This is a genomic window from Arthrobacter sp. HMSC08H08, assembly GCF_001807575.1.
In the GTDB taxonomy this organism is placed as follows: Bacteria; Actinomycetota; Actinomycetes; order Actinomycetales; family Micrococcaceae; genus Pseudoglutamicibacter; species Pseudoglutamicibacter albus.
In genome coordinates this window covers 57,672-115,342 of the sequence record NZ_KV789371.1, presented here as the reverse complement: position 1 = coordinate 115,342, position 57,671 = coordinate 57,672, and the positions used below count along the sequence as shown (strand labels likewise).

Here is a 57,671-nt window from a genome sequence, read left to right as displayed (position 1 = left end):
AACGAACCGAAACGAGGAATCGGGGACCGCGCCGAAGGCGCTGTAGCGGCGCTCGCCGAACGCGACCGCATCCCATTCTGGGAGGCGCTCTTGCGGGCCGATGAAGCACCCGGGATAGCGACCCGCTCACTCAACCAGGTACGTGCCTTCACCGAGATGATGCAGCAACTCATCACCGTCGCGGAAGGCTCCGGCCCCACCGCCGCCCTCGAAGCGGTACTCGAACAGACCGGCTACCTGCACACCCTGCGGACCTCATACGACCCGCAAGATGAATCCCGCGTAGAAAACCTCGCAGAACTCGTCGCCGTAGTGAGGGACTTCGAAAAGGAACACCCAGAAGACGGCCTCGCAGAGTTCCTCGAACAGGTCTCCCTGGTAGCCGACGCCGACTCGATCCCGGATCAACCCGACGACTCCGAAGGGGCCGCGCTCGCCGCCGCGGAAGGCCAGGTCACCCTCATGACCCTGCACACCGCGAAAGGCCTCGAATTCCCGGTTGTGTTCCTCACTGGGATGGAACACGGGATCTTCCCGCATCAGCGCTCCCTCACAGACCCCAAAGAGCTCGAAGAAGAACGCCGGCTCGCATACGTCGGCATCACCCGAGCCCGCCAGCGGCTCTATGTTACGCGCGCCGAATACCGTTCGATGTGGGGCCAAGCCCAATACAATCCGGCCAGCCAATTCCTCGAAGAAATCCCTGACGAACTCCTCGACTGGCAACGCGAAGGCACGACCCGCACGCCCGTCGGCGGAACCGGCTTCGCAACCAGCCGCTACAGCAACCGTTGGGGCTCCGACACCGCAAGCTGGGCAGTGCCAGGAGCCGGCCGCAACCGCGGCCGCATGAGTGGGGACCCAGAACCACACACCCTACGTACAGGCCCAGTATCAAACGGAAAACAAGCCGCGGCAGGCCCACCCGTGACCAACTCCGGGCGGCCATACGAGCCGCGGGCCGCATCGGGCGCAAACCCCTCCGGCGACGGCGAAATCCTCGAACTCACGCCAGGCGAGAAGGTCATCCACGCGACCTTCGGAAACGGCACGGTCAAAGCCGTTGCGGGGCAAGGCCCTAAGACCGTGGCGACCGTAGTGTTCGACACCGCAGGAGAGAAACGACTCCTGCTGCGCTACGCGCCACTGAGCAAAGCCTAAGCCCGCGAAAACACCCTATTGTGAGGCGCATCACCACCGGGCTGAACAAGGCGGCCGGCACGCGGTATCCTGAAGAGTGGTGGCGCACGCCGTAGCGCCAAGCAAGGCCACGCCGGCCTTGCACCATCGGCATAAGAATCTAACAAGATCACGGATCCTGAGGTTCTGTGTGCCGATGCCGAAACACACTTCTTATAGGAAGAGGACAACACCGTGGACCTGTTTGAATACCAGGCGCGCGACCTGTTCGAAAAGCACGGCGTACCCGTGCTCGCCGGTACAGTCGCGACCACCCCTGAGGAAGCCAAGGCCGCAGCCGAAAAGATGGGCGGCGTCACCGTCGTCAAGGCTCAGGTCAAGGTGGGTGGCCGAGGTAAGGCTGGCGGCGTCAAGGTCGCAAAGAACGCCGACGAAGCCTACGAGCACGCCAAGGCAATCCTGGGCATGGACATCAAGGGTCACACCGTCCACCGCGTCATGATCGCCCAGGGCGCGAACATCGCCTCCGAATACTACTTCTCGATCCTCCTGGACCGCGCAAACCGCAACTACCTGGCAATGTGCTCGGTTGAGGGCGGCATGGAAATTGAGCAGCTCGCAGTAGAGCGCCCAGAAGCCCTCGCTAAGGTTCCAGTCGACCCAACCAAGGGCATCGACGAAGCCAAGGCACAGGAGATCGTTGAGAAGGCCAACTTCGACGCTGAAACCGCCGCCAAGGTCGTTCCAGTCATCCAGAAGCTCTGGGACGTCTTCGTGAAGGAAGACGCAACCCTCGTTGAGGTCAACCCGCTCGTATCCGACGCTGACGGCAACGTTCTCGCACTCGACGGCAAGGTCTCCCTCGACGACAACGCAGAGTTCCGCCAGCCAGAACACGCAGACCTCGTCGACGAGAAGGCTGAAGACCCACTCGAAGCGAAAGCCAAGGAACTCGGCCTGAACTACGTCAAGCTCGACGGCCAGGTAGGCATCATCGGTAACGGTGCCGGCCTCGTCATGTCCACCCTCGACGTCGTCGCCTACGCAGGCGAGAACCACGGCGGCATGAAACCAGCTAACTTCCTCGACATCGGTGGCGGCGCCTCCGCAGAGGTCATGGCTAACGGCCTCGACGTGATCCTCAACGACGAACAGGTCAAGTCCGTGTTCGTCAACGTCTTCGGCGGCATCACCGCGTGCGACGCTGTAGCATCCGGCATCGTGAAGGCCCTCGAAATCCTGGGCGACAAGGCAACCAAGCCACTGGTTGTCCGCCTGGACGGAAACAACGTTGAAGAAGGCCGCCGCATCTTGTCGGAGGCTAACCACCCGCTCGTGACCATGGCCACGGGCATGGACGAAGGCGCCGACAAGGCAGCCGAGCTGGCCAACGCCTGAGAAAAGGGAACTGAGAAAACTCATGTCGATCTTCATTAACAAGGACTCCAAGGTCATCGTCCAGGGCATCACCGGCTCCGAGGGCGCAAAGCACACCGCACGCATGCTCGCCGCAGGCACCAACATCGTCGGCGGTGTCAACGCGCGCAAGGCCGGCCAGGTCGTGACCCACGGTGACAAGGAAATCACCGTCTACGGCACCGTCAAGGAAGCAATGGAAGAGACCGGCGCGAACGTCTCCATCGCGTTCGTCCCACCGGCATTCTGCAAGGACGCAGCCGAGGAAGCCATCGAGGCTGAAATCGGTCTGCTGGTTGTCATCACCGAGGGCATCCCGGTACAGGACTCCGCAGAGTTCTACAACCTCTCCCTGACCAAGCTGGGCGAAGACGGTAAGCCGAAGACCCGCATCATCGGCCCTAACTGCCCAGGCATCATCACCCCAGGCGAATCGCTCGTGGGCATCACCCCGGCTAACATCACCGGCGCAGGCGGTGTTGGCCTGGTATCGAAGTCCGGTACCCTCACCTACCAGATGATGTACGAGCTGCGTGACCTCGGCTTCACCACCGCAATCGGTATCGGTGGCGACCCAGTCATCGGCACCACCCACATCGACGCCCTCGAAGCGTTCGAGAACGACCCAGACACCAAGGCGATCGTCATGATCGGTGAAATCGGTGGTGACGCTGAAGAGCGCGCTGCAGAGTTCATCAAGGAGAACGTGACCAAGCCAGTTGTCGGCTACGTCGCAGGCTTCACCGCCCCAGAGGGTAAGACGATGGGCCACGCAGGCGCGATCGTTTCCGGCTCCTCCGGCACCGCGCAGGCCAAGAAGGAAGCCCTCGAAGCCGCCGGCGTCAAGGTCGGCAAGACCCCATCCGAGGCAGCACGCCTGCTCCGCGAGGTCTACCCAGGCTAAGGACGTGTTCTGAGCGCAGCGTGCACGCGCTGACACTCAAACCCTCCACATAAACCTGTTGGTCCCGCACACTTTCTGAGTGTGCGGGACCAACGGGTTTAACGGGGTGCTGGCTTAACTAGCCTTCGATGTGGCGTTCTGCTGGGCCGTCGTATGCGGACAGCGGGCGGATCAGCGCGTTGTTGGCGCGCTGTTCCATGATGTGCGCTGTCCAGCCCATGATGCGGGAGCACACGAAGATCGGGGTGAACATCGGGATGTCGAAACCCATGAGCCAATAGGTTGGGCCCGCCGGGTAGTCGAGGTTCGGTTTGATGCCCTTCGCCTCATCCATCGACTTCTCCAACCCGCGATACAAGCCGAGCAGCTCGTGGCGGTCATAGTAATCCAGCATGCGGAACAACGCATCCTGCATGGTCGGCACACGCGAGTCGCCGTTCTTATAGACCCGGTGGCCAAAGCCCATGATTTTCTTCTTCTGAGCCAGCGCATCATCCATCCACGCTTTAGCGCGGGCCTCGGCGTCCTCAGCCGACTCATCGGCCCTGATCCCAAGCTCCTCGAACGTGTGCATCACGGCCTCGTTCGCGCCACCGTGCAACGGGCCCTTGAGCGCGCCGATCGCGCCACCGACAGCCGAATGCAGATCAGACAACGTGGACGTGATCACGCGCGCGGTGAACGTGGAGGCGTTGAACGAATGCTCCGCATACAAGATCATCGAGACACGGAACGCATCCACAACCTCCTCAGCGGCTTCCTCACCGAAGGCCATCCACAGGAAGTTCTGCGAATAATCGAGGTCCTCACGCGGTTCCACAAGCTCAAGCCCGCGACGGCGGCGCTGGTCATAACAAACCACCGCAGGCATCAGCGCGAACAACTCTTGCGCTTTACGCAACTCAGCTTCAGGCGAGTTGTCCTCACCGTCTGGATGCGACGCACCGATCACAGCGGCGGCGGCGTGGCACACATCCATCGGGTGGCACGTGGTCGGCAACTCATCGATCACGCGCTTGAGCTGTTCACTCAGCGCGCGGCCGGAACGCTCACGGCGCGTGAATTCCGCGAGCTGCTCTTCGCTTGGCAACTCACCGTTCCACAGCAACAGTGCGACCTGTTCAACGGAGCATTTCGCGGCCAGCTCCTGGACCGGGTAGCCGCGGTAGAGCAGCGAGTTCGTTTCTGCATTGACCTTGGAAATCGCGGTGGTGTCTGCGACAACGCCGGCAAGGCCCTTATAAATAGTTTGCTCAGTCATGACGCCTCCTTTAAGGCTTGGTTCGATGCCGGAAACGGCACCGATGGTGGGTCAGCTTTAGGCCAGCGGCTTGCCGGGGACTTCGAAATTGAACACGCCAGTGTCGAACTGGTTGTAACCGTTGTAGTCAACAAGCTCATACAACCGAGCGCGTGTAAGCATGTTGTCAACCTCTGATTCCTGGGTGCCTTGGGTACGGATCGCGGTGAGCACGCGTTCGATGGCGCCCATCGCTTGCCTCTGCAGCGTCACCGGATAGATGATCATGGACACGCCCGCGTCCTGAAGCTGCTGCTTGGTGAACAGCTGGGACTTACCGAATTCGGTCATGTTCGCAAGCACCGGAACGTCAAGGTTGGAAGCCATTGCCTCGAACTCAGCGAGGTCCGCCATCGCTTCAGGGAAGATCGCGTCAGCACCAGCATCAGCGAGCTTCTGAGCGCGCTCCAGGGCCGCATCGAAACCGTCTACGCCGCGGATGTCGGTGCGCGCCATGATCACAAAGTTGCTGTCCCGGCGGGCCCCGACCGCGGCACGGATCCGCTTGACTGCGGTCTCCTCATCGACCACGTTCTTCCCATCGAGGTGACCGCAACGCTTCGGGTTGAACTGGTCCTCGATGTGGCAACCAGCCAAGCCTGCGTTCTCAAGCTCCTGGATGGTGCGGGCCACGTTCATCGGTTCACCGAAACCGGTGTCAGCATCAACCAGGCACGGCAGGTCCGTGGTTCGAGCGATCTGGCCTGCACGGGTCGCAACCTCAGTCAGGGTAGTGAGCCCAATATCCGGCAGCCCGAGCTCGTTAGCGAGCACCCCACCAGAAATATAGACGCCCTCGAAACCCTGCTCCTGGATGAGCTTGGTAGACAACGGGGTGAACGCGCCCGGGAACTGAGCCACCTCATCGGCCGCTAGCGCCTCACGGAACGCAACACGCTTTTCTTCGGCAGTGACGTTGGAATACAGCATTCTTAGAACACACCCTTCTGCGCTTCTTCAAGGTCAACGCTGGCCTCGATGTTGAGCTGATCCAGCTCGCCCACACCGAGTTCAGGCAAACGCTGAACCGCATCCAGGAAACGCTCGATCTCCTCCGGAGCGACCTTGCCTTCAGCCAGTGTGCGGAACTTGTTGATGTACTGCTCGCGAGCGAACGGACGAGCACCCAACGGATGAGCGTCAGCAACAGCGATCTCGTCAGTGATGACCGTGCCGTCCTTCAGGGTGATCTCAACCGAGCCGCCAAACGCCTTCTCCTCCAGATCCAGCGAGTGATAGCGGCGAGTCCATTCAGGGTCTTCTTCGGTGGTGACCTTGTGCCACAGCTCCACGGTGTCCGGGCGCTGAGCGCGCTCCGGTGCGTAGGAATCCACGTGATGCCACGCACCATCCTGCAACGCGACCGTGAAAATGTATGGGATCGAGTGGTCCAGGGTCTCCCGGGATGCCTTCGGATCGTACTTCTGCGGGTCATTCGCGCCCGAGCCGATCACGTAGTGGGTATGGTGCGAGGTCTTGATCAGAACCGACTCGACGTTAGCTGGGTCGGTGGCCTCAGGGTGTTCCTTGTTGAGCTTGCGCGCCAAATCGATCCACGCCTGCGCCTGGTATTCAGCGGAGTGTTCCTTGGTGTATGTGTCCAGTATGGCTCGCTTGGCTTCACCTGCCGCTGGAAGCGGGACGGTGTATTCGGCCTCCGGGCCGGAAAGTAGCCACGCGATCACGCCATCTTCGCCCTCATAGATCGGGACAGGGGAGGTCTGGCCGCGCATCGCACGATCCACCGCCTCAACCGCCATCTTGCCCGCGAACGCTGGCGCGTGGGCCTTCCATGTTGAAATCTCACCCTTACGGGACTGGCGGGTCTGCGTGGTGGTGTGCAGAGCCTGGCCGATCGCCTGGAAGATCGTCTCGGCATCCAAGCCGAGCAAAGTACCGATGCCGGCAGCGGATGCCGGGCCGACGTGGGCGATGTGGTCGATCTTGTGCTCATGCAAGCAGATTCCCTTGACGAGGTTCACGTGGACTTCGTAGCCGGTCGCGATGCCGCGGATGAGATCCTTACCGCTTGCCCCGGTGTGCTGGGCTACCGCGAGGATCGGCGGGATGTTGTCACCCGGGTGGGAATATTCGGCGGCGAGGAACGTGTCGTGGTAGTCGAGTTCACGCACGGCCACGCCGTTAGCCCACGCCGCCCATTCAGGGGAGACGGCGGCGTTGTCTTCTGGCGCACCGAAGATGAGCGCGCCCTTGTCCGTGCAGCCGCCGTCCGGGGTCACGCGGTGGGTGAGGGCCTGCCCGCGCGCCGAGACGATCGGGCCGCGGTTCAGCGACGCGATAGCTACGGAGGCGTTGTCGATGATCCGGTTGATGATCATCTCGGTGACCTCGTCATCGACCTCGACCGGGTCAGTTGCAACGAGCGCGAGCTTATAAGCCAGCTGCTCTTCGTGCGGCAGGTGCTCTGCCGATGGGTAGGTTCGTACCGTGTGGTTGACAGTCACGTTGTGCCTTCCTTCTGGGCGGTCGTGGCCGCGTGGTTGGGTTCTCAGTTCTACGTTCGATATTCAGTTCTGCTGCGTGGCTTACTCTGGATCGCGCCGCTTACGCTGAGGCGCGGTGCTTATGATGCTGCCCGGTGTTCACGATGCGGCGAGGTGCTTATGATGCTGCACTGAGGTGCCGTTTTTCTTCGGCTTGATGGGTTAGCTCTTTGGATGCCAACGCGTTCTTGAGCGCATTGGATAGGTGGACGCGCGTGGTTGCGATCGCTAGTTGTGGTGAGCCGGACGCGATGGCCTCTGAGATGGCTCGGTGTTCGTTCGCGGCTGCGATGAGGCGATCGGGATTCGATGTGGATAGCCTGCGGACCCGGGCGAGCCGCAAGCGCACGCTTGCCTGGGCTTGAGTTAGATAAGGGTTGTCGGCCGCGTGGTCGATCGCGGCATCCAGCTGGTCGATGAGCTCGTAATAGCCCGGGTGGGCGGTATGCTCAGCGCTGAGCTTTTGCGCGGTGTCAGCGAAGCTCTGCGCCAGCTCCGTGAACGTTGCAGCACTAACACCCGCCGCCGTGTTCGCGCGTTGCGCGGCGTTGACGTGCTCTGCTGCGAGGGCAGCTGCTCGGGTGTCAAGCACGTCGCGTAGGTCATAGAGCTTGCGTACGTCATCTTCTGAGATGTGTGAGACGGCGAATCCGCGCCCGCCAGCGGGTTCCGCTAGGCCGTCTGCTACGAGGCGGGAGATCGCCTCGCGAACCGGTGTGCGGGATATACCGAGGCGCTCCGAGAGATCGACCTCGCCGAGGACTGCGCCTGGCCGTAGCCGCCATTGGGTGATGTCAGCGCGTAGTTTTCGGTAGGCGCGTTCGCTGGCTCGCATCGCGTCTCCCTTCCATTGAGAGTCCCGGTTCCAGTGAGTGTCCCGGCAGAGCGCTCCTGAGCGCCCCATGCTCGATTGTATACACAACTAAATGCTTGATGCGAGGAATCAAAGAAATCTCCTGGATTTTCAGATTTATGTATACATAACTATTGATTTGCTTCACTCCGAGGGCTAGCGTGTGATTCACGCCACAGCCTGTGAGGTTGATCTTCGCGGGGTCTGTGACAACTGATCAGCAATCAGCAAACAGGCGAGTTGGGGAGAGGCATCATGACGGGAGAAAACTACCGCGAGGTATATGAACGCAGCATCAATGATCCGGAGGGCTTCTGGCTTGAGGCGGCCAGCGGCATCGACTGGGTCAGCCCACCGAATAAGGCGCTCGATGACTCGAACCCGCCGTTCTATAAGTGGTTTCCCGACGCCGAACTGAACACGTGCTACAACGCCGTGGACCGCCACGTGGAGAACGGCCGCGGGGATCAGGCCGCGATCATTTATGACTCCGCGGTACTCGGCAAACAGGAGACGATCACGTACCAAGAGCTCCTTGAGCGTGTATCCGTGTTCGCAGGCGCTCTGCGCGACCAAGGTGTGGGCAAAGGAGATCGGGTCATGATCTACATGCCGATGGTCCCTGAGGCTTTGATCGCGATGTTGGCGACCGCTCGCCTCGGCGCCGTACATATCGGCGTCTTCGGCGGCTTTGCCGCCAGGGAGCTTGCCAGCCGCATCGACGACGGCACACCAAAGGTTGTGGTGACGACCTCCGGCGGTATTGAGCCTTCGCGCCGCATCGAATACATCCCGATCATCGAAGAGGGTATGAGCATCGCCGAGCACAAGCCGACTAGCGTGATTGTCTATGAACGCGACGGTTTCCATACCACTGTCGCGGAGGCTCGCGAGCGCGCCGCTGAGAGCAGGGGAGCGGCATGGATTTCATGGGACGATGCGGTAGCTGCCGCCCAGCCGGCTGACCCGGTCACCGTCAAGGCCACTGATCCGCTCTATATCCTCTACACCTCCGGAACCACGGGCAAACCGAAGGGTGTTGTGCGCGATAACGGTGGATACGCGGTCGCTGGTGTGTGGTCGATGAAGAACGTCTATAACATCAACCCTGGCGATGTTTCGTGGACCGCATCGGATGTTGGCTGGGTTGTGGGTCACACCTACATCGTGTACGCGCCGCTGCTTGCGGGCGCAACCACGATCGTCTACGAAGGCAAGCCGGTTGGAACCCCGGATGCCGGCGCTTTCTGGCGGGTTGTGTCTGAGCATAAAGCGAAGATCCTCTTCACCGCACCGACCGCGTTGCGCGCTATCCGAAAGATGGATCCGGACGGTGAGCTGAGTAAGAAATACGATCTCTCCTCGATGGAAACACTGTTCGCGGCAGGGGAGCGACTGGACCCCGAAACCTATACGTGGGCCTCTGAACTGCTGAACGTCCCCGTGATCGATAACTGGTGGCAGACCGAAACCGGTTGGCCTATTTGCGCGAACCTGCGTGGGCTTGACCCGATGCCGGTCAAAGCAGGATCCCCAACCGTGCCGGTGCCCGGCTATAACGTGCAGGTGTTGGACCCGATCGGTGAACCGATGCCGGCAGGTCAGGAAGGCAACCTGGTGATCAAGCTACCGATGCCTCCAGGTACGTTGCAGACCTTGTGGGGTAACGATGAACGTTTCAGGTCCGCCTACCTGGACGCCTTCCCTGGCTTTTATGCGACCGGGGATTCGGGCATGGTCGATGAGGACGGCTACGTTTTCGTGATGGGCCGCACCGATGACGTCATCAACGTCTCTGGCCACCGGCTCTCCACCGGCCAAATGGAGCAGGTGGTAGCGGAGCATCCGGCGGTGGCTGAGTGCGCGGTGATTGGCGTTGCGGACCCGCTGAAAGGCCAGCGCCCTTCCGGTTATGTGATCCTCAAGCACGGCGTTGAGATCGATGAGCAGCAACTGCGCGACGAGGTAGTCGCCTTGGTGCGCAAGGAGATCGGCCCGGTGGCCGATTTCAAGCATGTTGCTGTGGTTGAGGCGCTTCCAAAGACTCGCTCGGGCAAGATTCTGCGCAAAACGATGCGGCAGATGGCCGACGGCGAAGACTACGTAGTGCCCTCCACCATCGAGGACGATTCGATCCTGGAGGCGCTTCATGAGGTGCTGACCCGCAAGAGCTAGGCAGGGGCAGAGGGTAGGGCCTCGCTGGGGCAGGCGCTAGGCTCAGCGGGGCAGAGAATGAGGGCCCGGAAGGGCGAAGGAAACGGCCTCGTGTGTCAACTGATGCGTTCAGTTGGCACACGAGGCCGTTTGACGTCGTGGCGCAGGTTTGCGAGAGGAGATGCGCTTAGACGTAGAGGTCTTTGTTGTCGCTGAGAGGAGCGCCCAGCTCAACAAAGAGGTTTCGGTTGAGTGCGAAGCCTAGGCGGGCTTCGTCAACGATTTCGGCCTGGTTCGCTTGTTGAGCGAAGTGATCCAGGTGGATTCGGTACGTGTCTTTGTAGATTTTCGGTTTATCGATGGTGGGGAACTTCCACATCGTGAGCAGTTCGCTCGGAATGTTGTAGTGGCGTGCCACGAGAGCGCCGATCGCTTGGCCGCCGGACAGATCGCCAAGGTAGCGCAGGTAGTGGTGTGCGATGAGCCGCTCAGGGGAGGCCATAGCGCCGACTTCGTGGATGCGCTGGGTGTAGAGCATCACGGCCGTGGTGAGGTCCGGCATCTGGATGCCGAGGTATTCGGTCAAGCCAGCTAGATCGTTGCGGATTGACTCGCTGCGTTCAAGTGCAGGGTCGAGCAATTGCCGGACACTGGACTCGCACCGCCATCTAGCGCAGGCCTTTTCAAGTGCCCTATAGAGCGGCTGATATTGAGCGAGCAGCCGCACGTAGTCCTCGGCAGAGAGCTTGCCTTCCATGAGGTTCTGGATGAACGAAGAGTGTTCCGCCGCGGTATGTTCAGCACGCGTTGCTGATTTCAGTTGTGCTGCGAAAGACGGTGCTTGGGTGGGTGGAGCAGTCATCGGTCTATCTTTCAGGAATCAGTGGCCTTGCGAATCAGTAGATCGCTTTTCTAAGGTCAACCTAACCATGCGATCTCGAGTTACGCAAGGGGTGTCTTGCGTTATTAGATAAATTAAGTTTAGGCTTGCCTGTGTTGCTTGACGGTGGCTGTGGGCACCACCCGAAATCACGACATCTCCGCATCTGCACCCGACGCCATTGGGGTGCCCATCAAGCAAGGATCGTAAAAGCTATGAAGCAGAAAACCACCCGTAAGCGAAGCGTGAGGAGGGTTCTGGGTACGATGCTGTCCTTCGCGCTGGCTGGCGCGATGGCATCGGTTCCAGTTGCCACTGCCCACGCGGACACCGGCTCTGCGGCAGAAACAAAGCCCACCATTACGGTGACACCTGCACCCGCTGAGGGCGGCGAAGTTACCGTTACCGGCAAGAACTTCTACCGAGGCGACGATAAGGGCGCCGCAACAGCAGGAATCTATCTGGGCTACGGCCCATCCGACGCCGCGGGCTTCTACCAAGGCGGGAGTCAGAATCCCGTATGGATCGCAGCTGGGAAGAAAGACGAAGACACCGCACGTGGACGCACCGCTCCGCTAAACGCTGACGGCTCGTTCACAGTCAAAGTCGACGTCCCCGCGCAGTCGCAGCAAAACCTCTCCTTCTTTACCTCCAAGGGCCACGGCAAGGGCATGAGGGACACTAGCCAGGACGCTAAAGCCCCCATTACCTACCTGGAAAAGGCCGAGCCTCAACCGGAGCGGCCTCAGCCTGAGAAGCCTGAACCTGAGCAGCCGGAGCCTCAGCCTGAGAAGCCAGCTCCACAGCCTCAGCCTGAGAAACCTCAGCCTCAGCCGAAACCTCAGCCAACGCCTGAACAGCCGAAGCCCGAACAACCGCAGCCAAAGCCAGCGCAGCCAAAGCCAAAGCCACGCGCGGCGAAGAAGCAAGCCGGCAAGGGCGGCCAGCTCGAGTGGGGCGTCAAAGAAAGCTTCCGTAAATACGTTGTGGGACGTATCGCTAAAGGTTCCGTCGTAACCGGTGGTGGTGCGGCACAGAAGCCAAACAACGGCACCTTCACCTTCCCCAACGGTAAGGGCGCATATAAGAATGGCAAGGGAACCGTGACCTTCGATGGCACTGTGACTTTCAAGGGACACGGCGGCCAGATGAACCTCACGATGTCTAAGTTCGCGGTCAACTTCACTTCCGGCACCACCGCACAGCTCATCATGACTGTCAAGGCGCCAAAGACCTCTGTCACGGAGGCTGTGGACTTGAAGAACGCGCGCGTTGCGAACCTCACGTTCCCCAAGAACGCCCTGAAGGTCAAGAACGGAAAACTCAGCCTTGCTAACGCTCGAGCGAAGTTGACCAAAGACGGCGCTGTAGCCATGGCTGGGTTCTACGAACCAGGAACCGAGATGGACTCGGTATCTATCAAGGCCGCATTGATCACGGGAAACAAGCCGGCACCTCTGCCTGCACCGCAGAAGCCAAAACCTGCGCCAAAGCCTGCGCCAGAAAAGACAAAGCCGGCACCTCTGCCTGCACCAGACAAGCCTAAGCCTGCGCCAGAGAAGCCGAAGCCGGGACCTAAACCAGCTCCGCAGAAGCCAAGCGTTGACGTGCAGACCCCAGGTTCACAGGGCCTGCAGGTGCAGGGCACCCAAACCCAGGGTGCTCAGGCCCAGGGGTCTGACACTCAAGGCTCTGGCGCTCAAGGTACTGACACTCAAGGCGCTGAGGCTGGCCAGGGTAAGAGCCCAGCAGCACCGATTTGCCGCATCGAGAAGACCCCTGGAACCCCGGGCGCTTCAACTCTTTCCTGGGGTGTTAAGAGTTCCTTCCGGAACTACGTCACCGGCGGTATCGCTAAGGGATCCATCTCTGCCGGCAACGGCGCGGCCCGCACCGCGAACGGGTTCACATGGGGCGCAGGTTCTGGAACTCTCACCTCCAACTCTGGAACCGTGTCCTTCCCCGGCAGCGTCCACTTCACCGGCCACAAGGGCATCCTCGACACCACCATCTCCGGGCTGCGCGTCAAGGTCACGGGACCTGGCAAGGGCCAGTTGATCGCAAACGTGAAGTCGCAGTCGATGGAAGGTAAAGACCTGTCCGGCAGCAACATCGTGTTCGCAACCCTCTCCTTCAGCGGCGATGCCTCCAAAGGCATCAAGAACGCGACGGTAACCCTCACTAAGGAAGGCGCGGCAGGGTTCGCGGGCTTCTACGATGCCGGCCTGGTGCTGGATCCACTCACCGTGACCGTGGGGTCTGCAGGCACGGTTGAAAAGGAGATCTGCACCGACCCAGTAACCGGTGAGGTTGTCTCCCCAGACGGAACCAACACACCGGGTGCAGGTAACGGCCCTGCAGGTGCAGGCTCCGCGTCCGGTGCTTCCGGCGGACAGCTTGCCGCTACCGGCTTCGGCAACGCCACCTTGGCGGGGACCGCAGGCATCCTGGCCCTCATCGGGCTGGTGCTCATGCGGGGCGTGCGCCGTAAAGACTCCGCTGCATAATCACGCCTCCTGGCGTAATTCTGCCCACTCATGCAGCGGAAACCGCGTGTGGTTGTAGCTCCTCCAACGGGCTACAACCACACGCCCTCCTTCATTTCTAACGTCCTCACTCCGACGTGCTCTTAACGTCGTGACAATGTAAAGCGATGGGATCATGACTCACAGCTCGCCCTTCGAGAAGACACCTTCCCGCACCACCCGTGTGGCCTTGTTCGGGGCAACGGGGCTAACACTTATCAGCTTGCTCGCAGGGTGCACGTCAGCGCCGTCCACAGCCGAATCGCCGAGCCCGCACGCAACAGCAACGGCGTCCAGCTCAGGTGAATCCAGCGGTAAAGATAGCAGCGCAAACGCGGCGGATGCACTGAAACTCACTGGCCCTGCCGAGGCACGCGACATCCCGGATATGAAACCGGTTCTATCCGGAGTGAAACCGGCGCTACCCACCACAGTGACCGATGCGCACGGTAAGGAAATCACGGTCACATCAGCCAAGAAAGTGCTTGCGTTGGATCTCAACGGAACCCTGACAGACACGATGGTCGGGCTGGGTTTGCACGACCGGCTGATCGGGCGCTCAAACTCCGATACGAGCGCGCTACTCAAAGACCTCCCCGTTGTCACCAAAGACGGTCACGACACCAACGTTGAGGCGATCCTGAACCTCAAACCGGACCTCATCATCACCACCGAAAACATCGGTGGGGCCGAGTCCTACCGCCAACTGGAAAACGCGGGAATCACAGTGGTGAGGCTCGAACCAGCCACCAGCATCGAGGGGATCCCGGACGGAATCCGCGCGGTAGGAAAAGTGTTCGGCGTGCCAGAAGCAGCAGAAAAACTCGCCAAAGAAACCAAGAAGAACCTCGATGAAGCGGCCGAATACGTCAAAGAACTGCGGTCTAAGACCCCGCGGGCACCGCGCGCCGCCGTGCTGTATGTGCGCGGAACTGGGGGAGTGTTCTTCATCCTCGGCAACGAACATGGCGCTTCCGACATCGTTGAGGCGCTCGGCCTGCAAGATACGGCACGGGAGAACAACATCGAAGGCGTGAAACCCGCTAACGCGGAAGCGCTTTTGAACCTCAACCCGGAGATTGTCTTCGCGATGAAACGCGGGATCGAATCCGCAGGTGGAATGGATGGTTTCCTCAAGCGCCCAGGTATGGCCGCAACAGTGGCGGGCAAGAATAAACGCATCATCACTGCGGCTGATGGCCAGCTTTTATCTTTCGGGCCACGCACACACGAGAACCTTAAAGCGCTCGCAGAAGCCGTATATCAGGACGGACAAGCCAAGAAATGACCCAGACCGTGGCGAGCAACCGTAGCGCGAGGGCACGCGCGGCTTGGCTCACCGGCATCGTACTGACCATTGCCGTGGTGTGTGTTCTGCTGATCTCGTCCGCGGCTGGCCAGTACGCGACAACACCCATAGAAGTCCTCAGTTCAATCAAGAGAGTCGCGTTCGATGGGGCCGAACCCACCGACAACCCGACCGACGCCGCGCTGTGGACGATCCGGTTCCCGAGAGCCCTGCTCGCAGCGGTCATCGGGGCGAGCCTCGCGTTAGCCGGCACCGTGATGCAAGGCATCTTCGCCAACCCGCTAGCTGAACCAAGCGTTGTAGGCGTCAGCGCCGGCGCGAGCGTCGGCGCGTGCCTCGCCATCGTCTTCGGATACACATCGACTGGCTCCTGGGTCCTGCCAGTCAGCGCATTCATCGGCGCGATGATCGCCACCGCATGCGTGTGGATGCTCGCCAAAGGCTCGGGTAAGGTCCTGGTACTCACGCTCGTGTTGACCGGTATCGCGATCAACGCAATCGGCGGGGCACTGACCAGCTTCCTGGTGTACCTGGGGGACACAAGCTCGCGCGAAGAAATCATCTTCTGGCAAATGGGATCCCTCGCCGCGGCCCGCTGGGAGCAAGTAGGCGTGTGCCTCGCCGTGCTCGCCGTGACAGCCCTATGCATCTGGCTCTATAGGAACAGGCTCGACGTTCTGGCACTCGGGGACGCCGCCGCCCACGGAACCGGAATCAACGTCGAACGGCTACGGTTCATCAGCGTGATCCTCGTCTGCATCCTGACCGGAACCGCGGTCGCGTTCTCCGGGATGATCGGATTCGTGGGGCTCGTCGTCCCCCACGCTCTACGGCTCATAGTGGGGCCCTCCCATAAATACCTCGTCCCGCTATCCCTCCTGGGTGGGGCAACCCTGCTTGGACTCGCCGACACCGCGGCCCGCACACTGATCCCGCTCAGCGACATCCCCGTCGGCGTCTTCACCGCACTCGTAGGCGGACCCGTCTTCATCGTCTTGCTGCGCGGAACCCTCAAAAAAGGAGGCATCAGGTCATGAACGCGCTCGAAGCCGAAGACCTGAACATCACCATCAACGGCGCAACGCTGCTCGACTCCGTAACAGTGTCTGTGCGGCAAGGAGCCGTGACCGGGATCATCGGCCCGAACGGAGCAGGGAAATCGACACTGCTGGCCGCGCTCGCCGGCTTCACCCACCCACGCCGAGGGGTAGTTCGGGTCAATGGGGTAGACATACACACGATCCCGCACCTGGAACTAGCCCAACAGCGTGCCGTCATGAACCAGAACTCGGATGTCGCCTTCCCTTACACGATCCGGGAAATAGTGGAGATGGGGCGCACCCCGTGGGGAACCAACCCAGCCAACAGCACAGCCGTTGAGCAAGCGATCGAGCTGACTGGGCTCAGCCACCTGCTCGATCGTGAAATCACGACCCTTTCGGGCGGGGAGCGCCAACGAACCGCGTTTGCGCGGGTCATCGCCCAGGCTTTCCCGATGTGCGCGGGCCGGGTCCTCTTGCTCGATGAACCCACCGCTGCGATGGACGTCGCCTACGCCGAACACACCCTGGCACTGACTCAAGAGTTCGCCGCCCAAGGTTCCGCAGTTGTGGTGGTGATCCACGACCTCGACGCCGCCGCATCCTACGCAGATGACCTCATCGTGCTCGACCAAGGCAGGGTCCGCGCCGCCGGAGCCACGGCGGAAGTCTGTGACGCGCGGCTGTTGAGCTCGGTCTACCGGACCTCACTCGAAGTGTTCGAAGCCGCCGGCCGCACACGCATCAGCCCCGTACGGCCCTGCCGGTTCCTGAAACCACGCGACACCCACAGTGTTAGCCACAACAGCGGCAGCGGCAACAACAGCGCCGGAATCACGGAAAGCTAAGCGCGAGGTGGGGCCTATTCGGCGAGCAGTTCGCGGATGTCGTCCGCGCTGAGCGCGGAACCGAATCCGTCGCCGCCGTCCATGACGGATGTGATGAGCTCGCGTTTGGCATCCTGCAGAGCCACGACCTTCTCTTCGATGGTTCCAGCAGAGACCATGCGGTACACCATGACGTTGCGGGTCTGTCCGATGCGGTGGGCACGGTCCACCGCCTGAGCCTCCGCGGCCGGGTTCCACCACGGATCCATGAGGAAGATGTAGTCAGCCTCCGTGAGGTTCAGCCCGAAACCGCCGGCCTTGAGCGAGATCAAGAACACCGGGGCCTCGCCGTCCTTGAACTCTTGGATTGCCTCTTCACGGTTGCGGGTAGCGCCATCCAGGTATGCGTAGTCGATCCCCGCCTCATCGAGTCGGGCACCAGCGCGTTTGAGGAAGGACGTGAACTGGGAGAACACCAGCGCACGGTGGCCTTCAGCCAGGAGCGAGTTCAGGTAGTCCAACAGAGTATCCAGCTTGGCTGAACCGACATCGGCGAACTCTTCCTCATCCACCAACGCGGGATCCAACGCCATGAGGCGCAACGTGGTGAGCGAGGTGAAGATCGTGAAACGGTTCCGGTTGATGTCCTCCACCAGATGCAGAACCTTCTGCCGCTCACGCTGCAGCCGCGTGTCATAGATCCGGCGGTGCTCATCCGAAAGGTCGATCGCCAGAACCTGCTCTTGCTTGCTCGGCAGGTCCGTCATCACTTCAGTCTTGGTGCGCCGCAGCATGAACGGACGCACCCTGCGGCGCAACCGCTCCAACGGCTCAACAGCACCCATCCGTTCGATGGGACGGCCAAACACTTCAGCGAACTTACTCGAGGACGGGAACAACCCAGGGGAAGTGATCGCCAGCAGCGCCCACAACTCCATAAGGTTGTTCTCAAGCGGAGTACCCGTGATCGCGAACTTCACACGAGCCTTCAACTCACGCGCCGTCTGGTGTGCCTTCGTGGATTTATTCTTCACGAACTGCGCCTCATCCAGGATCAGCGCCGCCCATTCCACGTCGTGATAAACAACCGAATCCAGACGGAACAGCGTATAGGAGGTCACCACCACATCGTTGTGCGCGGCGACCTCAGCCAGCGACTGAGCCGCTTTCAACTGCGTATCCCGCACCCCGGCAACCCTCACGCCCGGGGCGAACCGGCGCAACTCTGCCAGCCAGTTAGGAACCACCGAGGTCGGCGCGACCACCAAAACCGGGCCGGCGCCGCCCATCAACGCGGTGTGCGCGGCGCCAGTTTCCGATGCGGCGGCCGGGGCTGTATCTGCAGCGTCCGATGCGGCAGGCAGGTCGGGTGCGCTCTGCTCCTCGCGCGTCCATGCTTCGCGCATGTGGACTAACAAGGTGATGACTTGCAGTGTTTTACCCAGGCCCATGTCATCAGCCAGGATCCCGCCGAGACCCTGCCGCCACAGCGAAGCGAGCCATCGGAAACCATCCACCTGATACGGGCGCAACGTGGCATCGACAGTGTCAGGGACCGGGGTTTCACTCGCTTTCTCCGAACCCGTCGATAGACCGGAGATGGCCGCATACCAGGAATCCGGGCCGGACACCTCAGTAGCTAAACCGGCCAGCTCGTCCCACAGGTTCACTTGATAGCGGGTGATCCGCAACGGGTCTTTCGGGTTCTCTTTCAGCATGTTCGCTTCCTCGATGAGGCTGCGAAGCTGATGGAAGAGCGGCTGATCAAGCGAGACGTAGGTCTTATCCGACATCAGCATGCGCTTCTGCCCAGCGGAGAGCGCCCGCAGAATATCGGCATAAGGGATCCGGCGGTCACCCACCGTGATCATCAAACCTAGATCAAACCAGTCGTTCTTATCCGACTCAACCGTGGTCACCGTGAGCTCGGGGGCCTCGGTAAGTTCCTTATAGACAGGACGCCTACCCACATCGAGCACCCGCACGTGCGGGGTCCGTTCCAAAGCAGGCAGGCCGCGGCGGACGAAGTCTACGGTGGCAAGCCCCTCGAGCGTATGCGAAACCAGGCCGCCGTTACTGCGATGGGGCTCGAGCTCATCCCAGCCGTGATTGACCAAAACCTTCAGCGCCGCGGAACGCAACTGCCCCTCAGCCTGCACATCGCGGGCGTAATCATCGAGTCCAGCGGCACCGTAATCGATCTCCGAATCGACGACCACCACATCGTCCGGTTGATACGTCGCAACAACAACCAACGACGGGGGAGTGATCTGCGGCAACGAAACCGAACCATCACGGGACACAAAGGAAACGCGGCGACCCAAACGCTGATACAGGCCCGAGAAGAACTGCCGCTGTTCACCAGCGGGGACCGTTATGGTCGACGGGCGGCGCACCAAGAAACGAGTCTCCGGCTCCAACGTGTGCTCCACCGGGGCGATCTCTATGGTGTGGCCATCCTCAGCCAACGCCCACACACCATGCCGACCCACACTGCCCGCCACGACGTCCTCACCTAGCGCGATAGTACGGGAGCCGATGTCCATCGTCGGAGTTAGCTCGAGACCCTCATCGCTGCGCTGCGCATCGAAATACACGCGGCCGGCATCAACCAGCTCGATACCGGAGATCTCACCGGAACCCACGAGTTCGATCCCCAGCTCGTGAGCCTCCTCAAGCAAGGAAAACACCAAGCCGGAGGCGAAATCATCGAAAATGAGCCAGTCGTTATCCTCGCCGAAATACAGCTCCCCATTAGCCCTATACAGAGGAACCAACTGGCAGAACCACCGATGCTGCTCCGGATCCAACGGCAAACCATAGGTCTTGAAAGAAATCGTGTTCCACCGCAAAGCAGAACGAATCCAACGGCCCTGCGGGTTACGGATTACAGGGCGGATCGCCAACGTGAACCGGCTACGCACACCACGCGCACCCACAGCCTTCGGGTTCTGCCCCGCGCCATACTGGCGCCTCGAGGCATCCCGGGAATCACGCAACTCAAACTGCAAACCCAGCGGCTGAATATCCTCAGGTTTCTGACCGTCACGGCCAGCACGCCCGCTCTCCACAATCCGGTACAGAGCCTGCTCCCACTCGGCGTCAACAGGCTGCAGAGCCTCCTCCGCCTCCCGCTCATCCTTCGCCTTCATATGGCGGGCATTCGAATCGATCAGCACAGCGGCGGCATGCTTACAACCCGGCTCCGCGTCCGCGCTGCAGGTCATCTCACCAATCAAGAACCCAGACTGATCCGCAACTAACGTGACACGCGCGTGAGCCTCAACATCGTCATCGACCACCGTGCCAGTTAGCACCAACGCATCCGAATCCCACGAAAGCTCAGACAACTTACCCGCATCAACCAGCATTTTCCCGCGGGTAAAAGAGCCACCACCGACCTTTTTCAGGACCTCACGGGCATCAACCAAAGGAAACTTCGCAGAACTCATCACCGCATAGTTTCTCATCCTGAGGCAGGTGTCATGAAATCGGGGACGTCATGCCGAGGGGTTCTGCACCGCGTGTGGCGGGCCCTATAGGGCGACGGTTCCGAAGGCCAGACCCAGCCCGTAGGTCATAGCCGCGGCACCCAGGCCGATGAACAGCTGCCGGAACCCACGTGATACCGGGGAAGAACCAGAGATCAGCCCCACAAAGCCACCCGTGATGAGCAGAGCAGCGCTCACAAGCACGGTAGCCACGATCACGGCGCCGAGGCCGGACATACCGAAGATGTAGGGGAGGATCGGGACGATTGCACCGATCGAAAACATCACAAAGGACGATGTCGCCGCACCCCACGCGCTGCCGTGCCCGTCGAGCTCCTCATCACCTGGCAGGGACCGGTGCTCATGCGGCAACGGCAGGGACGTGGATGGGTCGCAGTCGCAATCGAAGCGACCCATGCGTTCAGCGGCGCGATGCTCAGCAGCCGCCTGGGACATCCCTCGCGCCAGGTACACCAGCACAAGCTCGTTCTCGTCAATATCCAGGTGCGGCGCGGCACGCAAGGTCGCGTGCGTTGGTCGGGAGGCATCCAAAAGTTCCCGCTGGGAACGGATCGAAACGAACTCGCCGGCACCCATCGACAGCGCGCCCGCGAGCAGGCCCGCGATACCTGTAAACATCACGATCGACGGCGCAACACCGGTCGCCCCGATACCTAACACGAGCGCGAAGTTAGACACCAAACCATCGTTGGCACCGAACACCGCGGCACGGAAATTACCCGAAAGCCGCATCCGGCCCTCCGTGGCGAGCCCGCGCACAACCTCCTCATGCACCAACTCGTCCGCGGCCATCTTGTCCGGAACATCCGAATCCTTCGCATACGGGTTATTGCCCTCGGCACGCTGAACCAACGCCAAAACGAAAATCGAACCGAAATGCGTAGCCAAAAAACGCAGAAGCGACCGCTGGACCGAAGGCCGCGACGGCTTAGCGTGCTCACCTAAAAGCTCACGCCAATGATCAGCGTGACGCTCCTCAGCTGCGGCGAGCCCCTTCAGAATGCGGGCATCCTCCGGGGACTTCACTTTCGCGGCGAGCGCCTCATAGATCGCGCCCTCCGTCAACTCATCAGCCAAATAGCGGCGCCAACGGCGGATCTGTGCGGGTGTTGGCTCCGGTCGTTGGGAATCCGGGCGCTGGGCTGGAGAGTTTTCGTTGGGGGAGGGGTGGGCAGGCGAAGACGATGCGGTACTCACGGGCACCAGTTTAGAAAGACTTTCGACACCGGTGCCGGGCAAAAAGTTATGCCACCTTTAATTCTCCGGAAGTCTCTGTTAGTCGTTTGGAAGCGTCCGGGCGATCATCTGGTTGAGGATCTTCCGCGCGGTCGGAACGCTCGCGCCGTTCGCATGCACCAGGAACATCGGCGCATCCAGAACACTGCCGCCGGAACCGGAGTCCGTGTCGCTGGTGCGTCGGGAACCGGAGCCTGCGCCGGGGCTGAGCAGGGCAACGGGGGCTGAGGAAGGGCCGGGAATACCAGCGCGGCGGCCACCGTAGAGCCACGTAGCCCCCGAACCCACCGCGATCAAAGCCGCCGCAGCGATATCCCACGGCTTCACGGCCGGGCCGAGCACCGCATCGTGCACCCCCGAGGCCAGCCTGCACACATCCACCGTGGTGCACACGTGCCGGCGCACCGTCGCGAAGGCCTGCACCAGGTTAGAAAACTCACGTGCCGCATCGGGGGAGACCTCGAGGGCTTCAGGATGCGGATGATCCGTGACCAGCGCGCACGACGATTCAGCACCGCGGCCAGAAGAGGCACACGGAACCCAAGCATCGGCGCCGCCTGCAGAGCCAAAGGTGCCTGCGGAGCCAGAGCCGCCTGCAGAGTCAAAAGTGCGCTGCTGAAAGTGACGTTGTTGAGAGACCACAACCCCGTCTGCGCCGATCCATGCGCGCCACATACGCCCCAATGCAGGCGCGCACACAACCCCGGCAACCGGGACACCATCCACGACCGCGGCAACCGAAGTTCCGAAATCCGGGAGGCCGTGAACGAAATTGCTTGTTCCATCGATCGGGTCAATAACCCAACACACCACTCCTGCCTCAGGAGAGCCGGCCCTGTTCTCGCCAGCGCCATCCTCGCCGGCGCCGGCCCCGCCAGCGTCTTCTTCGCCAAGAAATACGGCCTGCGGGGTCCGTGCGCGCAGGAACTCAACCAGCCGGGCTTCAGTCTCGATGTCCGTTTGAGTCACCACATCGTGCGTCGAAGACTTCTGCCGCGCACTCACACCGGCACGCCACGCAGCCTCGACATCGGCCGCCACGGCCACGACCGCATCCACCGCGACGTCCCGCAAACGCTCAGGCGCCCCGGCCCCGAGCCGCGCAACCATCGCCCCAGCGTCAGGCCACACGCGAGCCTCCACCGCATCGAGCCCCTCCACCGCATCGATCCCCGTCGCCGCACTGTACAGATCCGAACTCATAGCTTCAGCCTAACCAAGAACACACAAACCAAAGGCAAGCCGCCAGCCACCTGAAACCACTGCCGTGTGAGGGACGCCGCACCCTCCGTGACCGTGCCACATGAGAAACTAGATGCGTGATGAAAGACGGTAAAAAACAGCACACCAAACGAGCCCATAAAGAGTTCGCTCTCGCGCTTGAAGACCGTTGGCAAGACTTCCGCCTCAAAATGTCCCAACGCCGTGGAGACAAAGTCGCCGTCGTCCCATACCGCGGCTACGGCCGCAGCGGAGAAAACGGGTGGGTGCGCGTATTCGCACGAGTTGTCATGGCGAAACCCGGGTCACGGCTTGAAGACCTCCACCTGCCCGCAGTCGTTGAAGAAGGCGTGCGTGGATGGCGTCACTTCATCTCACCCACCGTCGCGGAATACCCCGTCACAATCCGCATCAACGGCGCAACCTATGACGTGTACTCAGACCGCGGCGGCGTGATCGACGAACGCCTCGCCGTGAACCTCGAACCCGGCTGGCACCATGTCGAATTCATCGTCGATGACTCCGAACCCGTCAGCGGTCACGTGTTCATGGTCAACGAGAAACAAAAACACGGGATCATCTGCGACGTCGATGACACCGTTGTCGTCACGATGCTCCCGCGCCCACTACTCGCGGCATGGAACTCCTTCGTAATCGACGAACACGCACGCGTACCAACCCCAGGCATGGCAGTGTTCCTCGACCGCTTCGCCACCGCACACCCCGGCGCACCCACGCTCTACCTCTCCACGGGCGCGTGGAACACAAACCGGGCACTCAGCCGCTTCATGGCCCGCAACCTATTCCCCGACGGCCCGCTACTGCTCACCGACTGGGGGCCAGTCGAAGGCCGCTGGTTCCGCTCCGGCATCCAACACAAAGTAGACAACCTACGCCGCCTTGCTAGAGAATTCCCCGACATCTCGTGGCTACTGGTCGGTGACGACGGCCAAAAAGACCCCAACATTTACGCCGAATTCGCCCGCCGCTACCCAGACAACGTGTCCGCGATCGTGATCCGTCAACTCACCCCATCGGAAGCCGCGCTCGCCGGCGGGCGTAACGCGGCGATCATGAACACGACCCCGGGTGTCCCGTGGGTCTATGAGCCTGATGGTGGGCGCATCGCCGCCCGGCTGGCCGCCTTGGGCCTCATGCCAGAAGCCCCCGACGCGCTCCATCCGGACCACTAGCCCCGGCGCCAGAACAGGTGCTGAAACCAGCGCGAAGCCCGCGCTGAATCCAGCGCCGAAATAGGCGCCAGATCTTGCGTCGAAACAAGCCCCCAAGCAGGAAGGACAGCCACGTGAGCCGCCAAACCGTCTCTGTGCCACTACGGTGGGCAGACATGGACGCCTACGGGCACATCAACAACGCCAACCAGATCCGCCTCATGGAAGAAGCCCGCGTCGCCGGCTTCGGCGTCCCCGGCGGAACCGGCTCACCAGTAGGCCGCGAAGGCAAAAACGACCTGTTCGAAAACGTCGGCGAGGGCATCATGATCCTCGTCGTCGAACACACCATCCGCTACCTAGCGCAACTTCCATACCGCGACGTACCCGCCGCCGTGGACATCTGGATCTCCGACATCAAACCCGCAACCTTCACCGTCAACTACGAAATCCGCGACGGCCACGACGGAACCCTCTGCTCACGCGCCAAAACTCTCATGGCGCTCGCCGAGGGCGAGACGGGGCGCCTCATGAGAATCCCGGCCGAGATCCGCGAAGCCATGCAGGCATTCACAGACGAGAGCCGGGACAACGAATAAGCCGCGCCCAACACACCGTCAATTCGATGCGCTTAACGCACGGTGTGTTCCGCACGCTTAACGCACAGTTCCTTCGGCGCGCTTAACGCACGACGGTCGCGCCGGCCTCCTCGAGGGAGGCCAGTGCCGCTTCCGCCGCGTCAGCGTCCACGTAAGCGGTGTGCTGGTTGAGCACGGTGACGGTGAAACCGTTGGCTAGGGCGTCGCGCGCAGAGGCCAGAACGCAGTGGTCGGTTGCGATCCCTACAACATCAAGCTTGGTGATGTCCTCCTCTTTGAGGATCTCGGCGAGGCCGCTGCCGTCATCGGATACACCCTCGAAAGCCGAGTAGGCGGGGCTTCCCATGCCTTTACGGACCTCAAGCTCGATGCGCGAGGCATCAAGATTCGGGTGATATGCCGCGCCCTCGGTGTTGGCTACACAGTGGACTGGCCACGTGGTGGTCCAGTTCGGTTCCTCACCAGCTGGAGCGAAATGGCCGCCATTATCGCCTTCCGGTGAATGCCAATCCCGTGATGCCGCGATCAGATGATAGTCGTGGCCCGGAGCTGTCAGCGAGTTGATGGACGCCGCAACCGCGGCTCCGCCATCACACCCCAAGGCACCACCTTCAGCGAAGTCGTTCTGCACATCCACAATCAGTAGCGCGCGGCCATTCGCGGCGCCCTCGCGGCTCTGGCCAGCAACGTTGTCAGCTACCATCGTTTTCCTTCTTTCCGGTAAAAGGACGCCCAGTGAAGGGACGTCTCCTAGGCGGGAACCCAGTTCGCGCCTTACTTAGCTGAGAGTGCCGCGACCTTTTTCTGGGCTGCTTTGTGGGCGCGGGCGGCCTTGCGTTCCTCACGCTTGGCCGCCACTTTCGCTTCGCTGCGCTTGGAGCCGCCGAAGAGCAACGCGCTGAGACCGGATGCCGCGGTCACGATCGCCACGGCCTCCTCTGCACCCACCTTCTTGGCGAGTGGATGCGAGTAGCCGAACGCGCCAAGATAGATCCCCAGTAACACAAGCGCGCGTGGCCAGCCGACCTTCTTGACCCAAATGAAGGTAGCGAAGATGCCGCAGACCGCCAACACGGCGCCGCCAAGCGGACGGTTCTTGGTGCGGCGGGCAACCTCGAAGCCGCCCACGAGTCCGGTAGTCGTCAAGAGTGGAGTAGTCAGATTAGCCATAAGGCTCTCCTTATGTGTGGAAAAGCGTCGAGAAGACAAGCCGGGGCGGTGCCGTTCTGCACCGCCGCCTGGCGTTAGTTGGAATCGTCCTTACCGGAGGTTTCTTCCGGTTCCGGCGGGGTGTGGGAAGCCTGGCGGATCATGCTCAACACGGCAACCACGCCACCGAAGCCCGCGAGTGCTTTCAGACGCCTCTTCTTACGTTTAGGGTCCATCGGCTCAGGACCAATCGGGTTGGTCATCAAACGCAACTTACGGCCTTCGAACACGTCCTTGGCGTAGGCCTTTTCCTTCTTCTTGATCCCAGAAACCGAGCGAGGCGGAAGCAAGACCTGTTCCTCAGCGATCAGGCCCGCGGTGAGCTGGCGTGCACGCTGAGCCTCAACATCGACCTCCGCACCCAAGACCAGTACGCAGTTGATGATCCAGATCCACATCAGACCAGCGATAGCACCACCGATGGAGCCGTAGGTCTTGTTGTAGTTAGCGAAGTTGGAGAGGTACCACGCGAAACCGGCGGTCGCCAACGCCATCGTGACCAGCGCGAACGTGGCACCTAGGGTGACCCAACGGATCTGCGGGCGGCGCACGTTCGGGGTGAAGTTATACAGCAGGCCGATCATGACGATCGCAACCAGGATAAGAACCGGCCATTTCAGGATGTTCCATGCGGTCACGGCCTCAGCGCCTAGACCGATCCAGCTGCCGATCATGGACGCGAAGTCACCGGAGACCAGCAGCAACAGGATGCAGATCACCGAACCGAACAGCAACGCGAGGGTGATGAGGTACATCTGGATGCGCAAGAACATTGGGGCGCGGCCCTCTTCAACGCCGTAGACGGTGTTGATCGAGCGGGAGAACGCGTTGACGTAGTTCGAGGACGTCCACACGGCACCGAGGACACCGATGACGAAGAACAACCCAGCGCCGCCGCCTTCAGTCAGGCTCGTGATGGGTTCTTCGAGGACTTTCGCCATCTCCGGGGAGCCGACGTCCTGAACGGTGTCGAGTAGCAGTTTGGTGGTCTCTTCGCCCTGGCCGAACAAGCCCAGCGTGGAGACGAGGGCGAGCAGTGCCGGGAACATCGCGAACACTGTCCTGTAGGTCAGGGAAGCGGCCATGTCCATGCCGCCGTCGCGTGTGAACTCGCGTAGTGCTCTACCGAAAATGTATTTCCATCCGGCTGCCGGAATTGGTCCGGCTTTGTCCATGCGTTCCTCGATCGCTTCTTTCGCGTCGGGGTCTGCCGTGATGCTTCTCTCCACGGTGGGGGCCTTCCTGATGGATGTTATTCATCTAGAGCCTAACCATCTCACAGATCGGATGCCACACTTTGGAGTTTTTGGGGCTCAAGGGTGGGCGATTTCGCCGCGCCTGCGTGTGGTGTGGGTTCTAAGATGGCACGATCGGTGGTGAAGCATGCGGCGTGGCCGTGGATGCTGAAGTGAGTTTGTTGAGGGATGTTGCAGGATGCCTACGGATTTTAAGGATTCGCGCGACGCCGGCGGAGCCGGGGACGCTGAAACGTCATCTGAGGCCGGTAGTCCACGTGATGCTGAGGCGGCGGCAGCCGGTGAGGGTGCGGCGGAGCAGCTCGTGTATGGGGTAGGGGATGAGCGTGTTTCTTTGACGACCCGCACCCGCGAGGCTCTGTACCGTTTCCGCGTGGGCTTGCAGGAGGGCATGCCGCTTCCGTTGGTGATCCAGGGCGGTATTGAGGCGATCCAGGTGTATGTTCTGGGTTTGCTTGTTGTTGCGCTTCCGGTGGCTGGCGCCGCGATGTCTGGTGGCTGGTTGGGCGCGGATGTCAGCGAGGTCGCTCGTGTCACGGGGCGGTGGTGGCTGTTGGGGCATGGGGTTCCGTTGGTGCGTTCCGAGGCCGCTATTGGCGGGGCTGGCACGATGTGGTTCTTGCCTCTAGGTTTTGTTGTGTTGCCTGGCTGGTTGGCGTGGCGTGCTGGGCGGCGGTTGGCGCGGGCCTCGTGGTCTGATCAGTTGTGGCAGGCGATGCTGGGTTCGCTTCTGGTGTACGGGGTGCTCGGGATTGTGACGACGTGGTGGGCGTCCTCTGAGCTGATTGCTTCGCCGTGGTGGGGCGCGTTGTTGATTCCGTTGGTGATTCACGGGCTCGGTTTGATTGGTGGCGCGTGGCGTGAGGCGGGTTCGTTTGGCCGGTTGATTGGTTTTAATGCGGCGGAGCGGGTGCTTCACCATTCGCAGTATCAGCGGTGGGCTGGCTCGTATGTGTGGGCTGTGGTTCGCGCTGGTTTTGTGGGGCTTGTGATGGCTGTGGGGTTGGCTTCGGCGGCGTTCACGGTGCAGTTGGTGCTGCATTGGGTTGATGTGATCAACACTGTGATGCGCCTGAATCCGGGCCTGTGGGGTGGTGCCGCGTTGATGTTGCTGCAGCTTGTGTTTGTGCCGAACATAGTGATGTACACGCTGGCTTATGTCAGTGGTGGCGGGTTCGCGTTGGGTAGCACCACCTCGATTTCTGCGTTTGGTTCGTTCGGGACGGATATGCCTCCGTTGCCGGTTTTGGGGATGTTGCCGGATGGCCCGCAGGTGTGGGTTGTGGCTATCCCGGTGCTTGCTGGTGTTGTTGCCGGCTGGTGGTTTATGCGTGAGGGCGAGAACCATTTGGAGGAGTGGTTGACTCTTCGTTTTTCGCAGCGCTGGATTGGTGTGACGTTGTCTTCGCTCATGTTGGGTTTGTTGGTGGGCGCGGTCTCTGCAGTGGGTTTCGTGGTGTTGGCTTTGTTGTCTTCTGGCACGTTGGGGCTGGGTATTTTCACGTGGATCGGGCCGCACGTGTGGGTTTCGGCTGGCTTGTTGGTTGCGGAGATCGGCGTGGGCGCTGTGCTCGGTAATGTTGCTGCGCCATTGTTTGAGCGTGACCCGGTTTTGGATGACTGAGTCTAGGTAGGGTTTGGGTATGCGTGCTGTTGTTCTGCTTTCTGGGTCTGGTACGAATTTTCAGGCTGTTGTTGATGCGGTTTCTGCTGGCCGGTTGACGGGTGTGGAGATTGTCGCGGTGGGTACGGATCAGCCGGGGGCGGCTGGTTTGCATCGGGCTGATGTTTTGGGTGCTGAAACGTTTGTGGTGGACCCTCGGGATTACGATGCGCGTGCTGGCTGGGATGCGGCGTTGGCTTCTGCGGTGGCTGGTTTTTCCCCGGATGTGGTGGTGTGTTCGGGGTTTATGCGGATTCTGGGGGCGGCGTTTCTGGAGCGTTTCGGGGATAGGACGGTGAATACGCATCCGGCGTTGCTGCCGTCTTTCCCTGGTGCTCACGGTGTGCGGGACGCGTTGGCTTATGGGGTCAAGGTCACCGGCTGTACTGTGCACTGGGTTGATGCTGGGGTGGATACGGGCCCGATCATCGCTCAGCGTGCCGTTGAGGTGCGGGATGGTGAATCCCAGGATGAGCTGCATGAGCGGATCAAGGTTCAGGAGCGTTCTGCGTTGATTGAGGTTTTGCAGGGCTTGGCTGATGGCGTGATCAGCTTCCCTCACGCGTACGCCTGACGCGTAGACTGGGTGTGCCTGCCGTTTCGCGGCGGGCGCTTTCTGGTGCGCACGTGTAGTGCGTCTTGTTCCGCGATTTCTCCTGAGGAGCCTTTTCTCGTGACCGTTCAGGATTCCACGCCCACGACTGTTCCGATTAAGCGTGCACTGATCTCTGTATATGACAAGACCGGTTTGGAAGATCTAGCCCGCGGCCTGCATGAGGCCGGCGTTGCGATTGTCTCTACCGGTTCTACTGCTGGCCGTATCGCTGATGCGGGCATCCCGGTGACTGAGGTCTCTGAGGTGACGGGGTTCCAGGAATGCCTTGAAGGCCGTGTGAAGACGCTGCATCCGCGGGTTCACGCCGGTATTCTGGCGGACCGCCGTAAGGATGATCATGTTCAGCAGCTCAAGGATATGGAGATTGAGCCGTTTGATCTGGTGGTTGTGAACCTGTACCCGTTCGTTGAGACGGTGCGTTCGGGCGCTGACCAGGACGCGGTGATTGAGCAGATCGACATCGGCGGCCCGTCGATGGTGCGTGCGGCAGCTAAGAACCATCCTTCGGTTGCTGTGGTGGTCAACCCTGAGTTCTATGGCCAGGTGGTTGAGGCGGCCCGTGGTGAGGGCTTCGACCTGGCGACCCGCCGTCGTCTGGCTTCGCTGGCTTTCGCTCACACTGCCGCTTATGACAATGCGGTTGCCGCGTGGACTGCGGCGCAGTTCGGTGATCCCGAGGCCGCGGAGGCCCCGGTCTTCCCGCCGTATGCGGGTTTGTCGCTTGAGCGTGCTGAGGTTCTGCGTTACGGCGAGAACCCGCACCAGCCGGCAGCGCTGTATGTTGATCACGCGGCTTCCCCGGGTATTGCTCAGGCTGAGCAGTTGCACGGTAAGGCGATGAGCTACAACAACTATCAGGACGCGGACGCGGCAGTGCGTGCTGCCTATGACTTCGATGAGCCTGCCGTTGCCGTGATTAAGCACGCGAATCCGTGCGGCATCGCGGTCGCGACCCCGGGGGCTGAGGACCCGATCGCTGATGCGCACCGTAAGGCCCACGCAACCGATCCGTTGTCTGCTTTCGGTGGCGTGATCGCGGCTAACCGCCCTGTCACAGCGGGTATGGCGCGCACGGTTTCTGAGATCTTCACCGAGGTTGTTGTCGCCCCAGGCTTCGAGGACGAGGCCGTTGAGATCCTTTCGAAGAAAAAGAACATCCGCCTGTTGAGCCTGCCTGAGGGCTTCACGCAGGACACGGTCTTGATCCGCCAGATTTCCGGCGGCGCACTGCTCCAGACCACCGATCAGCTCGATGCCCCAGGTGATGACCCGCAGACCTGGACCCTGGCCGCAGGTGAACCAGCCGATGAGAAGACCTTGGCTGATCTCGCATTCGCGTGGCGTGCCCTGCGTTCGGCTAAGTCGAACGCGATCCTGCTCGCCAACGACGGCGCCGCGGTCGGCATCGGGATGGGCCAGGTCAACCGCGTGGATTCCTGCCGGCTCGCGGTCGAACGTGCCAACACCCTCGGTGTCACAGTCGCATCCGACGTCAACGCCGCAGGCGGTGCTGAGGCCGACGCCAACGCACAGTCGGAGGAACGCGCACGCGGTGCCGTGGCCGCATCGGACGCTTTCTTCCCGTTCGCTGACGGCCCGGAGGTCCTGATCAACGCCGGTGTGCGCGCGATCGTCCAACCGGGAGGATCGGTGCGTGACCAAGACACGATCGACGCGGCGAACAAAGCCGGCGTGACGATGTACTTCACCGGCGAACGCCACTTCTTCCACTAAAGAAGCCAGCTAGAGAGGCCGGTGTGGTTGATTGCTCGTGAACGCGTGTTCGGCAATAAACCTCACCGGCCTTCTTGCGACCATCTAGAATAGAAGCGAGTGTGCCCTGCCAAGCTCAGGGCACAAGTCAACTCATCAGCGACTGTTGAGGGAGAACGCCACCACATGGCAAAAATCATCTATACACACACTGACGAAGCGCCGATGCTGGCCACGCACTCGTTCCTGCCGATGGTTGAGGCTTTCGCCTCCCAAGCGGACGTGCCGATGGAGACCCGCGATATTTCGCTGGCTGGCCGCATCATCGCAACGTTTTCTCACTTGCTCCCGGAAAACCAGCGCATCAACGATGCACTGGCCGAGCTGGGCGAGATGACCCAGAGCCCGGACGCGAACATCGTGAAGCTACCGAACATTTCGGCTTCTGTTCCACAGCTAAAGGCAGCCGTTGCTGAGCTGCAGGGGCAGGGCTATGACCTGCCGGACTTCCCAGATGAGCCAAAGACTGACGAAGAGCGCGAGATCCGTGAGCTCTACGGCAAGGTCATGGGTTCGGCCGTGAACCCGGTTCTGCGTGAGGGTAACTCTGACCGCCGCGCACCGCAGTCGGTCAAGAGCTACGCGAAGAAGAACCCACACTCGATGGGTGAGTGGACTAAAGAATCCAAGACCAACGTCGCGACGATGGGCAAGAACGACTTCGCGTCCAACGAGAAGTCCGTTGTCCTGGAGAAAGACGACGAACTCACCATCCGCTTCACCCCTGCCGGTGGCGAGGCTAAGGTTCTCAAGCCTGCGTTCAAGGTGCTTGAAGGCGAGGTTGTTGACGGTACCTTCATGTCTGTGAAGGCGCTCGATGCGTTCCTCAAGGAACAGGTTGCACGCGCTAAGGATGAAGGCATCCTGTTCTCCGCGCACCTCAAGGCGACCATGATGAAGGTCTCCGACCCGATCATCTTTGGCCGCGTTGTGCGCGCATACTTCGCTGACCTGTTCGCCAAGTACGGCGAGAAGCTCGCTGAAGCCGGTTTGTCCCCGAACAACGGCCTGGCCTCGATCATCTCCGGCTTGGATTCCCTCGACTCCGAGACGGCCGAAGGCGTCAAGGCTGAGATCGAGAAGGCCTACAACGAAGGCCCAGCGATCGCGATGGTCGATTCCTCGCGCGGGATCACCAACCTGCACGTCCCATCGGACATCATCGTTGACGCATCCATGCCAGCGATGATCCGCACCTCCGGCCAGATGTGGAACGCGGACGATAAGACCCAGGACACCCTGGCGATCATCCCAGACTCCTCCTACGCGGGCGTCTACCAGACCGTGATCGAGGACTGCCGCGCCAACGGTGCATTCGACCCAGCAACCATGGGTACCGTCCCGAACGTCGGCCTCATGGCCCAGAAGGCCGAAGAGTACGGTTCGCACGACAAGACCTTCCAGCTTGAGGAAGACGGCACAGTTGAGGTCGTCAACTCCGCGGGCGACGTCCTGATCTCCCACGAGGTTGAGGCCGGCGACATCTGGCGTGCATGCCAGACCAAGGACCTGCCGATCCGCAACTGGGTTGAGCTCGCAGTTGAGCGCTCCCGCCAGTCCGGTATGCCAGTTGTGTTCTGGCTCGATGAGAACCGCGCACACGATGCGAACCTCATCGAGAAGGTCAACACCTACCTCAAGGACCTCGACACCGACGGCCTGGACATCCGCATCCTCGCCCCGAAGGAAGCAACCCAGTTCTCGGTGGACCGCATCCGCAAGGGTGAGGACACCATCTCGGTGACCGGTAACGTCCTACGTGACTACCTGACCGATCTGTTCCCGATCCTCGAGCTCGGCACGTCTGCGAAGATGCTCTCGATCGTCCCGTTGCTCGCTGGCGGTGGCCTGTTCGAGACCGGCGCTGGCGGTTCCGCACCGAAGCACGTCCAGCAGCTCGTTGAAGAGAACCACCTGCGTTGGGACTCCCTCGGCGAGTTCCTCGCTTTGGCTGAATCCTTCGAGAAGTTCGGCCGCCAGACCGAGACCCCAGCAGCTGAGGTTCTCGGCCGCGCACTCGACGCAGCGACCGGCACGTTCCTGGATGAGAACAAGTCCCCATCCCGCAAGGTAGGCGAGCTCGACAACCGCGGCTCCCACTACTACCTGGTCCGCTACTGGGCTGAAGAGCTCGCCAAGCAGACCGAGGACGCACGCCTCGCGGAGGTCTTCGCACCTGTTGCGAAGGCACTGGTTGAGAAGGAAGAGCAGATCATCTCCGAGCTCAACGGCGCACAGGGTGTGGCTGTTGAGCTGGGTGGCTACTACCGCCCAGACGAGAAGAAGGTCTCCGAGATCATGCGGCCATCCGCAACCCTCAACGAGATCATCGACGGTCTCAAAGCTTAAGTTTCTCGCTGATACAGCGAACGGGCGGCGTGACCACATGGTCACGCCGCCCGTGTGTTTAAACGTCAGTGTGTTTAAGTTCCAGTGTGTTTGTGTGGCAGCGCCGCAGTGCTTTAGCTGCTTAGCGCTGCTGCGTGGCGGCGAGCCAGGCCGACGTAGGTTTCAGCGGACGTTGAGAGTGCAGCGACTTCCTCGTCGGTCAGTTCGCGGCGAACCTTCGCAGGAGCCCCGGCGACCAGCGAGCGCGGAGGGACCTCCATACCCTCCAGAACCAGCGCGCCAGCGGCGATGAGCGACTGCTCGCCGATGACCGCGCCGTTCATGATGGTCGCCGACATCCCGATGAGCGTGCCATCACCCACCGTGCAGCCGTGCACCACTGCGGCGTGGCCGACCGTAACGTCATCGCCGAGCGTGCACGGGTACTCAGGGTCAGCGTGGACCACCACGTTATCCTGCAGGTTGGTGCGGGCGCCGATGCGGATCGGCGCGGAATCCCCACGGACTGATACCCCATAGAACGCCGAAGAGTCTTCTGCTAAAACTGCATCGCCACTTACCGTGGCGGTTGGGGCTAGGAATGCGGCAGCGCCCACGTCAGGGGTGCCGTTATCGAGTGCAATGATGTGTGCCATGTAGCAAGCCTACTGACGCAGGCCCACTCTTGCATCCAAAGCCGTTCAGTCTTGTTTCCAGGAGCTCGGCATCTCTGGAGCATCCTGGGGATCGAACCCTTCGGTGGGCACGGTTTGGTCGGGGCAGCGTTTCAGGACCTGTTTCATCGCGTCCTTTTCAGCCTGGGTGACCCACAGTTTATAGCGGGACTTCACGGCGATCTGGCGGGCCACCATCGGGCACCTGTAGGCCTTATTGGGTGGGAGCCAGCTTGCGGCGTCGCGGTCAGATTTCTGCTGGTTGAGTGGCCCGGAGACCGCTAGCAGGTTCAGCGGGTCATTCGCGAGCAAGATCCGTTCGCGTTTGCTCAAGTTCTGGGCGCCCTTCTGCCACGCGTCAGATAACGCTACGACATGGTCGATCTGGACCGCCTCGGAGGTGCGGGGGCCGCGCTGAAAGTTGATCATGTCGCCCGAATACGGGTCACGTAGGACACCTTTTTCGACGCCGCAGCGGCCTTGTTGGGTGATATCGCTCAGGTCTCGCTTGAGGATGTCGTCGCGGGTGCGGCAACCGTTACGGTCGGTATCGAGCCACGCCCGCCCGAAAGACTCTTTACGGTTATAGCCGGTCTTAGGTGCGCGGCCCTTGACCTCGAGGGTCTCCAGGACCGCTGCCGCATTATGAGACCGCGCGGGATCAGTGGCTTTATTGTCACCCGGCGCGGTTTGGGACGGCGCTGTTTTGGAAGGCGCGGTTTTGGAAGGCGCCGGCGTGGAGGGTGCGGTCGCGCTGGGCTTGCTTTCACCCGGCGCGGTTTCATTCGGTGCGGTTGAACTACCGTTGATGGAGAGCTTGCCGATCACGAAAATCAAGAGCGCAGTCACAGCAAGGGCCATGAGTTTGTTAAACGTTTTCTTGAATTTTCGTGAGGCGCCAGACTTTCGTTGCATACCGAGCATCATCCACCAACCCGCGCTCGCGCCGCGAGTTCGGCTCGCCATGCACGCGTATGTGAAGCATCACGCAACGGGATCTACCGCCATAATGGATGCATCATGCAGTGCGATTATTACGATGCGGGAGTGTGTTTATCCTGCACGCTCATTCAACAGCCCTACGCCCAACAGGTTGAACTCAAACAGAGCCAGGCTCAAACGTTGCTCGAGCCGTACGGGCCAACGGCCTGGCTTGAACCGTTCACTGGGCCTGAGCAGGGCTACCGCACCCGCATCAAAATGGTGGTGGGCGGAACCTATCGACGCCCGACTTTCGGGATTCTGGACCGGGAGCGCCGCGGTGTGGACTTGCGCGAATGCAGGGTGATCCACCCGGAACTGACCCGCATGTTCGGGCTGATCCACTCGCTCATCCGCATCAGCAAGCTCGCCCCGTATTCCGTCCCCGAGCGCGCCGGAGAGCTCAAACAAGTCCACATGACGTTGAACGAGGCCGGGCAGATCATGCTGCGCTTCGTGATGCGCTCCCGCGCCGGCGTCAAAGCCTTGCGGCCGAACCTGGCAGGATTCCTCGAAAGAGCCCCGCACATCGTGACCGTGACAGCCAACATGTTGCCGGATCACGTCGCGCTCGCCGAGGGAGAAGAAGAAATCCATCTAGCCGGTGAAACCACGTTCCCGCTCACGATCAGCCGCCTGCCGTTGCGGGTTCGTCCGCAAGGGTTTGTGCAGACTAATCAGGCGGTTGCCGAGGGGCTTTATGCCCAGGCGGGGGAGTGGATCGCAGCAGCCTCGCCGGACAGCCATGCAGGGCCGCCGGAGACCGTGTGGGATCTGTATGCGGGCGTCGGCGGTTTCGGGTTCACAGCGGCCCAGGCCGGGGCCGGGCATGTGATCGGCGTTGAGACCTCTGTCGAGGCGGTCGCTGCCGGCAACGCCGCGGCAGCGGCACAGGGAATCAGCGAGGTCGAGTTCATCGCGGCTGATGCGACGCAGTGGGTTCGCGAGAAACCTGCGCCAGAGCTCATCATCGTCAATCCGCCTCGGCGCGGACTAGGTCCAGACCTGCCCGTGTGGCTCAACGAATGCGAAGCCGAGAGCATCATCTATTCGAGTTGCAACCCCACCACGCTCGCCCGTGACCTCGCCGCGATGAGCAACTGGAGCATCGAGCAGGCGCGCTTGTTCGACATGTTCCCTCAAACCCCGCACATGGAGGTCATCGCGCTGCTACGCAGGGCTTAGGGCAACACTGCCTAACCGAGCCCTCCGGCGCGGTCGAAAATAAACAGTCGAAAATAAACAGTTCAGTCGAAAACAACTGTGCCTAATCGAAGACAACCGTGCGGTGGCCGTCCAGGAGCACGCGATGCTGGGCGTGCCACCGTACCGCGCGCGCGAGCGTCTGTGCCTCGGTAGCGCTACCTTGCTGCACGAGTTCTTCCGGGGTGCGGTCGTGACGCACCGGGGTCACGGCCTGGTCGATGATCGGGCCTTCGTCGAGGTCGCTGGTCACATAGTGCGCGGTGGCGCCGATGAGTTTGACACCGCGGGCATGCGCCTGGTGGTACGGCCGGGCCCCCTTGAAGGAGGGCAGGAACGAGTGGTGGATGTTGATCGCCCGGCCAGATAGTTCGTTGCAGAGCTCATCGGAGAGGATCTGCATGTAACGGGCGAGCACCACGAGGTCGATCTCGTGCTCAGCAACAAGCTCACGCAGCTTCGCCTCGGCGTCTGCCTTGGTGTCTTTCGTGACTGGGATGTGCGTGAACGGTACGCCATAAAACTCAGCGAGCGGCTTCAACGCGGTGTGGTTGGAGACAATGAGCGGCACCTCGATCGGCAGGTAGCCTGCGTGCTGGCGGCTCAACAACTCTTCGAGCGCGTGCGGGGCCTTTGAACACATGATGAGGGTCCGCAGTGGCGCGTCCGCGTCCCACACCTTCAAATCCATCTGGAACTGCTGAGCGACCGCGCGGAGATGAGCCTCGACATCCACGGTGGGCAGACACACGTCCGCTTCAATCCGCATGAAGAACGTGCCGGTCTGGTCAGAACCGTACTGCTGGGATTCCACGATGTTGCCGCCGGCTTGAAACAGCGCCCCGGTCACGTGGTGGACGATGCCCGGCTGGTCTGGGCAGGACAAGCTCACCACAATACGGTGGCTGCTGTTGACATCGCGGTGGCTAGTTTTGCGCTCCATAGGGTTCACGATAGCGGGGGCTTGCGGTGGGGTTGCTATTCGTTGAGTTGGTGCGTCGAGTTATGTTCGGTGTCTGATGGGTGTTCACGGGCTAGAATGGAGGCGTCCGCCGTGTGTTCACTCGACACCTCACGTGCCGGGTGCCGCGGCATCGCTGTTGCCGAACACCAACGAGCGCTAAGCGCTGCACAGGAGAGGCCCCGTGTCACAGACTTCCGATGTCACTAATCAGCCGCTTGCTGAGGTTGACCCCGAAATCGCTGCCCTGATCGATCAGGAATTGGGGCGTCAGCGCGACACCCTGGAAATGATCGCTTCTGAGAACTTCGCTCCGCGCGGTGTTTTGGAGGCTCAGGGCTCGGTTCTGACGAATAAGTATGCCGAAGGTTATCCGGGGCGCCGCTATTACGGCGGCTGCGAATACGTGGATCAGGTTGAAGACCTGGCGCGGGACCGCGTCAAGGCCCTGTTCGGCGCGGGTTTCGCCAACGTTCAGCCGCACTCGGGAGCTTCCGCCAACGCCGCCGCGTTGGCGGCGATGATCAACCCAGGCGACACGATGCTGGGCCTTTCGCTCGCTCACGGCGGCCACTTGACGCACGGCATGAAGCTCAACTTCTCCGGCAAGCTCTACAACGTTGCCGCTTACGAAGTAGACCCGGAGACGTTCCGCATCGACATGGATAAGGTGCGTGAGCAGGCTCTTGAGGCCCGCCCGAACGTGATCGTTGCTGGCTGCTCGGCGTACCCTCGCCAGCTGGATTTCGAGGCCTTCCGTTCGATCGCCGACGAGGTTGGCGCGCTTCTGTGGGTGGACATGGCGCACTTCGCTGGCCTGGTGGCGGCTGGCTTGCACCCGAACCCGGTGCCCGTAGCTGATGTGACGACCTCGACCGTTCACAAGACGCTCGCCGGCCCACGCTCGGGCGTGATCTTGTCCAACACCGCTGAGATGTCCAAGAAGATCAACTCCGCAGTGTTCCCTGGCCAGCAGGGCGGCCCGCTCATGCACGCGATCGCCGGTAAGGCTGTTGCGTTCAAGGTTGCCGCTTCTGAGGAGTTCAAGAACCGCCAGGAGCGCACGCTGAGCGGTGCCAAGATCCTCGCCGAACGGCTGACCGCCAAGGACGTTGCCGATACCGGTGTTTCGGTTCTGACCGGCGGCACCGACGTCCACTTGGTCCTGGTTGACCTGCGCGAATCCGAGCTCGATGGCCAGCAGGGCGAAGACCTGCTGCACGAGGTCGGCATCACGGTCAACCGCAACTCAGTCCCGTGGGATCCACGCCCGCCGATGGTGACCTCCGGTCTGCGCATCGGCACCCCGGCTCTGGCGACCCGCGGCTTTGGCGACAAGGAGTTCACCGAGGTCGCTGACATCATCGCGGTTGCTTTGCGTGACGGCAAGAACGCTGATGTTGATGCGTTGCGTGCCCGCGTGGATAAGCTCGCCGCTGACTTCCCGCTCTATCCTGGCCACGAGAACTGGTAAGGGGAGTCATGACGGCAGTAAAGCTTGATGGGCGCGCGGCGTCCAAGGCGATCAAGGAAGAGCTCGCTGAGCGTATCGAGGCGCTCAAGGAACAGGGTGTGACCCCGGGGATCGCTACGGTCCTGGTGGGCGCTGACCCTGCCTCGCAACTGTATGTGGGGATGAAGCACAAGCAGTCGGTTGCTTTGGGCATGAACTCGATCATGCGTGAACTACCTGCGGATGCGACCCAGGAAGACGTCGAGGCTCTGATCGATGAGCTCAACGCGGACGAGTCCTGCCACGGCTACATCGTTCAGTTGCCGTTGCCGAAGCACCTGGACACGGATGCGATCTTGGAGAGGATCGATCCGAAGAAGGACGCGGATGGCCTGCACCCAACGAATCTCGGCAAGCTGGTGCTCAACGTCAATGACCCGATCGACACCCCGTTGCCGTGCACCCCGCGCGGTGTGATCGAGCTTTTGACTCGCAACGGTGTTGAGATCGCCGGCAAGCACGTGGTCGTTGTGGGACGCGGCGTCACGATCGGCCGCCCGATCGGCCTGTTGCTGACCCGCCGCGAACACAACGCGACCGTGACCCTGACCCACACCGGAACCAAGGACATGAGCGAGCACTTGCGTCAGGCCGACATCGTGGTGGCCGGCGCCGGTGTGAAGCACATGATCAAGGCTGAAGACATCAAGCCGGGTGCCGCGGTGCTCGATGTCGGGGTCACCCGCGAACCGGACCCTGAGGGCGGCCGCGATAAGGTCTATGGCGACGTCGACCCGGCGGTTGAAGAGGTAGCAGGTTACCTTTCGCCGAATCCGGGTGGTGTGGGCCCGATGACGGTTGCGTTGCTCATGACCAACGTTGTTGAAGCCGCGGAGCGCTCCCTCAAGAAGTAGAGAACACATCAAGAGGGGGAATCGAGCCGGCTAGCGGAACGAAACCTCGCTTGATACGCGAAGTGGGGGCGTCCAAACAGTTTGAACTGTTTGGACGCCCCCACTCGTTTAAGCGGTAGGCCGCGTCAGCTTACTTGCGGACGTTGCCTTCGATGCGCTGGCCGACTTCTTCGTCGATGTTCTTCCAGTACTCGATCGCGTTGGAGAGGACTGGCTCTACAACGTCGGCGAGTGCGCCGGATACGGTCTCGACCAGGCGGTCACGGGCCGCGTCGTCGAAGACGTTGCGGACCAGGTCGTGTGCCTGCGAGAAGTCGTCGTCGTCCTTGCGGAGTGTGTAGGCCGCGCGGGTCAGGTCGCCGTCAGCTTCCCAACCGTTGTCGACCGGGCCCTCTTCATCCGACCACGAGTCACCGAAGGAGTTCGGGGCGTAAACGGAGCGAGCACCGGTGTGCTCGTACCACATGTTGCCCTCGAAGTTGTAGGTGTGGACGTCGTTGATTGGACGGTTGACAGGTAGCTGCTGGAAGTTGGTGCCGATACGGTAGCGCTGTGCATCCGCGTAGGCGAAGTTACGGCCCAGCAGCATTTTGTCTGGGGAGTTACCGGTACCTGGAACCATGTTCGCTGGGGAGAAAGCAGCCTGCTCGATCTCAGCGAAGAAGTTCTCAGGGTTGCGGTTCAGCGTGAAGGTACCGACCTTGTGGCGAGGGTAGTCACCCAGCGGCCAGATCTTGGTGAGGTCGAATGGGTTCAGACGGTAGGTCTTAGCCTCTTCGTACGGCATGATCTGAACGTGCATGTCCCACTTCGGGTAGTCGCCGTTCTTGATTGCCTCGAACAGGTCGCGGCGGTGAGCCTCGGCGTCGGTACCTGCCAGGTGCTCTGCTTCCTCGTTGGTGAGGCCCTCAACACCCTGCTGGGAAAGGAAGTGGTAGCGAACCCAGAAGCGCTCGCCTTCAGCGTTGACCCACAGGTAGGTGTGGGAGCCGTAGCCGTTCATGTGGCGGTAGCTCTTAGGGATACCGCGGTCACCCATGAGGTAGGAGACCTGGTGTGCGGTCTCTGGGTTCTGGGTCCAGAAGTCCCACTGCATCGTGTTGTCGCGCAAGCCGTTTTCAGGCAGGCGTTTCTGCGAACGGATGAAGTGTGGGAACTTCATTGGGTCGCGCACAAAGAAGACTGGGGTGTTGTTACCGACGAGGTCGAAGTTGCCCTCTTCGGTGTAGAACTTGAGCGCGAAGCCGCGAACGTCACGCCACGTGTCTGGGGAGCCGAGCTCACCAGCAACCGTGGAGAAACGAGCCAGCATCGGGGTCTTCTTGCCAGGCTGCAGGAAGTCAGCCTTGGTCCACTTCGAAACGTCCTCGGTGACCTCGAGCTCACCGAATGCGCCGGAACCCTTTGCGTGTGGGCGGCGCTCTGGAACGTTCATGCGGTTGAAGTGTGCCAGCGTCTCGACCAGGTGGTGGTCGTGCAGGACGATCGGGCCGTCCTGACCAACGGTCAGCGAGTTGCGGTCGCTGACCGCGGGGATGCCGGCTTGGGTGGTTGAACCAGTGCCGTGGGGCTTGGTGTTCTCAGCCATGTTGCTCCTTTACTTGGATGAGATTGAAACTTTGTGGACGACCTTATGCTTCTTTGCAGTCCTCGCAAAGACCGCGGTAGAGAACCTCCGCCACGTCAATGTCGATGCCGTGGGTGTGTGAAGGTTCAAGGCACGGGGCGTGCCCGAGGGCACACTCCACGTCCTCAAGTCTGCCGCATTTCACGCACTGAACATGGTGATGGTTATCCCCGGTCTCCACCTCATACAGGGTGGGGGAGTTAGGGACTTCCACGCGCCGTAACAGCCTCACGTTCGTGAGGTCATGCAGGATCATGTGCGTGGTTGAAAGCGCTAACTGGGGTAGAGCTTCCGATGCGTACTTGTGGATCTGTTCTGCCGACGCATGGGATGACGCGGCTGTTGCTCGCATCACCGCCATCCGTTGCTTGGTGACACGGCGATTATGCGCTTTGAGCGTGTCCGCCCATGAGCGTTCACGGTCGTCAACAGGTGAAGCCGCCGTGATCGGTCCGAGTGTCATGCAACACACTCTAACAAATTATTCCGAACAATTCAGAATAAGAAATGAACTCTTGGCGTCTCGGTAACAGCGTGGTGAGCGATGAGGCGGGGTGTTCGTTGCGACCGTGGGCACACCTTATGTAGTGTCATGGTGTGGCACACGACTCAAAAGCCCATTCTGGGGTACCTGCACCATCTCCTCAAACACCTTCTTCTAATGACGCGCCAACGGTTCTGCGCGCGCGTTCGCTAACCAAGAAGTTTGGGGATTTCACAGCCGTCAACGGCATTGACTTTGACGTCGCCGCAGGCGAATCCTTTGGCCTGTTAGGCCCCAACGGCGCAGGCAAGTCCACGACCATGAACATGATCGGCGGCGTCTCAACCCGCACATCGGGCGAGCTCAGCATCCTCGGGATGGACCCGAGCGAAGAAGGTCCACGCCTGCGTGCCCACCTCGGCGTCGTGCCGCAGCAAGACAACCTCGACGAAGAGCTCACCGTCCGCGACAACCTCTACATCTACGGCCGCTACTTCGGGATGAAACGCCGCGAAATCGTGCCGCGCATCAAAGACCTGCTCGCGTTTGCGCAACTTGAGGAAAAGGCCGCCAACCGCGTCGACCAGCTTTCAGGCGGTATGAAGCGCCGCCTGACCATCGCGCGCTCGCTCATCAACGATCCAGCCGTGCTACTGCTCGACGAGCCAACCACTGGCCTCGACCCACAGGCCCGTCACATCCTGTGGGACCGCCTCTACCGGCTCAAAGAACGCGGCACGACGCTCATCATCACGACCCACTTCATGGATGAGGCCGAGCAACTCGCAGACCGGCTCATCGTGGTCGATGGCGGCGAGATCAAAGCTGAAGGTTCGCCGTCCGCGCTTGTGCGCGAGTACGCGACTCGCGAAGTCGCAGAGATGCGTTTCGGCTCCGACAAGAACGCTGCGGCGGCCGAGGTCCTGAATAAAGACGGCTTCCGAACCGAAACGCTGGCCGACCGCGTGCTTGTCTACGCCGACGACGGCGAGGCCGCGGTTGCCCGCGCTGTGAGCTTGGGGCTGCGCCCCGTATCGACGCTGGCCCGCCGCGCATCGCTTGAAGACGTGTTCCTGATCCTGACAGGACGGTCCCTCATTGACTGACCCTCATAACGCACACGTAATCGACGCCTCAGCAACAGGCGCCGACGTCCTCGTCCGCCGCGAGCCGATCTCCGGGCCCACGGAGCAAGGCGACCGCTCCGCACGGAAGGTCTCCCGCGCAGGCTCCTGGTACTTCGCGGAGTACCTCTTCCGCGGGATGCGCCGCTACATCGACGTGATCCTCGCGGACTCCGTCGGCACCCCTCTCATGTACCTCGTCACGATGGGCGTGGGCCTCGGTGCCGTCCTGACGAATAATCAGACGAGCTTCGATCGCGTCCCGTACATCACCTTCATCGCCGGCGCGCTCGCCGCGACCATGGCGGTCGGCATCGCGATGGAGGAAATGACCTTCCCAGTGATGGGTGGGTTCAAATGGAACCGGACCTATTACGGGCCGCAGGTCACCCCGATCACGCCGCAACAGATCGCCCGGGGCACGGTGATCGCTGTCTCTATACGCGTGGTTGCGCAGACCCTACTGTTGCTCCTGATCCTCGCGGCCTTCGGCGTCATCCACAGCCTGAGCGCCGTCCTGGTGATCGTGTTTTCGACGATCGCAGCACTCGCTTTCGGCTTGCCGTGTATGGCGTTCGCGGCGGGTATTTTCCAGGAGCGCGGCCAGTTCTCGGTCATCATGCGCTTCATCGTCACGCCGATGTTCCTGTTTTCGGGAACGTTCTACCCGCTCGAGCACCTGCCGATCTACCTGCAGTGGATCGGCTGGATCTCACCCATCTGGCATGCAACCGAGCTGAACCGGTGGGCGATCTACGGGCACGAGGTTGAGCCGTGGATGTTCCCGGTCCACCTCGGCGTCATGATCGTGGTCGCCGTGATCGCGTTCCTGATCGCCCAGACCCGCTATTACCGCCGTTTGCGCGGCGAAAAAGTCAAGACGCGCGTGTGGGGTGCCCGCGCCGCCAAGAAGACGATGGCGAGCGTGAGCCCCGCTGACACCTCGGGTGAAGCAGGCGATCCGTACGCGGTTGGCTACGGAAGCCAAGGTGTAAGCGTAGCTAAAGCGCCCGGTGCACAAGACGATGCTGCTGTCCTTTCCGCCTCAGCCGCAGGCCAGCAGGCCCCGGGCACAGCACAAGTCGCGCTTTCGCAAGCTAGCAAGCCACGGCGTCGTTGGCTATCTGACCTGTATGGCCGCAACGCTAAAGCGGTCATGGAACGTTCGTGGATGGCGACCAAGAACTCCACGTGGATCGTGATCGTGACCGGCTTTGCGGAGCCGGTGCTGTATCTCGCCTCGCTCGGTTTCGGCCTCGGCGTGGTCATCAGCGGGGTCGAAGGCCCAGGCGGGCAGACGATGAGCTACGCGGCATACATCGCGCCGGGCTTGCTCGCGGTTTCAGCGATGAACGGTGCCCTCATGGACACCAACAACATGTTCTTCAAGCTGCGCTACGCGAAGCTGTACCGGGTCATGCTCAACACCTCGCTCGGCCCGATGGACGTTGCGATCGGTGAGATCGCGATGGCGATGATCCGCGGGTTCATCTATTCGCTCGGCTTCTACCTCATTGCCGCGGCGGCGGGCCTCGTGGGGTGGGGTAGTGGCCTGCTCATGATCCCGGCAGCGGTGCTGATCGCGTTCGGATTCGCGGCAGTGTTCATGGCCATCACCACGTGGTTCACCCGATTCCAGCACCTCGACTGGCTCAACATGATCGTTCAGCCGCTGACCCTGTTCTCCGCGACCTTCTTCCCGCTGGACGTCTACCCGCAAGCCGTACAGGCCGTCATCGCATCGCTACCGCTGTGGCACGGCGTCGACCTGCTGCGAATGCTCGCGACCTCGACCTTCACCATCGACATCCTGTGGCACGTTCTGTACTTCGTTGTCATGGCGGTCGCAGGACTCACGGTTGCGACCATGCGGTTCAAGAAGATGTTCCTCACGTAACGAGTGAGCTGGACACAACACGTGAGCGGGGACGTGTGCGGCTGGGCCATCTGGGATAATGGGCATCATGTCTGAACTCCCTTCGTCTAATAAACAGGCCAACGCGCGCGCTCGGAACGTCGCTCGCCCGCTCGGCATGGCCTCCTGGATGATGGCCGTGCTGACGTTCGCGCTCATCGTCGCCATCATCTTCGCCGCGAACTCCAACCAGGTGGTCGGCTGGATCGTCGTGATCATCACCGGCCTGTGGCTTTTGCTCGTGGCTGGCGTGTTCCTGACCCTGCGCGCCGGTGCCCGGGCCGTGGGACGTAGGTGGGATAAAACCAACGCGAACCTCGCCGCGAAACTCTCCAACGACGCGAGCCCAGACAGCACCCGCCCAGGCGTGATCAGCGAAGCCGAAATGAACCACGAGATGAAGCTCGATCACTCCTTCAAGATCGTCCAGGTCCAATACGGCGTGGTCATGGACAACCTCGGCAAAGACGACGAACAAGCCAAAGACATGGTCAACCGAGCCCTGGACACCATCAACATCACCGCGACCAACGCACGCGACATGATCAAGCAGCGCCGCAAAGACCGCCACACCAGCACCGTCGAAGGCGAAATCATCGACTAACGTTGGGCGACCGGCCTGCGCCGAACCCGCACCTGCGCCGAACCCGCACCTGCGCCGAATGCGCACCACACACGCACAGCAAACCGATCAAGCTAAAGGTATTTGAGTGTCTGAGAACGTATTGCGAGTAGCATCCTTCAACGTCAACGGAATCCGTGCCGCAGCCCGCCGTGGATTCGATGAGTGGCTCGAGGACCGCGGCGTCGATATCCTCGCGCTCCAGGAAGTGCGGGCACCCGATGCGATCGTTGAGAAGCACTTCGAAGAAAGCGACTGGCACGTTCTGCACGCAGAAGCCGCAGATAAGGGCCGCGCTGGCGTGCTCATCGCCTCCAAACGAGAGCCAGATGCGACCCGCATCGGAATCGGTGAACCATACTTTGAGACCTCCGGCCGCTGGGTCGAAGCCGACTACACCATCAACGGCCGCACGCTTACCGTCGTCTCCGCGTACGTACACTCCGGCGAGGTGGACACCCCACGCCAGGACGATAAATACAAGTTCCTCGAGACGATGCTCGTGCGCATGCCGGAACTGGCGAAACACGCAGACGATGTGCTGATCGTGGGCGATCTCAACGTGGGCCACACCGAACTCGACATCAAGAACTGGAAGGGCAACGTCAAGAACGCCGGCTTCCTCCCGGAAGAGCGCGCCTACTTCGATAAGTTCTTCGGCGAGATCGGCTACAAGGACGTCGCCCGCGAACTCGCGGGGGACGTACCGGGACCGTACACGTGGTGGTCCTACCGCGGGAAGGCCTTCGACAACGACGCCGGCTGGCGCATCGACTACCACATGGCCACGCCAGAGCTTGCCGGCCGCGCGATCGAAGCGCGAGTGGACCGCGCCGAATCCTACGACAAGCGAGTATCAGACCACTCCGCACTCGTCATCGATTACAGCATCTAGCGCGCCGGCTGCACTAAGCGTAGCCTCCAGCACACACGGCAACAGCGCACACACCCGAAGGACATCAGCATCACCATGAGCACCGAAGCGACCGAAACCGAAACAGCGACTGAAACAACTGAGGCAACCGAAACGCCGCACCGCCCGCGCATCCTGTCAGGAATGCAGCCGTCTGCGGACTCCCTGCACCTCGGCAACTACCTCGGTGCGCTCGTGCAGTTCGTGAAGCTCCAGCACGATGCGGATGCGTTCTACTTTGTTCCGGACCTGCACTCGATCACATCCCCAGACGGCTCAACCAACCTCGCTCAGCGCACCCGCACGACCGCCGCGCAGTACATCGCAGGTGGGGTGGACGTCGATAAGGCCACGCTGTTCATCCAGTCCCACATCCCAGAGCACGCCGAACTCAACTGGGTTCTGCAGTGCATCACCGGTTTCGGTGAGGCCTCCCGCATGACCCAGTTCAAAGACAAATCGAGCCGCTACGGCGCCGACTCAACCAACGTGGGCCTGTTCACCTATCCGTCGCTCATGGCCGCCGACATCCTGCTGTATAAGGCGGATCAGGTGCCAGTCGGTGACGACCAGACTCAGCACGTCGAGCTGACTCGCACGCTCGCGCAACGCTTCAACCACCGCTTTGGCGAGGTGTTCGTGGTTCCGAAGGCCGTCAACCCACCCAACGGTGCGCGCATCTATGATCTGCAGGAACCGACGTCGAAGATGTCGAAGTCCGGAGCGTCACCGAACGGCCGTATCGACATCCTGGACTCACCGAAGACGATCGCTAAGCGCATCAAGTCCGCGGTAACTGACACCGGGACTGAGGTGTCCTTCGACCGCGAATCCAAGCCGGGCGTATCCAACCTGCTCTCGATCCTTTCCGCCGTGACCGAGAAGCCGATCGATACCCTCGTTACCGAGTACGAAGGCAAGATGTACGGCCACCTCAAGGTCGATGTCGCCGACGCCGTGGTCGCAGCGCTCGAGCCGGTACGCGAACGCACGCTGGAACTGCTGGACGACCCAGCCGAACTCGACCGCCTGCTCGCCGTTGGTGCCGCGAAGGCCCGCGCCGTGGCTCAAGAGACCCTCAAAGAGGTCTACGACGCGGTAGGTTTCCTGCCACCTGCACGCCTGAACTAACGCGGCAACTGTTATTACGCGAAGGTGTGAGAATGCCACGGTAAGGTTCAACTATGGGTACCGAACGCTATGAGCACGGCACACACGAGGAAAGTGCGCGCACTCTTGCCACGAGCACGCAGCTAAGCACAGGCCAGATGGCAGGCGCGATAGGCGAGGGCCGGTCCTTTCTTGGCATCGTGATCCCCGTCGAGGGCGAGTACGCCCGCAAGGTGTCTGCGACCCGTGCCGCCACCGGTGACCCGTACGCGTACATCCCTCCTCACATCACGCTGATGTCGGGGGTCCCGTTACCTGACCCGGCCGAGGCCATAGCGCATATCCGCAACGTCGTCTCGGCGTTCTCCCCGTTCCCGTTGAGGTTCGCAGGTACAGACACTTTCTATCCGGTCTCGCCGGTGACCTATCTGCGCGTTGCGGAAGGGGAGCGGGAACTCACTGAACTGCATGAACGCCTCCATTCAGGCCCGCTCGATGCCAAGCCTGCTTACCCGTTTGTGCCGCATCTGACCCTGGCTCAGGAGGTAGCTCCGGAGCGGCTTGCGCAGGTGCGCCGGGAATGGGAGGACGTCTCATTCAACATGTCCGCCCACAGCGTCACGGTTCATGTGGGCGATGGTGCTGGGTCCTGGACACAGATCGAGGAGCTTGCCTTCAGCGGATAACCGTTAAACGTGTGCGGGCCGGAAAGGGACATTCCCTTTCCGGCCCGCACACGTTTGAGGGGCTCAGCCCTACGCGTTCATCCTGTCACCTTAGATTGTGCGGTTCAGGATTGCGCGCTTGACCTCAGCGATAGCCTTCGTCACCTGAATGCCGCGTGGGCATGCCTCGGTGCAGTTGAAGGTTGTGCGGCAACGCCACACACCTTCCTTATCGTTGAGAACCTCAAGACGCATATCCCCGGCCTCGTCACGTGAGTCGAAGATGAAGCGGTGAGCGTTCACAACTGCTGCAGGGCCGAAGTACTGGCCGTCGGTCCAGAAGATCGGGCACGAGGTGGTGCATGCAGCACACAGGATGCACTTGGTCGTGTCATCGAAGCGTGCGCGCTCTTCCTGGGACTGCAGGCGCTCACGCGTTGGAGCGTTGCCTTTGGTCACGAGGAACGGCATGACTTCACGGTAGGACTGGAAGAACGGTTCCATGTCCACGATGAGGTCCTTCTCGACTGGCAGGCCCTTGATCGGCTCAACGGTGATTGGCTTGGAGGTATCCAAGTCCTTGAGCAGGGTCTTGCAAGCCAGACGGTTGCGGCCGTTGATGCGCATAGCATCGGAGCCGCAAATACCGTGTGCGCAGGAACGACGGAACGAAAGCGAACCGTCCTGATCCCACTTGGCCTGGTGCAGAGCATCCAGAACACGGTCGGTGCCGTACATGGTGAGCTTGAACTCATCCCAGCGGGCCTCGTCGGAGACCTCCGGGTTGTAGCGGCGGACCTTCAGGGTGATATCGAACTGCTCGATTTCGCCGGAATCGGAGCCAGCAACCTCAATCTTGGATGCTGGTTCAGCAACGTTGGTAGACATCAGTACTTACGCTCCATTGGTTCGTAGCGGGTGAAGACAACCGGCTTGGTATCGAAACGCAGGCCGCGAGTGCCGTCAATGTTGGCGGACTCGTCCTTGTAGATCATGGAGTGCTTCATGAAGTTCTCATCGTCACGGTTCGGGTAGTCCTCGTGGTAGTGGCCACCGCGGGATTCGTGACGGTGCATAGCAGCAACAGTCATGACCTCGGCAAGGTCGAGCAGGAAGCCGAGCTCGATCGCTTCGAGCAGGTCCAGGTTGAAGCGCTTGCCCTTGTCCTGGATACCTACCGACTTGTAACGCTCACGCAGCGCCTCGATGTCATCGAGAGCCTGCTTCATGGAGGCCTGAGAACGGAACACCTGCATGTTGGTGTCCATGGTCTGCTGCAGCTCTGCACGGATGTGTGCAACGCGCTCCGGGCCGTCGTTGTGCAGAGCGTGGTTGATCTGCTCTTCGACAAACGCGGTCGGGTTCTCTGGGACGGCAACGAACTCGGCATCGCGAGCGTAAGCTGCCGCGTTGATACCGGAACGCTTACCGAACACGTTGATGTCCAGAAGCGAGTTGGTGCCCAAACGGTTGGAGCCGTGGACGGAAACGCAAGCGACCTCACCTGCGGCGTAGAGGCCCGGCACGATCGTGTCGTTATCCTGGAGAACCTCGCCCTTGACGTTGGTTGGGATACCACCCATGACGTAATGAGCGGTCGGGAAGACCGGCACTGGCTCTGTGTAAGGCTCAACACCGAGGTAGGTGCGTGCGAACTCGGTGATGTCCGGGAGCTTCTCGTCGATGTGGGACGGCTCGAGGTGGGTCAGGTCGAGCAGGACGTAGTCCTTCTTCGGGCCGGCACCGCGGCCTTCGCGAACTTCCTGAGCCATCGAACGCGCCACGATGTCACGTGGTGCGAGGTCCTTAATGGTTGGTGCATAACGCTCCATAAAGCGCTCACCGTCACCGTTACGCAGCACGCCACCTTCACCGCGGGCAGCCTCGGAAAGGAGGATGCCGAGGCCTGCGAGGCCGGTTGGGTGGAACTGGACGAACTCCATGTCCTCAAGCGGCAGGCCTGCGCGGAACGCGATCGCCATGCCGTCACCGGTGAGGGTGTGAGCGTTCGAGGTGGTCTTGAAGATCTTGCCTGCACCGCCGGTTGCGAAGACAACCGACTTAGCCTGGAAGACCTCGATCTCACCAGTTGCCAGATCGTAGGTCACCACACCTGCAACGCGCTTCTGCTTGTAGGCGGTGCCGTCCTCACGGGTTGCGTCCTCTTCGGTCAGCAACAGGTCAAGAACATATACCTCGTTGAAGAACTCGACGTTGTGCTTAACGCAGTTTTGGTAGAGGGTCTGCAGAATCATGTGACCCGTGCGGTCAGCGGCGTAGCATGCACGGCGGACCGGGGCCTTGCCGTGGTCGCGGGTGTGGCCACCGAAGCGACGCTGGTCAATCTTGCCCTCTGGGGTGCGGTTGAACGGGAGACCCATCTGCTCAAGGTCGATCACCGCGTCAATGGCCTCTTTAGCCATGATCTCTGCGGCATCCTGGTCAACCAGGTAGTCGCCACCCTTAATGGTGTCGAACGTGTGCCATTCCCAGTTGTCCTCTTCAACGTTGGCCAACGCTGCACACATACCGCCCTGAGCGGCACCGGTGTGAGAACGGGTTGGGTAGAGCTTAGTCAAGACCGCGGTGTGTGCACGCTGACCAGCCTCGATGGCTGCGCGCATGCCGGCGCCGCCGGCACCGACGATCACGACGTCGTACTGATGTACCTGCATTCGTGTTTTCCTTTTCGAAACGTCAGGGGGCTACTCAGGCGCCGCACACGGCGAGAGTCGAGCCAGGGATGCATGGATCAAAGGTGAAGATGACCAAGGTGCCGAGGATCACCGTGAAGATCGAGGCGATGTAGAGGATCGTCTTGAGCCAGAAACGGGTGCGATCCTTCTCAGCGTAGTCATTGATGATGGTGCGAACACCGTTGGTGCCATGCAACATTGCCAGCCACAGCATCGTCAGGTCCCAGAACTGCCACAGCGGGTTAGCCCACTTACCGGCAACGAAACCGAAATCGATAGCGGCTACACCGTCGCCCACCAGCAGGTTGGTGATGAGGTGGCCGAAGATCAGTACGATCAGGACCACGCCCGAGAAGCGCATGAACAGCCACGCCATCATCTCGAAGTTGTTGCGAGACTTACGTGACCGGTTGTACTTCGGGTCAATTCGTGGGGAACGGGGAGCTTCAATCTGTGCAGTAGCCATGATTAGTTACCCCCAAAGAAGTGGCTGAACACGAGGGCCAAGTGACGTGCAGCGAATGCGGCGACGGTCACGACCCACAGGACGATGACGCCCCAGAAGAGGCCGCGCTGGATCTTGGTGCCCTGCTTCAGGAAGTCAACCAAGATCAAGCGGACACCGTTGAAGGCGTGGAACACGATCGCGGCGACTAGCGCGAGCTCACCGAGAGCCATGATCGGGTTCTTGTACGCGCCAATCACGGCGTCGTATGCGCCTGGGTCAATGCGAACCAGGGCGGTGTCCAGAACGTGGACGAGCAAAAAGAAGAAAATAACGACACCGGTAACGCGGTGTCCCACCCATGACCACATGCCTTCACGGCCGCGATACAGGGTGCCAGAAGATGTCTTCGACACTGATCTACCTCCAAGACCACCGGGCGTATGTGCCACTTTGGGCACAATTTCGGGTGCGCGCCGATGTCAGCGTTCCTATCTAGACTAATGCACTTTGAGTTTGCGTGCCGAGTGCTTGGCCGCCAGTGTGATCTGCGACCCTTAAATATGTCGGTTGCTTCATGGGCGCATGTCATCTGGGTGAAATATACACGCCAAAGCTTTCCTAATACTTTGGTCTACTTCGACTCATCCTTCGGTAGGACGCCGGTCACATCATCTCGGGTAGTGTGATGCAAATGATGAAGAATAAAGGGTTTTCGGGCGATGTCATGGAACGCTTTTACGGCGTCATCCCTGCAGGCGGGACGGGCACTAGGCTTTGGCCGCTCTCTCGTGCAGCAGCCCCTAAGTTCCTGCATGACCTCACAGGCTCCGGAACAACGCTGATCCGCTCGACGTACGAGCGTCTCTTGCCTTTGATGAATGACCGTGTCCTGGTCGTCACAGGCCGCGCACATGGAGACGCGGTGCGCCGGCAGATCACTGAGCTTAAAGAGCATGACCTCGTGTTGGAGCCTGAACCGAAGGATTCGGCTGCCGCGATCGGTTTGGCGGCAGCGATCCTCAATAAGTGCGACCCGGACATCATCATGGGATCGTTCGCGGCCGATCAGGTGATCACTCCGGAAGAACAGTTCCGTGAGGCAGTCACTGAAGCGGTGCATATCGCCGCGACCGGCAAGATCGTCACGATCGGCATTACACCTACCTACGCTGCAACCGGTTTCGGTTATATCCGCACCGGCGGCAAGCTCGATATCCCTGGTGCACCGAGCGGCCGGAAAGTCATCGAATTCGTTGAGAAGCCAGGCGGGGCCGCAGCACAGCGCTACCTGGCCAGCGGTAGCTACCTCTGGAACGCCGGAATGTTCGTAGCCCCGGTGGGGCTCATGCTCCAGCACCTACGGGAAAACGAGCCAGCGCTTGCCGCAGGGCTTGAAGAGATCGCTGACGCGTGGGGAACTGAGCGTCAAGAGCGGGTCCTCAACGAGGTGTGGCCGGGCCTACCTAAAACCGCGATCGACTACGCGGTCGCCGAGCCTGCCGCGCTAGCCGGTGATGTTGCGGTGGTCCCAGGCGAATTCACGTGGGACGACGTCGGCGACTTCGCCGCCCTGGGCCGGCTCAACCCTGCCGAGGATGACACACGCGTGAAAGTCCTGGGCCACGGAAGCCGCGTCTACGTCGATGACTCCTCCGGCATCGTGGTTTCTGATACGAACCGCGTGATCGCGTTGATCGGCGTTGAAGACGTTGTCGTGGTCGATACTCCGGACGCGCTTCTGGTGACCACAAAGTCCCATGCACAGCAGGTTAAGGATGCAGTTAACGCGTTGAAAGCTCACGGTCAAACGGACGTACTCTGAATCTAGAGGCACCTACTCTGATTGAGAGACAAAGAGGAGAGATACGCCGTGACATCTCAAAGGCCCGCCCCTGATACCGCTGAGCACATCGAGGACCTGTTCGATACCCTCGTCGCATTCCGCCGTGAAGTCCACGCTGACCCGGAGCTCTCTTTCGAAGAATTCCGTACCACAGACCGGATCGTAGAAGCGCTTGAAAAAGCCGGGCTGGAGCCGGTCCGCCTCCAAGACACCGGCGCCTACGTCGATATCGGGGAGGGGCCTTTCGCGATCGGTTTACGCGCCGACATCGACGCGCTACCCGTCACGGAAGTGACAGGCCTGGAGTTTGCATCCCAGAACAAGGGCGTGGCACACGCGTGCGGCCACGACGTCCACACCACGGTGATGCTCGGCGTTGCGCTGGTTCTGCACCGCCTGAACACCGAAGGCAGACTCAACGCCCGGGTTCGGGTGATCTTCCAGCCTGCTGAAGAGAAAATGCCAGGCGGGGCTAAGAAGGTCATCAAGCAAGGCGTAATCGATCCGTTGCCGCGGCTTGCGGCCCTGCATTGCGAACCCCGTATCCTCGCCGGCCGCGTCGGCACCCGCATCGGCGCGATCACCTCGGCATCTGACACGATCCGTATCCGCCTGCACGGGCGCGGCGGTCACACCTCCCGCCCGCACCTGACCGAAGACCTCATATACGCGATGGCGCAGATCGCACTCGGCGTTCCGGCGGTCCTGAGCCGCCGCATCGACGTCCGCTCGGCCGTATCGGTTGTGTGGGGTCAGATCAACGCAGGTAACGCGCCGAACGCGATCCCGGCGTTCGGGACCCTATCCGGCACGATGCGTTGCCTCGACGCTTCAGCTTGGGACCAGGCAGGAGAGCTGCTGGATCAGGTCATCAAGCAGGTTGCAGCCCCGTACAACGTCGAGGTCGAGCTCGAACACATCCGCGGAGTCCCGCCGGTTGTCAACGCGGAAACCGAAACCGCGCTCATCGAGGAAGCCGCGCGCCAAGAGATCGGCGGCGAGGCCATCGAACTCATGCCGCAATCGATGGGTGGCGAAGACTTCGCGTGGATGACGATGCGGAAGCCAGGCGTACTGATGCGTCTGGGTACACGCAGGCCAGGCGGGCCAGTGTATGACCTCCATCAGGGCGACTATGACCCGGATGAATCCGCGATCAAGACCGGTGTTGCCGTCATGACGCGCGCCGCGCTACTCGCGGCAGAGGAAGCCGCACACAAACAGTAAACACACTGAAAAGGGAAGAGCATGACGAGATGAGCCTCACCGGTCTAGTCATCGCCACAAAACTCGGCGAGACCATGGACATGATCAACGACTGGATTCTGCACGCCGCCACCGCATGGTGGGTGTTGCCCGTGGTTTTCATCATGTCTGTGATCGACGGGTTCTTCCCAGTGGTGCCTTCAGAGTCTTTGCTCGTTGGCTTGTCCTCGGTGTGGGCCTCTCAAGGGTTCTTGCCCGTCATGGTGCTCGCGTTAGTGGGTGCAATGGGTGCGTTCATCGGCGATCAGATCGCGTACTCGTTAGGCCGAGCCGTGGGCCGGCAAGGGTTCAAGTGGATGCGTAGGCCCGCGGTCGCGAAAATGCTCGTGACCGCAGAGAAACAGCTCGAAAAACGCGGTGGCGTGCTCATCTTCACGGCCCGTTACGTGCCGATCGGTCGCGTTGCCGTGAACTTCACCGCCGGGGCAACCGGGTATTCACGTAAAACGTTCATGCTGTTTGACGCGATCGGTTGCCTCATGTGGGGCGCATACTCCGTGCTGATCGGGACTGTGGCCGGCCAGTGGATGGAATCGAACCGCCTGCTCGGGATCATCATCTCCATCTGCATCGCGATGGTGCTCGGGTGGATCTTGGACCGCATCGTACACCGCGTGATCTGGCGCGTGAACCCTGAGTGGGAAGAAACCGAGCCGAAACCGAAAATCCCGCGCCGCGAAGTCCACATGGACCCAACCGAGCAGACGGACCCAACCCAGCAACAGGCCGAGCCGCGCGAACCGAAGCAAGCAGAGTCGCGTGAGCAGAAGCAAGCAGAGCGCAATCCGAAAGATCCAGATGAATCCTGATGATGAGAAGGTGACGGCCGCGCTTGAACGTGCCCGCGGCATCGTGCGTTTGCTGCGTAGCGAGTGCGGGTGGACGTCCGCGCTGACACCACAAAAACTGACTCCGTTCCTGATTGAAGAGGCACACGAAGTGCACGATGCGGTGGCTAGCGGGGCCCCGGATGCTGACTTGGTGTCCGAGCTGGGGGATGTACTGTTCCAAATCCTGCTCCACGCGGAGCTGGGCAGGGAGCGCGGCGCGTTTGATCTTGATGACATCGCTGATGCGCTCAGTGAGAAGCTGCTGCGCCGCAACACTCACCTGTTCAACGCGGACGGTTCGATGCGCTCGGATCCGCAACGTAGCGTGGAAGCCGCGGAAGCCGCGTGGGCGGAAGCGAAACGGAAAGAGAAATCGGCCCGAAGCTAACGGGCGGATACCATAGGAAGCGACGAGCGGCGCCATCACAAAGCCACGCGCCGTTGAATCATCAAAAGGAGCACAAACCAATGCCTCTGATTGACGCCGTTCACGCGCGCCAGGTCATCGATTCCCGCGGTAACCCAACTGTTGAAGCTGAAGTTCTTCTCACGGACGGCTCGCTGGGCCGTGCGATTGTGCCCTCCGGCGCATCCACCGGTGAGTTTGAAGCGGTAGAGCTCCGCGACGGCGACAAGAGCCGCTACCTCGGCAAGGGCGTCACCAAGGCCGTGGATAACGTCATCGACGTCATCGGTCCAGAACTGCAGGGCCTCGTTGCAACCGATCAGCGCGACATCGACCAGATCATGCTCGACCTGGACGGAACCAACAACAAGTCCAAGCTCGGCGCTAACGCACTGCTCGGTGTATCGCTCGCGGCAGCACACGCCGCTTCCGAGTCCTCGAACCTCCCGCTGTATAAGTACCTCGGCGGCCCGAACGCACACGTTCTGCCGGTCCCGATGATGAACATCCTCAACGGCGGCTCCCACGCTGACTCCGACGTCGATATTCAGGAGTTCATGATCGCTCCGATCTCTGCCCCAACCTTCTCTGAAGCGTTGCGTATGGGCGTAGAGGTGTACCACTCGCTCAAGGCTGTTCTGAACGAAAAGGGCCTCTCGACCGGCCTCGGCGATGAGGGCGGCTTCGCCCCGAACCTGCCAAGCAACCGCACCGCGCTCGATCTGATTGTCACCGCGATCGAGAAAGCCGGCTACACGCCAGGTGCTGACGTAGCGCTTGCACTCGACGTGGCTTCATCTGAGTTCTACAAGGACGGCGTCTACGTCTTCGAGGGTGAAAACCGCACCGCGGAGCAGATGGCCGACTACTATGCCGAACTCGTTGAGGCGTACCCGCTCGTCTCCATCGAAGACCCGCTGTATGAAGACGACTGGGCAGGCTGGAAGAACCTGACCGAACGCCTGGGTGATAAGGTCCAGCTGGTCGGGGACGACCTGTTCGTGACCAACCCAGAACGCCTCGAACGCGGCATCAAAGACGACACCGCGAACGCGCTGCTCGTGAAGGTCAACCAGATCGGTACCCTCACCGAAACCCTGGACGCGATCACGATGGCGCAGCGTGCAGGTTATGCATGCATGATCTCCCACCGCTCAGGCGAGACCGAGGATGTCACGATCGCCGACCTCGCGGTCGCAACCAACGCAGGCCAGATCAAGACCGGCGCCCCGGCCCGCTCCGACCGCGTCGCTAAGTACAACCACCTGCTACGCATCGAAGAAGAACTCGGCGAAGCCGCATCATACGCCGGCGCATCCGCGTTCCCACGTTTCAAGGCCTGATGCACGGCGAGGTTAGCCCGCAGGCCCGCCTCAGCTGAGTAGGATAGGAAACCACCGAAGCCTCACGCTTCGGTGGTTTCCTGCTTTCTCACCCCAGCTGGGTTGGCCCAGGAATGAAGGTGGGGGGGAGCCTCGCCTGGGAGCAGGCAAAGACTGGATGGATTGAGCGCCGAGAGGATGTGTCAATGAGCCCGCGACGCCCACGCGTTCCGCATGCGCACAGTGCACAGCAGGCGCGTAAATCTGAGGAAGCCCTGCGCCGTGCGCAACAGCGAGACCAAGAACTCCAGCAAGAGCGCGAGCGCCAGCTGAGGCAAGAGCGCGAACGTGAACGTGCCGAGGGTCAGCCACAGGGCCCTGCATCGCTTGCACAGGACACGTTTTCAGCCACCGCTAAAGGTGGCGACAAAGGCCAGCAGCGGGTTGAAGCCCAAGCAGGAAACAGCGCTAGCCAGCGTCGTTTAGCGAAGAAGCAACGCCGCTTAGAGAAAACCGAACGCCGCCGTGCACAACGCGAGCACGCACAGAAACTCGCGGAAGCCCGAGCCCAAGACACCGAAGAACGAAAAGCGCGATTCCACGCCCGCCAACAGCAAGCCAGACAGGAACCATCCCCGCAGGGCCAATCTCAGCAGAGTCAATCTCAACAGGGCCAAGCAAAGCAAGGGCAGGCTAAGCAAGAGCGCGGGTCACTGGCTGAGCCCCCGACGAAACCCGGCCGCGGTCTCCGAGCGGCAGCGATTCGACGCCGCAAAG

Annotated in this window: 49 protein-coding genes (2 of these 49 cut by a window edge); 29 read left to right on the top strand and 20 right to left on the bottom strand. The window is 61.2% G+C overall.

Features of this window, described 5'->3' with window-relative positions:
• The 3 genes from pcrA to sucD form a co-directional block, all read left to right on the top strand.
• Nucleotides 1-1,161 carry the 3' end of a DNA helicase PcrA gene (gene pcrA, locus HMPREF3175_RS00500; protein ID WP_070490086.1) on the top strand. The gene continues 1,329 nt to the left of window position 1, outside the view, so 1,161 of the gene's 2,490 nt are visible here — the last part of the coding sequence; its start codon lies off the left edge, out of view; it ends in the stop codon at nucleotides 1,159-1,161.
• Between the two features lie 213 nt (nucleotides 1,162-1,374).
• Nucleotides 1,375-2,538: an ADP-forming succinate--CoA ligase subunit beta gene (gene sucC / locus HMPREF3175_RS00495; protein ID WP_035754873.1), complete on the top strand. Its 1,164-nt coding sequence runs from the start codon at nucleotides 1,375-1,377 to the stop codon at nucleotides 2,536-2,538.
• Nucleotides 2,539-2,560: 22 nt separating this feature from the next.
• Nucleotides 2,561-3,460, top strand: coding sequence for a succinate--CoA ligase subunit alpha (sucD, locus tag HMPREF3175_RS00490; protein WP_070490084.1), 900 nt, complete (start codon nucleotides 2,561-2,563; stop codon nucleotides 3,458-3,460).
• Nucleotides 3,461-3,578: 118 nt separating this feature from the next.
• On the opposite strand, the gene HMPREF3175_RS00485 is transcribed toward sucD, so the two are convergent.
• The 4 genes from HMPREF3175_RS00485 to HMPREF3175_RS00470 form a co-directional block, all read right to left on the bottom strand.
• On the bottom strand, nucleotides 3,579-4,721 hold the full coding sequence (locus HMPREF3175_RS00485; protein WP_035754876.1) for a bifunctional 2-methylcitrate synthase/citrate synthase: 1,143 nt from the start codon (nucleotides 4,719-4,721) through the stop codon (nucleotides 3,579-3,581).
• A gap of 57 nt (nucleotides 4,722-4,778) precedes the next feature.
• Entirely contained in the window at nucleotides 4,779-5,690 is a 912-nt protein-coding gene (gene prpB / locus HMPREF3175_RS00480) for a methylisocitrate lyase (protein ID WP_070490082.1), read from the bottom strand.
• Nucleotides 5,691-5,692: 2 nt separating this feature from the next.
• A complete protein-coding gene (locus tag HMPREF3175_RS00475) occupies nucleotides 5,693-7,225 on the bottom strand; it encodes an MmgE/PrpD family protein (RefSeq protein ID WP_070490080.1) in 1,533 nt (510 codons plus the stop codon).
• A 157-nt stretch (nucleotides 7,226-7,382) separates the two neighbouring features.
• On the bottom strand, nucleotides 7,383-8,099 hold the full coding sequence (locus HMPREF3175_RS00470; protein ID WP_035754882.1) for a GntR family transcriptional regulator: 717 nt from the start codon (nucleotides 8,097-8,099) through the stop codon (nucleotides 7,383-7,385).
• 273 nt (nucleotides 8,100-8,372) lie between these two features.
• Here HMPREF3175_RS00470 and HMPREF3175_RS00465 point away from each other — a divergent pair, with 273 nt between their 5' ends.
• A complete protein-coding gene (locus HMPREF3175_RS00465) occupies nucleotides 8,373-10,292 on the top strand; it encodes a propionyl-CoA synthetase (protein WP_070490078.1) in 1,920 nt (639 codons plus the stop codon).
• 166 nt (nucleotides 10,293-10,458) lie between these two features.
• On the opposite strand, the gene HMPREF3175_RS00460 is transcribed toward HMPREF3175_RS00465, so the two are convergent.
• Entirely contained in the window at nucleotides 10,459-11,133 is a 675-nt protein-coding gene (locus HMPREF3175_RS00460) for a biliverdin-producing heme oxygenase (protein WP_070490076.1), read from the bottom strand.
• 233 nt (nucleotides 11,134-11,366) lie between these two features.
• Here HMPREF3175_RS00460 and HMPREF3175_RS00455 point away from each other — a divergent pair, with 233 nt between their 5' ends.
• The 4 genes from HMPREF3175_RS00455 (at nucleotide 11,367) to HMPREF3175_RS00435 (ending at nucleotide 16,873) form a co-directional block, all read left to right on the top strand.
• Complete coding sequence (locus HMPREF3175_RS00455; RefSeq protein WP_070490074.1) at nucleotides 11,367-13,658, top strand: HtaA domain-containing protein; 2,292 nt, start codon at nucleotides 11,367-11,369, stop codon at nucleotides 13,656-13,658.
• A gap of 154 nt (nucleotides 13,659-13,812) precedes the next feature.
• A complete protein-coding gene (locus HMPREF3175_RS00445) occupies nucleotides 13,813-14,964 on the top strand; it encodes a heme/hemin ABC transporter substrate-binding protein (protein ID WP_070507663.1) in 1,152 nt (383 codons plus the stop codon).
• Nucleotides 14,961-16,022 (top strand): FecCD family ABC transporter permease, encoded by a 1,062-nt coding sequence (locus tag HMPREF3175_RS00440; RefSeq protein ID WP_070490068.1) that lies wholly within the window; start codon nucleotides 14,961-14,963, stop codon nucleotides 16,020-16,022. Before HMPREF3175_RS00445 ends, HMPREF3175_RS00440 begins: the two co-directional genes overlap by 4 nt.
• Nucleotides 16,019-16,873 carry a heme ABC transporter ATP-binding protein gene (locus tag HMPREF3175_RS00435; protein WP_070490066.1) on the top strand — a complete coding sequence of 285 codons (855 nt, stop codon included), beginning with the start codon at nucleotides 16,019-16,021 and terminating at the stop codon, nucleotides 16,871-16,873. The genes HMPREF3175_RS00440 and HMPREF3175_RS00435 overlap by 4 nt, the downstream gene beginning before the upstream one ends.
• 14 nt (nucleotides 16,874-16,887) lie before the next feature.
• Here the strand turns inward: HMPREF3175_RS00435 and HMPREF3175_RS00430 are convergent, their stop codons facing one another.
• From HMPREF3175_RS00430 to HMPREF3175_RS00420, 3 genes are all read right to left on the bottom strand, one after another.
• Entirely contained in the window at nucleotides 16,888-20,304 is a 3,417-nt protein-coding gene (locus HMPREF3175_RS00430) for a DEAD/DEAH box helicase (protein WP_070490064.1), read from the bottom strand.
• An 84-nt stretch (nucleotides 20,305-20,388) separates the two neighbouring features.
• Nucleotides 20,389-21,561 (bottom strand): VIT1/CCC1 transporter family protein, encoded by a 1,173-nt coding sequence (locus tag HMPREF3175_RS00425; RefSeq protein WP_070490146.1) that lies wholly within the window; start codon nucleotides 21,559-21,561, stop codon nucleotides 20,389-20,391.
• A 78-nt stretch (nucleotides 21,562-21,639) separates the two neighbouring features.
• Complete coding sequence (locus HMPREF3175_RS00420) at nucleotides 21,640-22,803, bottom strand: inositol monophosphatase family protein (protein WP_070490062.1); 1,164 nt, start codon at nucleotides 22,801-22,803, stop codon at nucleotides 21,640-21,642.
• A 119-nt stretch (nucleotides 22,804-22,922) separates the two neighbouring features.
• On the opposite strand from HMPREF3175_RS00420, the gene HMPREF3175_RS00415 reads away from it, so the two are divergent.
• Both HMPREF3175_RS00415 and HMPREF3175_RS00410 read left to right on the top strand, forming a co-directional pair.
• Entirely contained in the window at nucleotides 22,923-24,014 is a 1,092-nt protein-coding gene (locus tag HMPREF3175_RS00415) for an App1 family protein (RefSeq protein ID WP_035754892.1), read from the top strand.
• A 113-nt stretch (nucleotides 24,015-24,127) separates the two neighbouring features.
• On the top strand, nucleotides 24,128-24,592 hold the full coding sequence (locus HMPREF3175_RS00410) for an acyl-CoA thioesterase (protein ID WP_239446216.1): 465 nt from the start codon (nucleotides 24,128-24,130) through the stop codon (nucleotides 24,590-24,592).
• A gap of 82 nt (nucleotides 24,593-24,674) precedes the next feature.
• On the opposite strand, the gene HMPREF3175_RS00405 is transcribed toward HMPREF3175_RS00410, so the two are convergent.
• From HMPREF3175_RS00405 to HMPREF3175_RS00395, 3 genes are all read right to left on the bottom strand, one after another.
• The gene (locus HMPREF3175_RS00405; protein WP_070490060.1) at nucleotides 24,675-25,295 is read right to left on the bottom strand and encodes an isochorismatase family protein; all 621 of its coding nucleotides are present in this window, start codon (nucleotides 25,293-25,295) and stop codon (nucleotides 24,675-24,677) included.
• A gap of 71 nt (nucleotides 25,296-25,366) precedes the next feature.
• Nucleotides 25,367-25,762 (bottom strand): hypothetical protein, encoded by a 396-nt coding sequence (locus HMPREF3175_RS00400; RefSeq protein ID WP_070490058.1) that lies wholly within the window; start codon nucleotides 25,760-25,762, stop codon nucleotides 25,367-25,369.
• A 74-nt stretch (nucleotides 25,763-25,836) separates the two neighbouring features.
• Nucleotides 25,837-27,030: a YihY/virulence factor BrkB family protein gene (locus tag HMPREF3175_RS00395; protein ID WP_070490056.1), complete on the bottom strand. Its 1,194-nt coding sequence runs from the start codon at nucleotides 27,028-27,030 to the stop codon at nucleotides 25,837-25,839.
• A 205-nt stretch (nucleotides 27,031-27,235) separates the two neighbouring features.
• Here HMPREF3175_RS00395 and HMPREF3175_RS00390 point away from each other — a divergent pair, with 205 nt between their 5' ends.
• The 4 genes from HMPREF3175_RS00390 (at nucleotide 27,236) to HMPREF3175_RS00375 (ending at nucleotide 33,458) form a co-directional block, all read left to right on the top strand.
• Nucleotides 27,236-28,681, top strand: coding sequence for a cell division protein PerM (locus HMPREF3175_RS00390; RefSeq protein ID WP_083289318.1), 1,446 nt, complete (start codon nucleotides 27,236-27,238; stop codon nucleotides 28,679-28,681).
• A gap of 19 nt (nucleotides 28,682-28,700) precedes the next feature.
• Nucleotides 28,701-29,294 carry a phosphoribosylglycinamide formyltransferase gene (gene purN / locus HMPREF3175_RS00385; protein WP_070490055.1) on the top strand — a complete coding sequence of 198 codons (594 nt, stop codon included), beginning with the start codon at nucleotides 28,701-28,703 and terminating at the stop codon, nucleotides 29,292-29,294.
• A gap of 99 nt (nucleotides 29,295-29,393) precedes the next feature.
• A complete protein-coding gene (purH, locus tag HMPREF3175_RS00380) occupies nucleotides 29,394-31,070 on the top strand; it encodes a bifunctional phosphoribosylaminoimidazolecarboxamide formyltransferase/IMP cyclohydrolase (RefSeq protein WP_070490052.1) in 1,677 nt (558 codons plus the stop codon).
• A gap of 165 nt (nucleotides 31,071-31,235) precedes the next feature.
• Nucleotides 31,236-33,458, top strand: coding sequence for an NADP-dependent isocitrate dehydrogenase (locus tag HMPREF3175_RS00375; protein WP_070490049.1), 2,223 nt, complete (start codon nucleotides 31,236-31,238; stop codon nucleotides 33,456-33,458).
• Between the two features lie 113 nt (nucleotides 33,459-33,571).
• Here the strand turns inward: HMPREF3175_RS00375 and HMPREF3175_RS00370 are convergent, their stop codons facing one another.
• Together HMPREF3175_RS00370 and HMPREF3175_RS00365 are read right to left on the bottom strand one after the other, a co-directional pair.
• A complete protein-coding gene (locus tag HMPREF3175_RS00370; RefSeq protein WP_070490047.1) occupies nucleotides 33,572-34,093 on the bottom strand; it encodes a gamma carbonic anhydrase family protein in 522 nt (173 codons plus the stop codon).
• A gap of 45 nt (nucleotides 34,094-34,138) precedes the next feature.
• Nucleotides 34,139-35,077, bottom strand: coding sequence for an HNH endonuclease family protein (locus tag HMPREF3175_RS00365; RefSeq protein ID WP_239446213.1), 939 nt, complete (start codon nucleotides 35,075-35,077; stop codon nucleotides 34,139-34,141).
• 54 nt (nucleotides 35,078-35,131) lie between these two features.
• Here HMPREF3175_RS00365 and HMPREF3175_RS00360 point away from each other — a divergent pair, with 54 nt between their 5' ends.
• Entirely contained in the window at nucleotides 35,132-36,277 is a 1,146-nt protein-coding gene (locus HMPREF3175_RS00360; protein ID WP_070490044.1) for a class I SAM-dependent methyltransferase, read from the top strand.
• 82 nt (nucleotides 36,278-36,359) lie between these two features.
• Here HMPREF3175_RS00360 and purU read toward each other — a convergent pair whose 3' ends face one another.
• On the bottom strand, nucleotides 36,360-37,238 hold the full coding sequence (purU, locus tag HMPREF3175_RS00355; RefSeq protein WP_052048275.1) for a formyltetrahydrofolate deformylase: 879 nt from the start codon (nucleotides 37,236-37,238) through the stop codon (nucleotides 36,360-36,362).
• Between the two features lie 202 nt (nucleotides 37,239-37,440).
• Between purU and glyA the strand changes: the two genes are divergently transcribed.
• Both glyA and HMPREF3175_RS00345 read left to right on the top strand, forming a co-directional pair.
• Nucleotides 37,441-38,730 (top strand): serine hydroxymethyltransferase, encoded by a 1,290-nt coding sequence (glyA, locus tag HMPREF3175_RS00350; RefSeq protein ID WP_070490042.1) that lies wholly within the window; start codon nucleotides 37,441-37,443, stop codon nucleotides 38,728-38,730.
• A gap of 8 nt (nucleotides 38,731-38,738) precedes the next feature.
• Nucleotides 38,739-39,623, top strand: a complete 885-nt coding sequence (locus HMPREF3175_RS00345; protein WP_070490039.1) for a bifunctional methylenetetrahydrofolate dehydrogenase/methenyltetrahydrofolate cyclohydrolase — start codon at nucleotides 38,739-38,741, stop codon at nucleotides 39,621-39,623.
• A gap of 130 nt (nucleotides 39,624-39,753) precedes the next feature.
• On the opposite strand, the gene HMPREF3175_RS00340 is transcribed toward HMPREF3175_RS00345, so the two are convergent.
• Both HMPREF3175_RS00340 and HMPREF3175_RS00335 read right to left on the bottom strand, forming a co-directional pair.
• Entirely contained in the window at nucleotides 39,754-41,211 is a 1,458-nt protein-coding gene (locus HMPREF3175_RS00340) for a catalase (protein WP_035754910.1), read from the bottom strand.
• A gap of 43 nt (nucleotides 41,212-41,254) precedes the next feature.
• Nucleotides 41,255-41,713 (bottom strand): Fur family transcriptional regulator, encoded by a 459-nt coding sequence (locus tag HMPREF3175_RS00335; RefSeq protein WP_052048276.1) that lies wholly within the window; start codon nucleotides 41,711-41,713, stop codon nucleotides 41,255-41,257.
• 134 nt (nucleotides 41,714-41,847) lie between these two features.
• On the opposite strand from HMPREF3175_RS00335, the gene HMPREF3175_RS00330 reads away from it, so the two are divergent.
• The 6 genes from HMPREF3175_RS00330 (at nucleotide 41,848) to HMPREF3175_RS00305 (ending at nucleotide 48,104) form a co-directional block, all read left to right on the top strand.
• Nucleotides 41,848-42,840: an ABC transporter ATP-binding protein gene (locus tag HMPREF3175_RS00330; protein WP_083285499.1), complete on the top strand. Its 993-nt coding sequence runs from the start codon at nucleotides 41,848-41,850 to the stop codon at nucleotides 42,838-42,840.
• The gene (locus HMPREF3175_RS00325; RefSeq protein WP_070490036.1) at nucleotides 42,833-44,755 is read left to right on the top strand and encodes an ABC transporter permease; all 1,923 of its coding nucleotides are present in this window, start codon (nucleotides 42,833-42,835) and stop codon (nucleotides 44,753-44,755) included. Before HMPREF3175_RS00330 ends, HMPREF3175_RS00325 begins: the two co-directional genes overlap by 8 nt.
• 67 nt (nucleotides 44,756-44,822) lie before the next feature.
• On the top strand, nucleotides 44,823-45,377 hold the full coding sequence (locus HMPREF3175_RS00320; protein WP_035755000.1) for a hypothetical protein: 555 nt from the start codon (nucleotides 44,823-44,825) through the stop codon (nucleotides 45,375-45,377).
• Between the two features lie 106 nt (nucleotides 45,378-45,483).
• Nucleotides 45,484-46,290, top strand: coding sequence for an exodeoxyribonuclease III (locus HMPREF3175_RS00315; protein ID WP_070490034.1), 807 nt, complete (start codon nucleotides 45,484-45,486; stop codon nucleotides 46,288-46,290).
• A gap of 75 nt (nucleotides 46,291-46,365) precedes the next feature.
• Complete coding sequence (gene trpS / locus HMPREF3175_RS00310) at nucleotides 46,366-47,439, top strand: tryptophan--tRNA ligase (protein WP_070490032.1); 1,074 nt, start codon at nucleotides 46,366-46,368, stop codon at nucleotides 47,437-47,439.
• Nucleotides 47,440-47,492: 53 nt separating this feature from the next.
• The gene (locus HMPREF3175_RS00305; protein ID WP_070490031.1) at nucleotides 47,493-48,104 is read left to right on the top strand and encodes a 2'-5' RNA ligase family protein; all 612 of its coding nucleotides are present in this window, start codon (nucleotides 47,493-47,495) and stop codon (nucleotides 48,102-48,104) included.
• Between the two features lie 90 nt (nucleotides 48,105-48,194).
• Here the strand turns inward: HMPREF3175_RS00305 and HMPREF3175_RS00300 are convergent, their stop codons facing one another.
• From HMPREF3175_RS00300 to sdhC, 4 genes are read right to left on the bottom strand one after another with little or no spacing between them, the layout of a single operon-like run.
• Nucleotides 48,195-48,971 (bottom strand): succinate dehydrogenase iron-sulfur subunit, encoded by a 777-nt coding sequence (locus HMPREF3175_RS00300; protein WP_070490029.1) that lies wholly within the window; start codon nucleotides 48,969-48,971, stop codon nucleotides 48,195-48,197.
• Nucleotides 48,971-50,758 (bottom strand): succinate dehydrogenase flavoprotein subunit, encoded by a 1,788-nt coding sequence (gene sdhA / locus HMPREF3175_RS00295; protein WP_070490026.1) that lies wholly within the window; start codon nucleotides 50,756-50,758, stop codon nucleotides 48,971-48,973. Before sdhA ends, HMPREF3175_RS00300 begins: the two co-directional genes overlap by 1 nt.
• 34 nt (nucleotides 50,759-50,792) lie before the next feature.
• The gene (locus HMPREF3175_RS00290; RefSeq protein ID WP_035754922.1) at nucleotides 50,793-51,245 is read right to left on the bottom strand and encodes a succinate dehydrogenase hydrophobic membrane anchor subunit; all 453 of its coding nucleotides are present in this window, start codon (nucleotides 51,243-51,245) and stop codon (nucleotides 50,793-50,795) included.
• A 2-nt stretch (nucleotides 51,246-51,247) separates the two neighbouring features.
• Nucleotides 51,248-51,640 carry a succinate dehydrogenase, cytochrome b556 subunit gene (gene sdhC / locus HMPREF3175_RS00285; RefSeq protein WP_083289317.1) on the bottom strand — a complete coding sequence of 131 codons (393 nt, stop codon included), beginning with the start codon at nucleotides 51,638-51,640 and terminating at the stop codon, nucleotides 51,248-51,250.
• 278 nt (nucleotides 51,641-51,918) lie between these two features.
• Between sdhC and HMPREF3175_RS00280 the strand changes: the two genes are divergently transcribed.
• The 6 genes from HMPREF3175_RS00280 to HMPREF3175_RS00255 form a co-directional block, all read left to right on the top strand.
• Nucleotides 51,919-53,049 carry a mannose-1-phosphate guanylyltransferase gene (locus tag HMPREF3175_RS00280; RefSeq protein ID WP_070490024.1) on the top strand — a complete coding sequence of 377 codons (1,131 nt, stop codon included), beginning with the start codon at nucleotides 51,919-51,921 and terminating at the stop codon, nucleotides 53,047-53,049.
• Between the two features lie 48 nt (nucleotides 53,050-53,097).
• Nucleotides 53,098-54,297 carry an amidohydrolase gene (locus tag HMPREF3175_RS00275; protein ID WP_035754925.1) on the top strand — a complete coding sequence of 400 codons (1,200 nt, stop codon included), beginning with the start codon at nucleotides 53,098-53,100 and terminating at the stop codon, nucleotides 54,295-54,297.
• A gap of 29 nt (nucleotides 54,298-54,326) precedes the next feature.
• Entirely contained in the window at nucleotides 54,327-55,145 is an 819-nt protein-coding gene (locus HMPREF3175_RS00270) for a DedA family protein (RefSeq protein ID WP_070490022.1), read from the top strand.
• The gene (locus tag HMPREF3175_RS00265) at nucleotides 55,135-55,554 is read left to right on the top strand and encodes a MazG nucleotide pyrophosphohydrolase domain-containing protein (RefSeq protein WP_070490020.1); all 420 of its coding nucleotides are present in this window, start codon (nucleotides 55,135-55,137) and stop codon (nucleotides 55,552-55,554) included. The genes HMPREF3175_RS00270 and HMPREF3175_RS00265 overlap by 11 nt, the downstream gene beginning before the upstream one ends.
• A gap of 80 nt (nucleotides 55,555-55,634) precedes the next feature.
• The gene (gene eno / locus HMPREF3175_RS00260; protein ID WP_070490018.1) at nucleotides 55,635-56,915 is read left to right on the top strand and encodes a phosphopyruvate hydratase; all 1,281 of its coding nucleotides are present in this window, start codon (nucleotides 55,635-55,637) and stop codon (nucleotides 56,913-56,915) included.
• Between the two features lie 185 nt (nucleotides 56,916-57,100).
• On the top strand, nucleotides 57,101-57,671 hold the 5' portion of the coding sequence (locus HMPREF3175_RS00255; RefSeq protein WP_070490016.1) for an FtsB family cell division protein. 548 nt of this gene lie beyond the right edge of the window; 571 of the gene's 1,119 nt are visible here — the first part of the coding sequence; the start codon lies at nucleotides 57,101-57,103; its stop codon lies off the right edge, out of view.

Bases quoted from the DNA above. Each gene is read 5' to 3' on its own strand.
- HMPREF3175_RS00365 (WP_239446213.1), bottom strand. From the start codon at position 35,077: ATGGCGAGCCGAACTCGCGGCGCGAGCGCGGGTTGGTGGATGATGCTC.
- HMPREF3175_RS00455 (WP_070490074.1), top strand. From the start codon at position 11,367: ATGAAGCAGAAAACCACCCGTAAGCGAAGCGTGAGGAGGGTTCTGGGT.
- purU (WP_052048275.1), bottom strand. From the start codon at position 37,238: ATGGAGCGCAAAACTAGCCACCGCGATGTCAACAGCAGCCACCGTATT.
- HMPREF3175_RS00400 (WP_070490058.1), bottom strand. From the start codon at position 25,762: ATGGCTAATCTGACTACTCCACTCTTGACGACTACCGGACTCGTGGGC.
- HMPREF3175_RS00375 (WP_070490049.1), top strand. From the start codon at position 31,236: ATGGCAAAAATCATCTATACACACACTGACGAAGCGCCGATGCTGGCC.
- HMPREF3175_RS00415 (WP_035754892.1), top strand. From the start codon at position 22,923: ATGAAAGACGGTAAAAAACAGCACACCAAACGAGCCCATAAAGAGTTC.
- HMPREF3175_RS00445 (WP_070507663.1), top strand. From the start codon at position 13,813: ATGACTCACAGCTCGCCCTTCGAGAAGACACCTTCCCGCACCACCCGT.
- HMPREF3175_RS00430 (WP_070490064.1), bottom strand. From the start codon at position 20,304: ATGAGTTCTGCGAAGTTTCCTTTGGTTGATGCCCGTGAGGTCCTGAAA.
- HMPREF3175_RS00370 (WP_070490047.1), bottom strand. From the start codon at position 34,093: ATGGCACACATCATTGCACTCGATAACGGCACCCCTGACGTGGGCGCT.
- HMPREF3175_RS00280 (WP_070490024.1), top strand. From the start codon at position 51,919: ATGATGAAGAATAAAGGGTTTTCGGGCGATGTCATGGAACGCTTTTAC.
- HMPREF3175_RS00290 (WP_035754922.1), bottom strand. From the start codon at position 51,245: ATGGCTACTGCACAGATTGAAGCTCCCCGTTCCCCACGAATTGACCCG.
- sdhA (WP_070490026.1), bottom strand. From the start codon at position 50,758: ATGCAGGTACATCAGTACGACGTCGTGATCGTCGGTGCCGGCGGCGCC.
- HMPREF3175_RS00435 (WP_070490066.1), top strand. From the start codon at position 16,019: ATGAACGCGCTCGAAGCCGAAGACCTGAACATCACCATCAACGGCGCA.
- HMPREF3175_RS00270 (WP_070490022.1), top strand. From the start codon at position 54,327: ATGAGCCTCACCGGTCTAGTCATCGCCACAAAACTCGGCGAGACCATG.
- HMPREF3175_RS00440 (WP_070490068.1), top strand. From the start codon at position 14,961: ATGACCCAGACCGTGGCGAGCAACCGTAGCGCGAGGGCACGCGCGGCT.
- HMPREF3175_RS00265 (WP_070490020.1), top strand. From the start codon at position 55,135: ATGAATCCTGATGATGAGAAGGTGACGGCCGCGCTTGAACGTGCCCGC.
- HMPREF3175_RS00390 (WP_083289318.1), top strand. From the start codon at position 27,236: ATGCCTACGGATTTTAAGGATTCGCGCGACGCCGGCGGAGCCGGGGAC.
- eno (WP_070490018.1), top strand. From the start codon at position 55,635: ATGCCTCTGATTGACGCCGTTCACGCGCGCCAGGTCATCGATTCCCGC.
- HMPREF3175_RS00340 (WP_035754910.1), bottom strand. From the start codon at position 41,211: ATGGCTGAGAACACCAAGCCCCACGGCACTGGTTCAACCACCCAAGCC.
- HMPREF3175_RS00405 (WP_070490060.1), bottom strand. From the start codon at position 25,295: ATGGTAGCTGACAACGTTGCTGGCCAGAGCCGCGAGGGCGCCGCGAAT.
- HMPREF3175_RS00320 (WP_035755000.1), top strand. From the start codon at position 44,823: ATGTCTGAACTCCCTTCGTCTAATAAACAGGCCAACGCGCGCGCTCGG.
- purN (WP_070490055.1), top strand. From the start codon at position 28,701: ATGCGTGCTGTTGTTCTGCTTTCTGGGTCTGGTACGAATTTTCAGGCT.
- trpS (WP_070490032.1), top strand. From the start codon at position 46,366: ATGAGCACCGAAGCGACCGAAACCGAAACAGCGACTGAAACAACTGAG.
- HMPREF3175_RS00335 (WP_052048276.1), bottom strand. From the start codon at position 41,713: ATGACACTCGGACCGATCACGGCGGCTTCACCTGTTGACGACCGTGAA.
- HMPREF3175_RS00460 (WP_070490076.1), bottom strand. From the start codon at position 11,133: ATGACTGCTCCACCCACCCAAGCACCGTCTTTCGCAGCACAACTGAAA.
- HMPREF3175_RS00305 (WP_070490031.1), top strand. From the start codon at position 47,493: ATGGGTACCGAACGCTATGAGCACGGCACACACGAGGAAAGTGCGCGC.
- HMPREF3175_RS00470 (WP_035754882.1), bottom strand. From the start codon at position 8,099: ATGCGAGCCAGCGAACGCGCCTACCGAAAACTACGCGCTGACATCACC.
- prpB (WP_070490082.1), bottom strand. From the start codon at position 5,690: ATGCTGTATTCCAACGTCACTGCCGAAGAAAAGCGTGTTGCGTTCCGT.
- HMPREF3175_RS00300 (WP_070490029.1), bottom strand. From the start codon at position 48,971: ATGTCTACCAACGTTGCTGAACCAGCATCCAAGATTGAGGTTGCTGGC.
- HMPREF3175_RS00345 (WP_070490039.1), top strand. From the start codon at position 38,739: ATGACGGCAGTAAAGCTTGATGGGCGCGCGGCGTCCAAGGCGATCAAG.
- HMPREF3175_RS00485 (WP_035754876.1), bottom strand. From the start codon at position 4,721: ATGACTGAGCAAACTATTTATAAGGGCCTTGCCGGCGTTGTCGCAGAC.
- HMPREF3175_RS00360 (WP_070490044.1), top strand. From the start codon at position 35,132: ATGCAGTGCGATTATTACGATGCGGGAGTGTGTTTATCCTGCACGCTC.
- sucD (WP_070490084.1), top strand. From the start codon at position 2,561: ATGTCGATCTTCATTAACAAGGACTCCAAGGTCATCGTCCAGGGCATC.
- HMPREF3175_RS00420 (WP_070490062.1), bottom strand. From the start codon at position 22,803: ATGAGTTCGGATCTGTACAGTGCGGCGACGGGGATCGATGCGGTGGAG.
- HMPREF3175_RS00465 (WP_070490078.1), top strand. From the start codon at position 8,373: ATGACGGGAGAAAACTACCGCGAGGTATATGAACGCAGCATCAATGAT.